63 protein-coding genes, 1 tRNA gene, 1 other RNA gene and 1 riboswitch (2 of these 66 cut by a window edge) are annotated in these 55,456 nt (G+C 38.6%); of the genes, 27 read left to right on the forward strand and 38 right to left on the reverse strand.

Going from position 1 to position 55,456, the window contains the following annotated elements:
* The 4 genes from B4B65_RS19665 to msrA all read left to right on the forward strand — a co-directional run.
* Window positions 1-416 carry the 3' portion of a sigma-70 family RNA polymerase sigma factor gene (locus tag B4B65_RS19665; RefSeq protein ID WP_293918145.1) on the forward strand. The gene continues 154 nt to the left of window position 1, outside the view, so 416 of the gene's 570 nt are visible here — the last part of the coding sequence; its start codon lies beyond the left edge, outside the window; the stop codon is at window positions 414-416.
* Complete coding sequence (locus B4B65_RS19670) at window positions 409-684, forward strand: hypothetical protein (RefSeq protein WP_293918147.1); 276 nt, start codon at window positions 409-411, stop codon at window positions 682-684. Before B4B65_RS19665 ends, B4B65_RS19670 begins: the two co-directional genes overlap by 8 nt.
* Window positions 685-762: 78 nt before the next feature.
* Window positions 763-1,230 carry a DUF417 family protein gene (locus B4B65_RS19675; RefSeq protein WP_293918149.1) on the forward strand — a complete coding sequence of 156 codons (468 nt, stop codon included), beginning with the start codon at window positions 763-765 and terminating at the stop codon, window positions 1,228-1,230.
* 30 nt (window positions 1,231-1,260) lie between these two features.
* The gene (gene msrA, locus B4B65_RS19680; protein ID WP_293918151.1) at window positions 1,261-1,911 is read left to right on the forward strand and encodes a peptide-methionine (S)-S-oxide reductase MsrA; all 651 of its coding nucleotides are present in this window, start codon (window positions 1,261-1,263) and stop codon (window positions 1,909-1,911) included.
* Window positions 1,912-1,995: 84 nt separating this feature from the next.
* Here msrA and B4B65_RS19685 read toward each other — a convergent pair whose 3' ends face one another.
* Genes B4B65_RS19685 through B4B65_RS19695 form a run of 3 tightly spaced genes read right to left on the reverse strand, consistent with a single transcriptional unit; the run spans window position 1,996 to window position 5,553 of the window.
* The gene (locus B4B65_RS19685) at window positions 1,996-3,183 is read right to left on the reverse strand and encodes a sialidase family protein (protein ID WP_293918153.1); all 1,188 of its coding nucleotides are present in this window, start codon (window positions 3,181-3,183) and stop codon (window positions 1,996-1,998) included.
* 14 nt (window positions 3,184-3,197) lie between these two features.
* Window positions 3,198-4,619 (reverse strand): arylsulfatase, encoded by a 1,422-nt coding sequence (locus B4B65_RS19690; protein ID WP_293918155.1) that lies wholly within the window; start codon window positions 4,617-4,619, stop codon window positions 3,198-3,200.
* 34 nt (window positions 4,620-4,653) lie between these two features.
* Entirely contained in the window at window positions 4,654-5,553 is a 900-nt protein-coding gene (locus B4B65_RS19695) for a DUF4886 domain-containing protein (RefSeq protein ID WP_293918157.1), read from the reverse strand.
* A gap of 162 nt (window positions 5,554-5,715) precedes the next feature.
* On the opposite strand from B4B65_RS19695, the gene rpsF reads away from it, so the two are divergent.
* The 4 genes from rpsF to B4B65_RS19715 all read left to right on the forward strand — a co-directional run bounded on the left by rpsF (window position 5,716) and on the right by B4B65_RS19715 (window position 7,188).
* On the forward strand, window positions 5,716-6,084 hold the full coding sequence (rpsF, locus tag B4B65_RS19700) for a 30S ribosomal protein S6 (protein WP_003004624.1): 369 nt from the start codon (window positions 5,716-5,718) through the stop codon (window positions 6,082-6,084).
* Window positions 6,084-6,347 carry a 30S ribosomal protein S18 gene (gene rpsR / locus B4B65_RS19705; protein ID WP_002998940.1) on the forward strand — a complete coding sequence of 88 codons (264 nt, stop codon included), beginning with the start codon at window positions 6,084-6,086 and terminating at the stop codon, window positions 6,345-6,347. The genes rpsF and rpsR overlap by 1 nt, the downstream gene beginning before the upstream one ends.
* A gap of 12 nt (window positions 6,348-6,359) precedes the next feature.
* Window positions 6,360-6,803: a 50S ribosomal protein L9 gene (rplI, locus tag B4B65_RS19710; RefSeq protein ID WP_002998943.1), complete on the forward strand. Its 444-nt coding sequence runs from the start codon at window positions 6,360-6,362 to the stop codon at window positions 6,801-6,803.
* A gap of 88 nt (window positions 6,804-6,891) precedes the next feature.
* A complete protein-coding gene (locus B4B65_RS19715; RefSeq protein WP_201678397.1) occupies window positions 6,892-7,188 on the forward strand; it encodes a hypothetical protein in 297 nt (98 codons plus the stop codon).
* On the opposite strand, the gene B4B65_RS19720 is transcribed toward B4B65_RS19715, so the two are convergent.
* Complete coding sequence (locus B4B65_RS19720; protein WP_293918161.1) at window positions 7,189-8,460, reverse strand: sensor histidine kinase; 1,272 nt, start codon at window positions 8,458-8,460, stop codon at window positions 7,189-7,191. It lies immediately after the preceding gene.
* Window position 8,461: 1 nt separating this feature from the next.
* Window positions 8,462-9,133: a response regulator transcription factor gene (locus B4B65_RS19725; protein WP_293918163.1), complete on the reverse strand. Its 672-nt coding sequence runs from the start codon at window positions 9,131-9,133 to the stop codon at window positions 8,462-8,464.
* A 227-nt stretch (window positions 9,134-9,360) separates the two neighbouring features.
* On the opposite strand from B4B65_RS19725, the gene B4B65_RS19730 reads away from it, so the two are divergent.
* Together B4B65_RS19730 and B4B65_RS19735 are read left to right on the forward strand one after the other, a co-directional pair.
* Window positions 9,361-9,433: transfer RNA gene (locus B4B65_RS19730), tRNA-Lys, on the forward strand.
* Window positions 9,434-9,812: 379 nt separating this feature from the next.
* Window positions 9,813-10,085, forward strand: coding sequence for a hypothetical protein (locus B4B65_RS19735; protein WP_293918165.1), 273 nt, complete (start codon window positions 9,813-9,815; stop codon window positions 10,083-10,085).
* On the opposite strand, the gene B4B65_RS19740 is transcribed toward B4B65_RS19735, so the two are convergent.
* The 6 genes from B4B65_RS19740 to B4B65_RS19765 all read right to left on the reverse strand — a co-directional run bounded on the left by B4B65_RS19740 (window position 10,078) and on the right by B4B65_RS19765 (window position 14,557).
* Window positions 10,078-10,869, reverse strand: a complete 792-nt coding sequence (locus B4B65_RS19740; RefSeq protein WP_293918167.1) for an SDR family NAD(P)-dependent oxidoreductase — start codon at window positions 10,867-10,869, stop codon at window positions 10,078-10,080. The two genes, B4B65_RS19735 and B4B65_RS19740, sit on opposite strands and share 8 nt — an antisense overlap.
* Before the next feature lie 43 nt (window positions 10,870-10,912).
* Window positions 10,913-11,494, reverse strand: coding sequence for a TetR/AcrR family transcriptional regulator (locus tag B4B65_RS19745; protein WP_293918169.1), 582 nt, complete (start codon window positions 11,492-11,494; stop codon window positions 10,913-10,915).
* A 58-nt stretch (window positions 11,495-11,552) separates the two neighbouring features.
* Window positions 11,553-12,467: a helix-turn-helix domain-containing protein gene (locus B4B65_RS19750; protein WP_293918171.1), complete on the reverse strand. Its 915-nt coding sequence runs from the start codon at window positions 12,465-12,467 to the stop codon at window positions 11,553-11,555.
* 21 nt (window positions 12,468-12,488) lie between these two features.
* On the reverse strand, window positions 12,489-13,319 hold the full coding sequence (locus tag B4B65_RS19755; RefSeq protein WP_293918173.1) for an SDR family NAD(P)-dependent oxidoreductase: 831 nt from the start codon (window positions 13,317-13,319) through the stop codon (window positions 12,489-12,491).
* Between the two features lie 653 nt (window positions 13,320-13,972).
* On the reverse strand, window positions 13,973-14,179 hold the full coding sequence (locus tag B4B65_RS19760; protein ID WP_293918175.1) for an Imm25 family immunity protein: 207 nt from the start codon (window positions 14,177-14,179) through the stop codon (window positions 13,973-13,975).
* Between the two features lie 18 nt (window positions 14,180-14,197).
* Window positions 14,198-14,557: a cyclopropane-fatty-acyl-phospholipid synthase gene (locus B4B65_RS19765; RefSeq protein ID WP_293918177.1), complete on the reverse strand. Its 360-nt coding sequence runs from the start codon at window positions 14,555-14,557 to the stop codon at window positions 14,198-14,200.
* A 264-nt stretch (window positions 14,558-14,821) separates the two neighbouring features.
* On the opposite strand from B4B65_RS19765, the gene B4B65_RS19770 reads away from it, so the two are divergent.
* A complete protein-coding gene (locus tag B4B65_RS19770; protein WP_293918179.1) occupies window positions 14,822-15,316 on the forward strand; it encodes a cytidine deaminase in 495 nt (164 codons plus the stop codon).
* Window positions 15,317-15,510: 194 nt separating this feature from the next.
* Here B4B65_RS19770 and B4B65_RS19775 read toward each other — a convergent pair whose 3' ends face one another.
* The 11 genes from B4B65_RS19775 to B4B65_RS19825 form a co-directional block, all read right to left on the reverse strand.
* A complete protein-coding gene (locus B4B65_RS19775) occupies window positions 15,511-16,293 on the reverse strand; it encodes a hypothetical protein (protein WP_293918181.1) in 783 nt (260 codons plus the stop codon).
* 290 nt (window positions 16,294-16,583) lie between these two features.
* Window positions 16,584-17,498, reverse strand: a complete 915-nt coding sequence (locus tag B4B65_RS19780) for an NmrA family NAD(P)-binding protein (RefSeq protein ID WP_293918183.1) — start codon at window positions 17,496-17,498, stop codon at window positions 16,584-16,586.
* Window positions 17,485-17,895: a hypothetical protein gene (locus B4B65_RS19785; protein WP_293918185.1), complete on the reverse strand. Its 411-nt coding sequence runs from the start codon at window positions 17,893-17,895 to the stop codon at window positions 17,485-17,487. The genes B4B65_RS19780 and B4B65_RS19785 overlap by 14 nt, the downstream gene beginning before the upstream one ends.
* Window positions 17,896-17,959: 64 nt before the next feature.
* Window positions 17,960-18,373: a DUF2141 domain-containing protein gene (locus B4B65_RS19790; protein ID WP_293918187.1), complete on the reverse strand. Its 414-nt coding sequence runs from the start codon at window positions 18,371-18,373 to the stop codon at window positions 17,960-17,962.
* 36 nt (window positions 18,374-18,409) lie between these two features.
* Window positions 18,410-19,405: a DUF6268 family outer membrane beta-barrel protein gene (locus B4B65_RS19795; RefSeq protein ID WP_293918189.1), complete on the reverse strand. Its 996-nt coding sequence runs from the start codon at window positions 19,403-19,405 to the stop codon at window positions 18,410-18,412.
* A gap of 66 nt (window positions 19,406-19,471) precedes the next feature.
* Entirely contained in the window at window positions 19,472-20,362 is an 891-nt protein-coding gene (locus tag B4B65_RS19800; RefSeq protein ID WP_293918191.1) for a helix-turn-helix domain-containing protein, read from the reverse strand.
* Window positions 20,363-20,450: 88 nt separating this feature from the next.
* Window positions 20,451-20,951 carry a hypothetical protein gene (locus tag B4B65_RS19805; protein ID WP_293918193.1) on the reverse strand — a complete coding sequence of 167 codons (501 nt, stop codon included), beginning with the start codon at window positions 20,949-20,951 and terminating at the stop codon, window positions 20,451-20,453.
* Window positions 20,935-21,393 (reverse strand): hypothetical protein, encoded by a 459-nt coding sequence (locus tag B4B65_RS19810; RefSeq protein ID WP_293918195.1) that lies wholly within the window; start codon window positions 21,391-21,393, stop codon window positions 20,935-20,937. Before B4B65_RS19810 ends, B4B65_RS19805 begins: the two co-directional genes overlap by 17 nt.
* A gap of 67 nt (window positions 21,394-21,460) precedes the next feature.
* Entirely contained in the window at window positions 21,461-22,030 is a 570-nt protein-coding gene (locus B4B65_RS19815) for a hypothetical protein (protein ID WP_293918197.1), read from the reverse strand.
* 8 nt (window positions 22,031-22,038) lie between these two features.
* Window positions 22,039-22,500, reverse strand: coding sequence for a hypothetical protein (locus B4B65_RS19820; protein ID WP_293918199.1), 462 nt, complete (start codon window positions 22,498-22,500; stop codon window positions 22,039-22,041).
* Window positions 22,501-22,675: 175 nt separating this feature from the next.
* A complete protein-coding gene (locus B4B65_RS19825) occupies window positions 22,676-22,996 on the reverse strand; it encodes a DUF4870 domain-containing protein (protein WP_293918201.1) in 321 nt (106 codons plus the stop codon).
* A gap of 245 nt (window positions 22,997-23,241) precedes the next feature.
* On the opposite strand from B4B65_RS19825, the gene B4B65_RS19830 reads away from it, so the two are divergent.
* Together B4B65_RS19830 and B4B65_RS19835 are read left to right on the forward strand one after the other, a co-directional pair.
* A complete protein-coding gene (locus B4B65_RS19830) occupies window positions 23,242-25,089 on the forward strand; it encodes a hypothetical protein (RefSeq protein WP_293918203.1) in 1,848 nt (615 codons plus the stop codon).
* A gap of 59 nt (window positions 25,090-25,148) precedes the next feature.
* Window positions 25,149-25,445: a hypothetical protein gene (locus B4B65_RS19835; protein ID WP_293918205.1), complete on the forward strand. Its 297-nt coding sequence runs from the start codon at window positions 25,149-25,151 to the stop codon at window positions 25,443-25,445.
* Between the two features lie 21 nt (window positions 25,446-25,466).
* Here the strand turns inward: B4B65_RS19835 and B4B65_RS19840 are convergent, their stop codons facing one another.
* The gene (locus B4B65_RS19840) at window positions 25,467-25,862 is read right to left on the reverse strand and encodes a VOC family protein (RefSeq protein ID WP_293918207.1); all 396 of its coding nucleotides are present in this window, start codon (window positions 25,860-25,862) and stop codon (window positions 25,467-25,469) included.
* A gap of 192 nt (window positions 25,863-26,054) precedes the next feature.
* Here B4B65_RS19840 and B4B65_RS19845 point away from each other — a divergent pair, with 192 nt between their 5' ends.
* From B4B65_RS19845 to B4B65_RS19855, 3 genes are all read left to right on the forward strand, one after another.
* Window positions 26,055-26,891: an AraC family transcriptional regulator gene (locus B4B65_RS19845; protein WP_293918209.1), complete on the forward strand. Its 837-nt coding sequence runs from the start codon at window positions 26,055-26,057 to the stop codon at window positions 26,889-26,891.
* A gap of 91 nt (window positions 26,892-26,982) precedes the next feature.
* A complete protein-coding gene (locus B4B65_RS19850) occupies window positions 26,983-28,095 on the forward strand; it encodes an agmatine deiminase family protein (RefSeq protein ID WP_293918211.1) in 1,113 nt (370 codons plus the stop codon).
* 155 nt (window positions 28,096-28,250) lie between these two features.
* Window positions 28,251-30,569: a TonB-dependent receptor gene (locus B4B65_RS19855; RefSeq protein WP_293918213.1), complete on the forward strand. Its 2,319-nt coding sequence runs from the start codon at window positions 28,251-28,253 to the stop codon at window positions 30,567-30,569.
* A 101-nt stretch (window positions 30,570-30,670) separates the two neighbouring features.
* Here the strand turns inward: B4B65_RS19855 and B4B65_RS19860 are convergent, their stop codons facing one another.
* Complete coding sequence (locus B4B65_RS19860; protein WP_293918215.1) at window positions 30,671-30,952, reverse strand: hypothetical protein; 282 nt, start codon at window positions 30,950-30,952, stop codon at window positions 30,671-30,673.
* A gap of 256 nt (window positions 30,953-31,208) precedes the next feature.
* Between B4B65_RS19860 and B4B65_RS19865 the strand changes: the two genes are divergently transcribed.
* A complete protein-coding gene (locus B4B65_RS19865; RefSeq protein ID WP_293918217.1) occupies window positions 31,209-31,544 on the forward strand; it encodes a hypothetical protein in 336 nt (111 codons plus the stop codon).
* 160 nt (window positions 31,545-31,704) lie between these two features.
* On the forward strand, window positions 31,705-32,064 hold the full coding sequence (locus B4B65_RS19870; protein ID WP_293918219.1) for a hypothetical protein: 360 nt from the start codon (window positions 31,705-31,707) through the stop codon (window positions 32,062-32,064).
* 363 nt (window positions 32,065-32,427) lie between these two features.
* On the opposite strand, the gene B4B65_RS19875 is transcribed toward B4B65_RS19870, so the two are convergent.
* Window positions 32,428-32,661 carry a hypothetical protein gene (locus B4B65_RS19875; RefSeq protein ID WP_293918221.1) on the reverse strand — a complete coding sequence of 78 codons (234 nt, stop codon included), beginning with the start codon at window positions 32,659-32,661 and terminating at the stop codon, window positions 32,428-32,430.
* A 47-nt stretch (window positions 32,662-32,708) separates the two neighbouring features.
* Entirely contained in the window at window positions 32,709-33,035 is a 327-nt protein-coding gene (locus tag B4B65_RS19880) for a DUF4870 domain-containing protein (protein WP_201678380.1), read from the reverse strand.
* A gap of 270 nt (window positions 33,036-33,305) precedes the next feature.
* On the opposite strand from B4B65_RS19880, the gene B4B65_RS19885 reads away from it, so the two are divergent.
* A complete protein-coding gene (locus tag B4B65_RS19885; RefSeq protein ID WP_293918224.1) occupies window positions 33,306-33,677 on the forward strand; it encodes a VOC family protein in 372 nt (123 codons plus the stop codon).
* An 18-nt stretch (window positions 33,678-33,695) separates the two neighbouring features.
* Here the strand turns inward: B4B65_RS19885 and B4B65_RS19890 are convergent, their stop codons facing one another.
* The 4 genes from B4B65_RS19890 to B4B65_RS19905 form a co-directional block, all read right to left on the reverse strand.
* Window positions 33,696-34,226, reverse strand: a complete 531-nt coding sequence (locus tag B4B65_RS19890) for a hypothetical protein (protein ID WP_293918226.1) — start codon at window positions 34,224-34,226, stop codon at window positions 33,696-33,698.
* 100 nt (window positions 34,227-34,326) lie between these two features.
* Window positions 34,327-35,082 (reverse strand): LuxR C-terminal-related transcriptional regulator, encoded by a 756-nt coding sequence (locus tag B4B65_RS19895; protein WP_293918228.1) that lies wholly within the window; start codon window positions 35,080-35,082, stop codon window positions 34,327-34,329.
* A 121-nt stretch (window positions 35,083-35,203) separates the two neighbouring features.
* Window positions 35,204-35,680 (reverse strand): DUF6438 domain-containing protein, encoded by a 477-nt coding sequence (locus tag B4B65_RS19900; protein ID WP_293918230.1) that lies wholly within the window; start codon window positions 35,678-35,680, stop codon window positions 35,204-35,206.
* Between the two features lie 86 nt (window positions 35,681-35,766).
* Window positions 35,767-36,213, reverse strand: coding sequence for a GNAT family N-acetyltransferase (locus B4B65_RS19905; protein WP_293918232.1), 447 nt, complete (start codon window positions 36,211-36,213; stop codon window positions 35,767-35,769).
* 90 nt (window positions 36,214-36,303) lie between these two features.
* Between B4B65_RS19905 and B4B65_RS19910 the strand changes: the two genes are divergently transcribed.
* On the forward strand, window positions 36,304-37,767 hold the full coding sequence (locus B4B65_RS19910) for a PLP-dependent aminotransferase family protein (RefSeq protein WP_293918234.1): 1,464 nt from the start codon (window positions 36,304-36,306) through the stop codon (window positions 37,765-37,767).
* 44 nt (window positions 37,768-37,811) lie between these two features.
* On the opposite strand, the gene B4B65_RS19915 is transcribed toward B4B65_RS19910, so the two are convergent.
* Both B4B65_RS19915 and B4B65_RS19920 read right to left on the reverse strand, forming a co-directional pair.
* Window positions 37,812-38,060 (reverse strand): Ada metal-binding domain-containing protein, encoded by a 249-nt coding sequence (locus B4B65_RS19915; protein WP_201678373.1) that lies wholly within the window; start codon window positions 38,058-38,060, stop codon window positions 37,812-37,814.
* Window positions 38,060-38,761: a 2OG-Fe(II) oxygenase gene (locus B4B65_RS19920; RefSeq protein WP_293918236.1), complete on the reverse strand. Its 702-nt coding sequence runs from the start codon at window positions 38,759-38,761 to the stop codon at window positions 38,060-38,062. Before B4B65_RS19920 ends, B4B65_RS19915 begins: the two co-directional genes overlap by 1 nt.
* 251 nt (window positions 38,762-39,012) lie before the next feature.
* Window positions 39,013-39,127, forward strand: a riboswitch (SAM riboswitch).
* A gap of 247 nt (window positions 39,128-39,374) precedes the next feature.
* Here B4B65_RS19920 and B4B65_RS19925 point away from each other — a divergent pair.
* The 3 genes from B4B65_RS19925 to B4B65_RS19935 all read left to right on the forward strand — a co-directional run bounded on the left by B4B65_RS19925 (window position 39,375) and on the right by B4B65_RS19935 (window position 43,038).
* Window positions 39,375-40,682 (forward strand): O-acetylhomoserine aminocarboxypropyltransferase/cysteine synthase family protein, encoded by a 1,308-nt coding sequence (locus B4B65_RS19925; RefSeq protein ID WP_201678371.1) that lies wholly within the window; start codon window positions 39,375-39,377, stop codon window positions 40,680-40,682.
* Between the two features lie 93 nt (window positions 40,683-40,775).
* Window positions 40,776-41,831: a homoserine O-acetyltransferase family protein gene (locus B4B65_RS19930; RefSeq protein ID WP_293918239.1), complete on the forward strand. Its 1,056-nt coding sequence runs from the start codon at window positions 40,776-40,778 to the stop codon at window positions 41,829-41,831.
* A gap of 25 nt (window positions 41,832-41,856) precedes the next feature.
* Window positions 41,857-43,038 carry a homoserine dehydrogenase gene (locus B4B65_RS19935; protein ID WP_201678369.1) on the forward strand — a complete coding sequence of 394 codons (1,182 nt, stop codon included), beginning with the start codon at window positions 41,857-41,859 and terminating at the stop codon, window positions 43,036-43,038.
* Between the two features lie 420 nt (window positions 43,039-43,458).
* On the opposite strand, the gene B4B65_RS19940 is transcribed toward B4B65_RS19935, so the two are convergent.
* The 5 genes from B4B65_RS19940 to argS form a co-directional block, all read right to left on the reverse strand.
* A complete protein-coding gene (locus B4B65_RS19940) occupies window positions 43,459-44,862 on the reverse strand; it encodes a sigma-54-dependent transcriptional regulator (RefSeq protein WP_293918243.1) in 1,404 nt (467 codons plus the stop codon).
* A gap of 65 nt (window positions 44,863-44,927) precedes the next feature.
* Window positions 44,928-45,313: RNase P RNA component class A (rnpB, locus tag B4B65_RS19945), an RNA gene on the reverse strand.
* Between the two features lie 112 nt (window positions 45,314-45,425).
* Window positions 45,426-46,616: an NAD(P)/FAD-dependent oxidoreductase gene (locus tag B4B65_RS19950; protein WP_293918245.1), complete on the reverse strand. Its 1,191-nt coding sequence runs from the start codon at window positions 46,614-46,616 to the stop codon at window positions 45,426-45,428.
* 1 nt (window position 46,617) lies between these two features.
* Complete coding sequence (locus tag B4B65_RS19955) at window positions 46,618-47,694, reverse strand: Gfo/Idh/MocA family oxidoreductase (protein WP_293918246.1); 1,077 nt, start codon at window positions 47,692-47,694, stop codon at window positions 46,618-46,620.
* A gap of 120 nt (window positions 47,695-47,814) precedes the next feature.
* Window positions 47,815-49,599 carry an arginine--tRNA ligase gene (argS, locus tag B4B65_RS19960; RefSeq protein WP_293918248.1) on the reverse strand — a complete coding sequence of 595 codons (1,785 nt, stop codon included), beginning with the start codon at window positions 49,597-49,599 and terminating at the stop codon, window positions 47,815-47,817.
* A gap of 109 nt (window positions 49,600-49,708) precedes the next feature.
* On the opposite strand from argS, the gene B4B65_RS19965 reads away from it, so the two are divergent.
* The 4 genes from B4B65_RS19965 (at window position 49,709) to B4B65_RS19980 (ending at window position 55,009) form a co-directional block, all read left to right on the forward strand.
* Entirely contained in the window at window positions 49,709-51,100 is a 1,392-nt protein-coding gene (locus B4B65_RS19965) for an arginine decarboxylase (protein ID WP_201678365.1), read from the forward strand.
* A 154-nt stretch (window positions 51,101-51,254) separates the two neighbouring features.
* Entirely contained in the window at window positions 51,255-53,345 is a 2,091-nt protein-coding gene (locus tag B4B65_RS19970; protein ID WP_293918250.1) for a M48 family metallopeptidase, read from the forward strand.
* A 41-nt stretch (window positions 53,346-53,386) separates the two neighbouring features.
* The gene (locus tag B4B65_RS19975) at window positions 53,387-53,761 is read left to right on the forward strand and encodes a DUF423 domain-containing protein (RefSeq protein ID WP_293918252.1); all 375 of its coding nucleotides are present in this window, start codon (window positions 53,387-53,389) and stop codon (window positions 53,759-53,761) included.
* Between the two features lie 66 nt (window positions 53,762-53,827).
* A complete protein-coding gene (locus B4B65_RS19980; protein ID WP_293918254.1) occupies window positions 53,828-55,009 on the forward strand; it encodes a M20 metallopeptidase family protein in 1,182 nt (393 codons plus the stop codon).
* 15 nt (window positions 55,010-55,024) lie between these two features.
* On the opposite strand, the gene B4B65_RS19985 is transcribed toward B4B65_RS19980, so the two are convergent.
* Window positions 55,025-55,456, reverse strand: partial view of a GMC oxidoreductase gene (locus B4B65_RS19985; RefSeq protein ID WP_293918256.1) — the final stretch only. It continues 1,275 nt past the right edge of the window; only the last 432 of its 1,707 coding nucleotides appear in the window; its start codon lies beyond the right edge, outside the window; the stop codon is at window positions 55,025-55,027.

Raw genomic sequence — 55,456 nt, forward strand, 5'->3', positions numbered from 1 at the left:
AGGGAAAGAGCAGCCCGTTGACCTGGCTCAAAGGTATTCTAAACCATAAAGCTGCCGATCTGTACAGACGTAAATACAGAGGTAATGAAACGGTCAGCATGGACTACTTTTTTGATGAGAACGGAGGCTGGCGTGATCAGGATGTACGGAATCACTGGGATATCAGCACAGACACGTCTGCATCTCTTCTGGATAATGAGAATTTCAACAAATCACTTCAGGAATGTCTGCAGGCACTCCCGCAGAAATGGGGATTTCTAATCAGACAATGTTACATTCAACAGAAAAAAGCAGAAGAAATTTGTCAGGAAGTAAATATTTCAACGACTAATTACTGGAAGATTCTGCAACGAAGCCGTATGCAGCTACGAAAATGTCTGGATATCAAATGGTTTAACAACACAAATAATGCTTGACAAAATCATACATACTATCATCCTCCCCTGCAGTCAGGCAACACTGCTGGTGGAAAAGAGATTTCATATAGATATTCCCATATGGAAGAAGATACAGCTCAGCATACATCTGAAAGCCTGCAGATCCTGTAACAGCTATTCAAAGAAAGCCGGTTTCATTGAACATGCAATTACACATTATCTCGAGCAACATGAAGGGGATGCAAAAAAGTATTTCACTGACAACAAGGACTTTATAGAAAAAGTCAAACAAAAGATAAAAAAATAACTTCTTTCTGTGTCAGGATTTCCATCTGGTAGCGACTATGATTATAAAACATACAGTTATCATCAACTCATCAGAAACATGGAATCTTTAATTTCGACACCCCGCACTGGTACAACAGTCATGTACAAGGCCGGATATTTTATTTCACTGACAGGAAGCTTTCTTATACTGCTTTGGATAGGCGTTTATAAATTTACTGCTGTTGAGGCAGAGGCGATCAGACCACTGGTCGAGCAACATCCGTTACTTTCCTGGATGTACAGTATTTTTACAATACAACGGGTGTCTAACATAATAGGTATTACGGAAGTGTTACTGGCACTTGTATTGATACTTGGTATAAAATGGAGCAGATTCAGGAAAATAGCATCTATTGGTATGATTATTACATTTGCGCTTACCCTCAGCTTTCTGTTCACCACTTCAGGAATGTGGAAATTAAAAGAAGGAGTTCCAACAACAGATTTTTTTATCCTTAAAGATTTGCTGTTGCTCGGATTTGGCCTTATGCTTCCTTATCTGCCTTCCCCACTGCGTACAAACTAAAAAAATCTGTTAATATTAAATCACAATACCATGAAATATAACATCATCACTTTGATAATCCTCATGCTGAGTGCAGGACTTGTAAAGAGCAAAGACACGACTTTACCCCCTCTGACAGAAGGGCGTAATACACAGGAAATTTATTTTGCAGGAGGGTGTTTCTGGGGAACGGAGCACTTTTTCAAACAAATCAACGGCGTAGAAAGTACTGAAGTCGGATATGCAAACGGAAAGACTAAAAATCCGACTTATGATATCGTTTCTCACACCAAAAGCGGATATGCGGAAACTGTAAAAGTGCGCTATGACCCGGAAAAAGTTGCACTCAAAACACTGATAGAACTCTATTTTAAAACCATTGATCCTACGAGTCTGAATCGTCAGGGCAATGATATCGGAGAACAATACAGAACGGGCATATATTATAAAGATGAAAAGGATTTGCCTGTCATCAAAACATGTATAGCCGCACTATCTAAAAATTATTTAAAGCCGCTGGCCATTGAAGTAAAACCTCTGACTAATTTTTACAAAGCAGAAGATTATCATCAGGATTACCTGGACAAAAATCCACAAGGCTATTGCCACATTGATCCCGCTCTGTTTGAAATGGCCAGAAAAGCCAATCAGGACAGTACAAAGAATAAAGGTAAGGATTCAAAAAAAATCAGCACACACTAAATACTAAGAAGAAGCCTGACCGGGAACTGAAAACTCCCGTTATGTCTGACAAACATAACGGGAGTCGTTATTTTTATTTATTTTTTATCGCCATTTCACGGGCAGAAACACGATATTCTTATAATTATCTTTTTCATACAGCACACCGATCCGTTTAGCATCCAGCTGTACCAGATCGGAGTATGCAGCATAACTTCCCTTATATCCGGCAGGAGCTGTTGCAATGCGCTTATTATAAAACCAGGTTTTCCCATCATCCTCACTTACACGCACTGTCAGACTATCTCTTTGCGTTTTACTGGCAGCATTACTGAAAGCCAGCAATGAATTCGTCCCTCTCAGTGACAATACACTTCCCTGATTGACAGGGTCCGGAAGATGGGGGTCAAAATAAGTGGTATCCCAACTTGAACCTCCGTCACTACTTATGCTTATTATCCGGTTTCGCACCTGACCTTGCTGATTTCTGGAATTCATCAGTAACCGGTCTCCACTGATCTGTGCAGCAATAGACTCGTTGCCTCCTTCAGCCGGTACAGTAGCTCCCAGATGAAATGTCTTGCCATGATCATCCGTATAATATCCATGCGCCTGATAGTCTTTAAAACCAGCCTGAGGATTACCCGCAGAATGATTAGCAGATACAAAGATGCGTCCTTTGTATTTTCCGGACTCAAACTGCATGGCGTGTCCCGGAGTATTGGCATAACTTCTCCAGTCTTCTCCGGAAGTATATGCAGGATTGAATGCCGGCGCATTTGGGCGATGTACCTGAGTCGTTATATTCACTGCAGCAGACCAGGTTTTTCCCTGATCTGTCGAAGTGATGTACCAGACTTCCCGTACACCGTTACCTTTACGGATCTCCCCCTCATGATTGTTCCCTGTATTGTAAAACAAAAAGATACGTCCGTTCGGATACTCCGGATCCGCCATATCCAGCACCGGAGCAGGATTGCCTGCCTGTAAGTTCCCATAATCCACTACTTTGTCCAGAGCAGACCATGTCTTTCCCTGGTCTGTACTTCTTTTCATTACAATATCGATATCTCCAAAGTCTCCGGCATGCGCAACTCTGCCTTCACTGAAGGCTAAGATATCACCATTGGCGGCCTTGATAACAGCTGGAATACGATAACTTTCGTATCCTTCCTTTCCGGATGCAAACACAATCTTCTCCTCTCCTTCTTTTGTGACTTTCGGATCAATAACGAAGGAAAGATTCATCAGAATCCCACCTGAAAGCAGCGCAATTAATAAATTTCTTTTCATAGGTTATATACGGTCTAAAACGCAAAATAAGGATTAGCTGTGTGTGCCTGATTCATAATGTTTTCCAGTTGCCTTACCTGTTCAGGATTCTCTGCGGCGACATTCTTTTTTTCGGCAGGATCTTTCTTTAGATTATATAGTTCTATGACGGTCTTTTGCTTATTCTTTACCTGTAGTTTGACAGCTTTCCAGTCTCCTGAGCGCACAGCTTGGCGGCCACCGTCTTCGTGAAATTCCCAGTATAAATAAGGATGCTGCTGTTGTGCATTTGTTTTGCCCAGCAGTGTAGGCACTAAAGATACCCCATCGGTATAATGGGCTTTTCCGGCTCCTGTAATATCTAAAAGAGTAGGCATGACATCCCAGAAAGCTCCGGCAAATTTACTTGTACTTTTGGGTTTTACTTTATGAGGCCATCTGACAATAAAAGGTGTACGGATACCTCCTTCATAAAGATCCCGTTTATATCCCCTCAAACCACCTGAACTATTAAAGAAAACCGGATCTGCACCTCCCTCACGATGTGCCCCGTTATCACTGGAAAAGATGACGATGGTATTTTCCGTAAGTCCAAGGTCATCCAGTTTTTTCAATACCTGTCCTACATAGGCATCCATGCGGCTTACCATACTGGCAAATGTTGCTCTCGGTTTTTCTACTGAAGCATATCCAGCAACGGTTGCCCCGGGACCATAGTCATTACCTTTATGCGGAGTCTCCTCAAACCGGGAGGCATATTTCTGATAATGTTCATCGTCAATTCCGGATAATTCGGCATGCGGCAGTACGGTAGGAATAAACAGGAAAAATGGCTCATCCTTGTGTGCATCTATAAACCGGAGTGTCTGCTCCTGAATTAATGCAGGTGCATAGTGTACCTTATTTTTCAAATCATTTCCTTCCAGTTCCACACGCTGATCATTATGCCATAAATGAGTAGGAAAATAGCGGTGGGATTGCCTTTGACAATTGTATCCGTAAAATTCATCAAATCCCTTTTGGCCCGGCGCTCCGGTGGTGCCCACCATACCCAGTCCCCATTTACCAAAGGCACCGGTAGCATATCCCGCTTTCTGAAGCAGCTGCACAAAAGTCTGTACCGAGTCTGCAAGAGGTTGCTGCCCTTCAGGCTCAATTTCCCGGTTTCCCCGGATGTAAGTATGACCGGTGTGCTGGCCTGTCATTAATGAAGACCGTGAAGGGGCGCATACAGAGGTGCCGGCATAGAACTGTTCAAACTTCATCCCGTCCGCAGCTAAACGATCGATATTCGGGGTTTGTATCTGTTTCTGTCCGTATACACCGAGATCCCCGTAGCCTAGGTCATCGGCCAGAATAAACACAATATTTGGCTTTCTTTCCTGAGCCATTAGTCCGATCGTGCTCAAACATAAGAAGGCAGCAGTAAGCAGCCTGATTTTTTGAAGGTTTATCATTATTTATAGGTTGGTTTTTGATTAATACAAAGGGTTACCTTGCCATTTCCATTACCTGAAAGGCTTTAAGAGGTGTTACTGTAAAAGGATGTAAAACCGCTTCATGTGCTGCTTTCTTTGCTATTTCAGCCTGGATATCCGTCACTTTTAACGGTTTGTAAACATTTGTTGTGACATCCTGCTGAAAAAGAGTTTCAAACCAAGTACAGGCTGCCGTAAAACGTCCGTAGTCCAGATTAAGGTGGTAACCGTCTCTGGTATAATGATCTCCTATAAAACTTGTCCGCGCATTCTGTACAGCAGTACCTGCAGGAACTAATAAGTCAAAGGGAATCAGTCTGAATGCTTGCTGAGAAGTCTGCGCAATAGCTTCATACATCTTTAGCTGGCTTCTGTCATAGTTCGCAAAGCCATCATGTTTGGAATCCTGCTGATAGGCCCATGTCTGGTGCAGAATATACTTTGTAGAAGGATATCGCACATGCGTTTTTACATAAGCAAACAAAGCCGGAAGATCGGCCTGATATGTTTCATATTTTCCGGAAAGCGGACTGGCTTGTTGTAAACTGATATAATCCCAGGGCTCATCAACCAGTGCATCCGATATACGGACATCCGGAGTTACAGTCTTATTCCCGTCAGAGGTTATTTTACGATAGCTGTAAGCGGCCTTATCTTCATTTACATTGCGTACATGCAGAGATAAAGGCGCCCCTCCTATATACAGATTGCCGATGACCATGGTTTTACCGCTGGTCTTTGCCAGTTCGTAAAGGTAATTTTCAATGCCATCTTCTGAAAAACTATTACCGATAGCTAATATTCGCAATACCCCGTCATCCAGCGGATCTTTTTGTGCCTGAACTGCAGAGGGAATCACACTGATAAAAAAGACTAGAAAAAGGCTTAGAAAGTAATTTTGGATTGTTTTCATAGGAAGTAAAGTTATTAAATATTTATATGAGGGAATACTTTGTACCCTGATTTTGACAATAGGTCACTTATTCTAAATTTCTCTTTTATAAATAAAAGTAATTTTATACCTTTGCACTTCCGTAAGTGCGGAGATTTTAAATTAACAAAAATATTTAACAAAATGCAACAGTACGAATCTGTAATCATTCTTACCCCGTTGCTTTCTGATGATGTTGCGAAAGAAGTAATCGCAAAATTCAAAAACATCTTAACAGAAGGCGGAGCCGAGATTGTCGCTGAAGACAATTGGGGTTTGAAAAAATTAGCGTATCCTATCCAGAAAAAAACAACTGGATTTTATCACTTAACTGAATTCAAGGCTCCAGGTGAATTAATCAGAAAAATTGAGATTGAATTGAGACGTGATGAGCGCGTAATGCGTTTCTTAACGATTGCATTAGACAAACATGCTATTGCATACAGCGAGAAAAAACGTAGCGGAGCATTCAACAAGAAAGCGGAAACTAAAACTGAGGAGGTAGCAAACTAATGGCAAACGAAAACATCCAATACGTAACTGCTCCTAAAGTAGAGGACAACCGTAAAAAATATTGCCGTTTCAAAAAGAACGGTATCAAATACATTGACTACAAAGACGCAAACTTCCTTTTGAAATTTGTGAATGACCAAGGTAAAATTTTACCTCGTCGTCTTACTGGTACTTCATTGAAATTCCAACGTAAAGTTGCTCAGGCCGTTAAACGTGCTCGTCACATCGGTTTATTACCTTACGTTACTGACTCATTAAAATAAGGAGAATACGACATGGAAATTATCTTAAAACATGATATCAAACACCTTGGCGAAAAAGACGATGTTGTCGTAGTAAAGCCGGGTTACGGTCGTAACTACTTAATTCCTCAAGGTTTCGCTGTATTGGCTACATCTTCTGCAAAGAAAGTATTAGCTGAAAACATCAAACAAGCGCAATTCAAACAAGAGAAAATTAAAAAAGATGCGACAGAATTAGCGACTAAATTAGAAGCTATCAAGTTGACAATCGGTGCTAAAGCTGGTGAATCAGGAAAAATCTTCGGTAAAGTAAACAGCATCCAGATTGCTGATGCTTTGAAAGCGCAAGGTTTTGACGTAGATCGTCGCCGCATCACTTTCGAAACTGAACCAAAATTAGTTGGTGAATATATCGCTAACTTGAACCTTCACAAAGAAGTTAAAGTTCAGGTTCCTTTCGAAGTAGTAGCTGAATAATAACTGTTATTCAACACAAAATATAAAGGAGATAACGCAAGTTATCTCCTTTTTTTATTACTTTCGGTATCAGGTAATCCATTATTACATGCGTATCAAGACCATATTCTTATTAATACTGACCATTCTGCTCACTATTGTGCTGATGAAAAATACGGAATCGGTCAACTTTTGGATTTTCGGTGACCATAGTGTCTCCAAACTGGCTATTCTGGCTATTTTCTTTCTGTTGGGTATTATTGTGGGGTTAATCCTTGCCCGATCGGGAAAGAAAAAAGATCAGCACCCTTCTGTCTACAGTATTACAGGTGAAGCCGGAGAAACACTCCCTCCTGCTGCCAGATCACTGAGCGCAGAAGATGAAGAGTACCTCAGAAATGATTAATTAGCCAAAATGTACCGTAAAGCTATGCATGTGATCCGTATATGCATAGTCAATTTTCCCATTTGTCGTATCCACTATAGACTTGACAATCGCCAGTCCAAGGCCGGTTGATTGCTGATTTTCCACGTCCTTATAAAAACGGTCAAAGATATGCTGCGCATTAAGTGCCTTTTCTTTACCGGTATTGGCTATAGAAAATCCATTCTTACCGATATGCACAACAATACGCCCTCCCTCGTAATTATGGATATGTGCATTGCGCAGCAAATTAGAAATAAGCATCTGCGCGAGATCCGGATTAAAATCGTGTATAAGCTCCTCTTCTTCCGACAGGTCTACATGTATACTTTTATGCTCCAAAAGCTCTCTGAAGGCCTCTATTTGCTTTTTCCAGAGAACATTGAAGTCTGTTGGTTCCTGATTTAAAAACTGGCGGTTGTCAATTTTTGTCAGCAGTAACAACGATTTGTTCAATCTTTTCATCCGGTCCAGCTGATGCAGTACCTCCGCCAGCTGACTTAATACTTCTTCATCTTTCTCAAAATGAGGTAATAACATTTCTACTTTTGATTGCGATATGGCCAACGGTGTCTGCAATTCATGTGCAGCATTTTCGACAAAGTCTTTTTGCCGCTCATAGACTGCGGTATTATCATCCAGCAGCTGGGTGATTGTATTATTCAGCTCTTTGAATTCGAGCACAGAGGTTTTGGGAGCGATAAAGGTATTTCTCTTTCCCAGTTCAAATTTTTTCAACTGATACCCCAGCTGATAGAATGGTTTCCATATTTTACTCAATATCAACTTATTGATAATAAAGATGGATATCATAACGACAACAAATAGCGTGAGAAGCGAGTACAGTAAACTGCTGATCAAATCATCTTCCTCCACCATGGAAGAGATAACCTGCAACTTGTAATATTTGCCATCGTTATCCTGGAAATAGGTTGTCAACATACGAACGATTTCAAAATCCTCTTCATTAACCATATACATCGACGTATCAGAATAGGTTTCCAGGCCGCTGATGGCGATATCTTCAGGGACAGGAATCAATCTGTAATTGCTTTCCCCAAAATCCCTCTTCTGGTATACCATCTCATCCTCGTATGCCTTATGTATAATTAGCATCTTATGATTTTCCAGACCATCGTCAAGGCTGTCGTATACTTCATCCATCATATCCAGATAGAAGATCACCGCCCATACACTCAGGATCAGCAGCAATGCTCCGGAAAGATACAACATGGTTCGGTTCAGCAGTCTCATCTTACACGCTCATTTTATATCCTATACCGTAGATTGCCTGTATCTCAAGCTGTGCATGATGCTCTTTCAACTTTTTACGAATATTTTTAATCTGTGAATAAATAAAATCAAGATTATCGGCCATATCCGAATCGTCTCCCCATACATGCTCGGCTAATGCGGTTTTCGTGACCAGCTTATTCTTATTGAGAACAAAAAATGAAAATACATCAAATTCCTTGCGGCTGAAATGCAGATCCTGATCATCGACACAAATTGTACGTGTATCGTAATTGATTTGCAGATTATTGAGCTGAACAACAGGATTGCCTGCAAGCTGCTTACGTCGCAGTACGGCTTTGATACGGGCATTCAGTTCGGAAAGATGAAAAGGCTTGGTCAGATAATCGTCCGCACCTAGATCCAGTCCTTTTATCTTATCATCTATAGAATCTCTTGCCGAAATAATAATGGTATGTTGCTGCTCTTTCCCTCTCAGCTCATCCAACAACGCAAGTCCGTTACCTCCAGGCAGATTTATATCCAAAAGTATACAATCATATGTATACAGGTTAATCTTTGACGAGGCTGAAGAAAAATCTGAAGCGACTTCCACGACATATTGCTCCGCCTCCAAAAACTCCTGCACACTCTTCTGCAATTCGAGTTCGTCTTCCACAATTAGTATTTTCATGCTTTGTTCTTCTTATATTTTACAAAATAAGGGTTTAATTCTGGAAAGAAAAGGGAAATATAGCATAACACTATCATTAGCGCAATTTTATTTAAAAAAATAAATCGCTATAAATGAATACGTTTTACTTTTTTTTATGTTTTAACAACGGTTTTCTTTGCATATATAATTTATATTCCTACCTTTGCATCACTTTCAGAAACGGAATTAGTTTCACAAAAAGAAAGGATTCCGTAGCTCAGCTGGTAGAGCAATACACTTTTAATGTATGGGTCCTGGGTTCGAATCCCAGCGGGATCACAAAAAAAGCTTCACAGAAATGTGAGGCTTTTTTTTGTGCCATCTGGATTCGAAAAGAAGAGCAGGCCTGGGGTCGATTCTGGGAGGCTCAGGGTGCGTGATTGGGCATTGCGGGGTTGAGCCAATCCCAGCGGGATCACATAAACAAAAAAGCACACTAAGGTGTGCTTTTTTGTTTATACGCTCCAAAACTGCTTTTTTTACAAATTTTCGTTCATTAATTACATACAGCAACAACCGATTTGGTTCCCAGTTCTGATGCCCAATTTTTTCTTAAATTGGGCATCAGATTCTTTGGAAAAGCCCGTGTAGACTGGATTAAAAGAATCAAAAGATTTGCCTTTCAGTTTATCCAGATTATCAGGTTTACAATAAATATTTGGAAGATGCACCAAAAGACCTCGAAGCTCACTTTAGGATATTATCTAAGCAGCATGGAGTAGTCAACCCAAAAATGCTGAAGGCTGCTTTTTTAGGAGTTGAATATGTCGAAACAACTGCCGAAGTAGATAAACCTATTGTTGTCGAAAGTACCTTACAAACTCCGCATCCCCACAATAAACTGGCTTTAATTTTAAAGCCAGTTTTCTTTATGCTAGGGAGTACCGGAAGTCTAGTCCCTGTAAAGTTTGTTTCTGAAGGATTTATATAACTTTAAGTACCCCACTATCCGCTCGCAAACTAGAGCCATTTGTTGCTACCGAAAGTGGACTGGAAAGGTAAACCGCCAAGTATGCAATTTCTTCTGGTTGAACAAAGCGTTGCAATAAGATATGCGGATTGGATTGTTGAATGATGGCATTTTTCATTGTTTCCACTTCCAGTTGTTGTGATGATGCTATCTGTTCAACTGCATTGGCAACACCTGCTGAATACGTCGGTCCGCCTAGAATGGTATTTACAGTTACGGCTGTTCCTTTTGTAAGTTTAGACAAGCCGTTACTCAAGGCACTCATGGCCGCTTTTGTCATTCCATAATGTATCATGTTTTCAGGTACATTGACACCCGACTCACTGCTGATGAAAATAATTCTTCCGAAATTGTTGGCAATCATTTTTGGTAATAATTTTCTGGATAAACGCATGCCGCTCATCACATTCACTTCAAAATAATTGTACCAATCTTCGTCCGCAGTCTTGTAAAAATCATCAATACCAAAGATGCCTACATTGTTGATTAAAATGTCAATATCATTGAGTTCTGTAAGCAATTTTTCTACTTCATCAATTTTAGAAAAATCTGCGACAAGAGCACTGACTTCACTGTTTGGAAATTTATCTTTCAAGATTTGCAATGCTTTTTGTGTTTTTACTTCATTTCTACCATTAATAATAACCGAAGCTCCCTCCTGTAACAATTGTTCAGCAATAGCAAAACCTATTCCTTGTGAAGATCCGCTGATAAACGCACGCTTTCCTTTTAATTGTAAATCCATTTTATTTTTGTAATGATTGTTAAATAAATAATTAAAAAAAATTTTAGCTTACTATTTCTAGCTGTAATTTAATTTGTTCTTTTAGTATCTTTTGATCGGGATATATTCTTCTTAGCGAATTGATACCGCACCAAATAGTAATCAGATATTTCGCTAATTGATCTGCAGAAACAGTGGTTTTAAGGTTTCCATTTTGCTGCTCTTTTACAATAACAGACTTGTATAATGCCTCTGCTTCTTTTAGAATTTCTGTAGCTTCTTTTTCCAGTTCTTCGTCTGTAAAACTCATTTCCACAACTGTATTGGCAATAATGCAACCTTTTTGATGACTTACGCTATCTGCATTAGCTAATTCTAAAAAGAACACTTTTATCAAAGCAATTGGATTTTCACTTTGCTCTAATTTTTCCTGGAAAGCATTAAAATCTGCTCGTCTTTGTTGTAATGCTTTTTTGAATAGTTCCTTTTTTCCCCCTTTGAAATTATTGTACAAACTTCCTGCTCCAGCCCCTGTCGCAACGCTCAAGTCAGATAAAGATGTTGCATAATATCCCTTTTGCCAGAATACTTCCTGTGCCTTTAGGATAATCTCTTCGTTTTGATGGATGTTCGGCCTGCCTTTCATTTATATTTGTAATAATCGTTACAAAATTATAGAAAAAATTTCCTCCAGCAAAAAATAATCAATTAAATGACTGCCGAAATGCCAAAGGAGTCTGATTGGTAAGCTTTTTAAACAGTTTGCTGAACGATTGAGAATACTCGAATCCCAATTGATAAGCAATCTCACTTACAGAGCTATTTGAAATTGTTAAGAGTTCTTTTGCTTTTTCAATGAGATAGTGCTGAATGTACTGTTGTGCGTTTTGTCCCGTTGTATTTCGCAACAAATCACTCAAATAATTGGGTGAAAGATGCAATTGTGTGGCAATGAACTTAACATTGGGCAGTCCGCTTATTAATGGTGCTTCATCATCAAAATAATCATTTAAGATTTGCTCCAGTTGTGATAACAAATCAGTATTAACCGCTTTTCTGGTGAGAAATTGGCGGTTATAAAAACGGTTTGAATAGTTGAGTAACAAGTCAAGATGCGAAACAATCACATCCTGACTATAACTGTCTATGTTGTTCTTTAACTCATCCTGCATTTGCTTTAAGAGTGAAGAAATGATCTTTTCCTCCTTCTCTGAAAGATGTAAGGCTTCTGCTATCTGATAATCGAAAAAGCCATACATGCCGATGTTTTTACCCAATGAATACGGACGAATGAGCTCAGATTTGAACACCAACATATATCCTGCTACCGGATTATCATTAACGGCTGTTACAGAAAATACCTGACCGGGTTTGGTAAAGGTCATCATGCCTTCGTTGAAATCATAATCTCTTTGTCCATACTTGAAATTGGCATTGCTTCCTTTTTTGAGCGTGATGCAATAAAAATCATTGGCAAAATGCTTCCAGACGCCGCTGTGTTTATAACTCAGCTGTTCAAAATCAATCACACTCACCAAAGGATGATCGGGCTTGGGAAGTGCAAAGCGTAGATGCAGTTCCGAAATGGATTGGATGATATGTGGTGCAGCAACTTTCATTATCGTAAATGTACAAATAAATTAAAAGTCAGTAGATAAAGACAGGTGTTTCCAATTTTTTAGTTCTGTTGCTTCGCTTCCCCGTTGCCCCAAAATCGATTGATAACTATCTGCACCCAATGGCAAATGTAGCGGAGGTTCGTTCAATGTAGTAATATCCAACAATACTTTGGCTAATTTTTGAGGATCTCCAGGTTGATTGCCATCAAAGCTTTTTAACATTTTTACATGTTCTGCCACATGATAATCCGGAATCAGATTTGAAGCTACAGCCAAGGTGCTATCACTCATAAAATTAGTCCTGAACATACCTGGTGCTACCACTGTTACATAAATTCCGAAGGGCTTTACTTCCTGTGACAATGCTTCCGAAAGTCCAATCACAGCGAACTTCGAAGCATTGTAACTTCCTGTGTTTGCATATCCAATGTATCCCATACTGGACGAAACATTGATAATATGTCCTGATTTTTGCTGACGTAAATAAGGCATCACATTACGGATCACATTTGTTGTTCCAAAAACATTTACATCCATGGTTCTTCGAAATTCGGCATCACTGATTTCCTCTAAACTTCCTACCAAGTAATATCCTGCATTGTTCAAAACCACATCAATCTGACCAAATTTTTCAACTCCATTCTCGATGGCATTTTTTACTTCATTTTCATTCGTAATATCTGCTTTCAGCGGTAATAGAGTGTCTGTTTCAGCACCTAAACCTTTGATTTGTTCTTCTAAACTGCGAGAGGTAACAATGACTTTATCGCCATTTGCCAAAACTGTTTTGGCAACTTCCAATCCCATTCCTTTAGATGCTCCGGTTATAAACCATACTTTTTGTTTGCTCATAATACTTAGTATTTTATGATACAAAGTTCGCTAAGTGATTTTTCTAGTTTGTGCTCAAATCAAGGATTGTTGTGTTTGTATTCAAAAAGAACATTCAATAATACGCTATTATACAATGCCTAACATATTGCCTATTACATATTGATTTTAGCGCCTCCCTCCCAACTATGACGAATGCTATTTATATCAAAACCAAACATTTGATATCCATCTTTACTTAATTACCACGATTCAATCTATTAATACCTTCTAGGGCATATCGGAGATATGATTTAATTGTTTTGTATTAAAGAGGATTCTTTAACTCTAAAGTTTTTTCATAAAACTATTTGATTAGATATAACTCATTTGGTATCTTCAAAATTGGACGTTCTTTTTCATTTTGTATTATAACGAACTATTTCAATTGGCTACCTAATCGATTAATTATTGAAGTAGATATATTCAAGTAGCTCTAATTAAGCTGTCTGTAATTTATCTTGTAATCCTGACAGGGTCACAAAAAGCGCACTTGGGTGCTCTTTTTTAACGGAATATCTTTCAATTGGTTTAATCTCCTCAAATCTTCCAAAAAAGAGTTCGAGTTCTGTACCAGTGGGTTCACAAAAAGAAAAGCTTAATCGAAAGATTGAGCTTTTCTTTTTTTAACAGTATTAGAATTCGAAAGAAGGTTTTAGACGGACTAAAGAGTTATATGCACGGGCTATAACATAACAGTAATAGATATCCTCTATATTTTTACTCAATGAAACAAGATTAGGATACCAAAGCTTCTTAGGACAAGAGAAACCAAAATCGCTAATCAGGTTTCCGAATTCGGCAACCACAGAACTGAAATTATCATTACTATTTTCTTTCATTCTATTTACCCTCGTCCCCTATTTAACACCATTTATTTTTATAAAATCCGTCAGTTTTTTATTGATAAAGCTCAGATCATCAACGGCTTTATCCTTGTCTTTATTTTTGTCATATCGTGCAGTCCACGGTCTGATGCCAAACAAGTAAAATTTCAGTCCTGAGGGAGTGAGATCGCCAACAGTTATTTGTGATTCATCGGAAGCGCTTTGATCCGCTTCCAAAATAATGCGTGTGGTAAAACCATTGTCCTGAAGAAACCTGATCTGGTTCTCAAAGAAACGGTATTGTCTTTGGATATATTCTTCCGTTAATGGCGGTGTAGATTTCATTTGTGTTACCCAGCCGACTCTGTTAATTACCCGATCTTTATTTTCCATCTGTTTCAGTATTATTTTACGGCCAGCTTAATTTGAATAAATATAACAATAATACAGATACAACACTCATATTTAAGTATTTACAAAACCAAAACACTCATTAGATCGGATTTCATCAGCTTACCTACACATTTATATATTTCAATAGCCAGACAGCCGAAATCGGGTACAACATCATATTTATTTTAATAATCCAATAAATTACCCTAATTTGTTTGCCCGATATTAAAATTATCGGGGGTTTATTTTAGTAAAGACATTAAGATGAGATCGATCGATTTAAATATAACTTACGAGCATTATACCAATATTGAAGAGTTAAGCGAGACAGACAAAAATTTATGTGAGATGGCCGAGAAGGCACTGGAAAGTTCCTACTCTCCTTATTCCAAATTTAGAGTAGGTACAGCCATTCAGCTTGAATCAGGTGAGACTTTTTTAGGCAGTAATCAGGAAAATGTAGCTTATCCTTCAGGGTTATGTGCCGAACGGGTTGCGCTTTTTGCAATTGGAGTCATGCATCCGGATGGAGTAATAGAGAGTATGGCTATTACTGCTCAAACAAATGCTTTTGAAATTACCAAACCAATAACTTCTTGCGGAGCCTGTTTACAGGTAATGGCCGAATTTGAAATGAAACAGAACAGACCTATTCAGGTATTGTTTTATTGTCTTAATGGGGAAGTCTTGAAAGTTAACGGAATTAAAAGCCTGTTGCCATTTGTTTTTGTTGAAGATAGATTGATAGCAAGTCTTTAAAGCACTTAATTCATGAGATCAATCTTATGGATTATAAAACCCATGTAATTAGTGATTTCCCCTCAATTATGCTGCTACATCCTGTGGTTTTATCTGGTCATACCTTATCATTTCGAGATCCGTGATATTGAAACAACCGTTTCAGCTATGGTATTTAATAGATTTCATTTTCTAATATTTTTACAGACTTATCATCAGCATAGTTTTTTAACAACTCTATTAATTTTTCTGTGGTGGAGATCTTGTTTTTGTAGACCTTTTTCAAAAATTGCAGCATTTTTTCCTCTCCTATACTTTTTTCCAGCTGATATAACATAAAAGGCCCTTTGAAATAAGCAATCAGCGGAAAGCTGTACCCCATAAAATTTTATTTTATTATTAGCGGTACTGAATCGCTGGAATTTACCTGAAAGGACAACAGGGATATCAAAGTGGTTATTCGTATTGCTTATAATAGTGTATTCACCCTTTTTTCGAAGTACACCATTAGCAATAATCTCATAATTTTGGGGCACTTTAAACTGTAATTTATACGAATAGTTTTTATCATCAATATTTACAGGAAACCAACCAGTATAAAGGCTTAACTCAATCCATTCGGGATTATAGGCAAATATTTTACTCTCAATCTTGTCCAGAGGATAGGTATATACGATATTCAACACAAACTTTTCTGGAAATGTATTTTTAACGCTTATTTTTTTGAGATCCTCTACAACACCATCAATTTTATAGTCTACAGATTGATTCCCGAACCGGAGCTGTTTAATATCCGCATTCTTATTGATATAGAAATCAAGCTCATTCTTATCTGCATTTTGATAATGCAGATTAAAAGCTGCATTGATAATTTTCAATGAATCTATAGAGATTGTACCTTCATAATGAGTAATTTTTTGAGCCTTGCTAACAGGAGGAATTAAGATGTGTACTACTATAAGGCAGGACAGTATACTGGTTTTTACTAAATTTTTCATGAGATGCTAATTTGATGAATCTGAATCAGGTAGTACATTTTAAGATAAGACGTCAAAAAAAGTGAAACCGTTGCAAAGCTTAGCAGAAATTCACAGGTTGTTGATAAAATGGTCCGGGGTAAGTTTTTTATTTGGAAAGATATAATATGTAAAGCACTCCTATTTTCGTTCTTTAAATTGCTGTTTTAATAATAACTCTTCTGTCAAATCAGCTATTTCCAGACTTTGTTTTTTTACAGCAGGCGATTTTAAATAATAAAAGCTCAATCATATAGTTGAGCTTTTATTATTTAAATCAACAACCTCCAGAGAGGCTTTCTTTTAAAAAGATGTCTGTATTCCTGCAGGTATTCATCCATAATACGTGGTTTTCTTAAAATTAAGTCGGTAATGGTATCGGATTCTGGCTCCGGAACGTTGATAGCCAGATTATCAAGTTCCACAATATGAGTAGCCAGCCATTTGGGCAACTTTGCTCTCTTAATTAATTGACTGAATAATTCCTGCGGAGTAATATCCACATATTCAATCTTACGGCCTGTCACACGGGTTAATTTTTCGGCCATTTCCTCATTGGTAATAGCCTGCGGACCTGCAAGAATAAGTGATGGCTGTCTTACTTTTTCCTGGGCCAGCAGATATTTCACCGCTACTGTTGCCACATCACGACAATCGATATAATTTCGCCCGACATTCCCTAATGCACCGTAAATTTTTCCAAAATATTGTATAGTTAATGTATTTCTTTCCCAGTTCTGCATAAACGAATGAGGTCGCAAACAACAGTATTCATCCATATTTTGAATAAGGTAATTATCTATTGTACTATGCCATTGGCTTACTTCCACAGTAGCAGATGGCTGAACTATCGGAGCCGAGAGTTTAACAATTCTTTTAATACCATTTTGCTTCGCTGCGTCAATGATGTTTAATTCCTGTTCCACCTGATTAGGAGAAGTCGCTGTCAACAGAAACAAAGCATCTCCTCCGACACAAGCTCTTTGAAGCTGCTCTTTAGAATTTAAGTCTGCACTTACATATGTAGTATTCGAAGAGCATGTATCTGCCTTTACCGGATAAGCCCGTTCAGGATTTCGGAGTATCCCTCGTACCATGCAGTCACCATCCTGCAGCTGTTGCATGACCTCTTTCCCAACAGTACCCGTACATCCGAAAACAACTATAGTAGGTTTAATTTTCTTCATTTCTATAATTCTTTAGTTGTTGACGTATGGTTATTATTGCTGCACCCAGAAAGGCTGAAAATGTAATGTTAAAGCATTCTGAAGGAAGGTTAAGCAGGGACACAAAGCATGCCCCCAAAGTGATCATTAACAAAATGATCAACAGAGAACGTAGGATTCTGTTTTGAACTAAGATCTGTCTAGACTCCAATTGCCAAAGTAGAATAAAGCTAAATATTGTTGATAAGAGAGAAGACAATCCTATAGTCGTATAACTTGCCTGCATAAGTTCTGTTTTTTGGAGAAAATATCCGGATAAAAAAGACATCAGGGTAGGAAATATATAAGAAGGCAAAGCTGCAGCGATCAGCGCGCGCAGACTGTAAGCTGAAGAAAGATAATTTTTATTTGTCATCATATTTAATTGAATTATAAGAACCGGAACACTTTCATAAAAGGATCCTTTCGATTCTGACCTGAGATTAATAAAGCTGAATCGTTTGGATTACATGATCACGATCTACCGAAATTGCGCAGTCCTTAAATCCGGGCTTCGCAGAAGGTTTGAAATTATTACCATACCCCACAGGTTCTTGTGGAATACCAAACCAGTCTTGTTTCAATTTCTTATTATCATCCCTATCCTGAAAAATTGTAATAGCATAGAGACCTTTTTTTGGCAGATCAATGACGAATGTCAGATTTGAACCATCTGCTTTCAGTGTTTTACTCAGGAAGACTTTCTTCAAAAAGTCTTCCTTTTTATCATAAACATTCAAAACGACTGTGCCTTTGCCCGGTTCGACATTGGTGACGTTGATACTCAGTTTTGCGTGTTGAGCCCTGGCTACAACTGAAGCACACAGGAGGAGAGCTGTAAAAATGGTTGTTTTCATTATTATCAATGGATTATTTTAATGGACTGTATTTATTTATCTGCGGCCAATACGATATGTCAATGCTGCTTTTCCGTACGCCATGTTGGAAATAGAGAAATCATTTACCGTTTTTTGTTTGCTGTCAAACAGTTCATAACTATTCAAAAGCCCCATCCCACCCTGTGCCTGCAACCACAGCCCTCCAACGATCCGTTGATGTATCTGCAAACCTCCGTGAATAGTAGAGAATTGTGCATAATCTATTTCTCTGCCCTTATTGTTGTGGTAATTTTTGAGGTTAAACCGGGTCCAGTCTATGGAACCTGCCAAACCTACCTGTGTATTTTCACTTACATTATAAAGTACATTTAATCTGGGCCAGTAGAACTGCGCCAACCATTTATTATTGGTACTACGGTAATCAACAGATATTCCGGGCGTAATCAATGTCTCTCCGAAAGAATAGAGTGCATGTACACCAAATCCGACTTCAAGATTAGATTCGGCACCAAATTTTTTGGACACACCTAATATTCCGTCCAGAATCAGGTCATCAAATGAAACGGACTTTTCTCCAGCAAGTGTTGGCATAGCTATCGCCAGAACAGACCATTTACGTGATATAGGGCTACGAATAATAATAACAGATTTGATCTCCTGAATTCGTTCTATTCGGTTTGGATCTGCTATTGACTTATCATCGTAGTTGAAGTCCATCAAGCGATAATTCAGATTAGTGAAGATACTGGTCTTTCCTATTTGAACCGGCGGCACTGCTAACCATGCATCGTAGGTATTCAGTTGAAACTTATTCGCTGAACTTAAATTTTCTGAAGGAAAATCCTTAAAAGTTGCCTTGTTATGACTGGTGACAGCAACTCCTACAATATCCTGAATAAGTTGACCGTAGCTGTTGTTTGAAAAGAAGATTAAAAATAAAGCGACTATACACAGATGTCTCCATGTGTTCAAAGCTTTATGTTTTGAAGGAGGGATAACCGGAAGCGGAGTACTGATATCACCGTTTTGAAGAATTGTTAATGTTTTCATTTTCTTTGAATTTATTAATACAAAGATGGTCTGAAAACAAAGATTGCTTTAAAACGAAACCACGTTTTACTCGGACAAATCTTGCATAAAAGCAATCCGATATTCCGATGGAGTTACTCCGGTTATTTTTTTAAAGAGTCGGCCGAAATAACTGGGGTCACCATAGTTGAGTTCAAAAGCAATTTCAGAAATGCTTTTTGTCAGATCCTGCAACAGCAGCTGACTTTGCAGAATACTTACTTTGCTGATCCATTCTTTAGGACTTTCTCCTATGGTCTCGCTTACGCATCTGTGGAGATAATTTTCGGAAACAGATAATGTAGCTGCATAAAATGAAATGGTTTTATGTTCCTGATAGTGCTTATACACCAGTTCCTTAAAATTAAATGTAACCTCAGCACTTCGGTTCATATTTTTATTCAGCTCCTGACTTGAAGTAAATATTTTCTGTAGTCCTGCCTGGAAAAGGGAATAACATATACCCAGATTTGGATTTGGATGATAGAGCTCAATGCTCAACAATTCAAATAATGAGTTAAGCCAGACACTACTTTCTTCCGGCAACTGGACAACCACATTTGCGGAAAAGAGTTTTATAAGTTCCTGCTTGGATAACAGTTGATTGAGTGTCTGATCTTCAAATAAAATCATAGATCCCGCAGCATCCGGACTCACCTCTCTTAAAGAAGTTACATTCCCTTGTCTCACGAATAAGATCTCGTTTTCTTTTATGGATACCAGATTAGCATCCACCTGCTGCTTTGCACTCCCTCTGGTAATATGAACAATAAAATTGAATTCCGGCCTGTGAAGCGGTGTAGGCACTTTAATAAAACCAGATGTTTTTGCTATATCATGTATCTGAATAGGAGTTCTTAAAACAGCAAATTCAGTTGACATTTCGGACATAAACTGTCCCCTGAAATCTGTAGGCGTTATTCTCTTTATTTTATTCACAGCATAAAGTTAACAGCAAATACGAAACGGAATATAACCTTACGAAAATAAAAAACAGCAATTTAGGCCTAAAAAAGATTCCCATTTTCTAGGATTCCAGTAACAGTAATAAAGGATCTAATATTTCTTCTTCAAATTCCATGACCTGCTTTTCCGAAATCTTTCCGTTACTGTAATTGGGGCTGATCTTATAATTCTTTAAAAACTGCTTCTTCTTTACACCCAGACTATAATGCCAGTTGCCTGAATCCGCATTAATAAAAATCACAGCTTCATCAAACATCATCAGCTTTCGTCGCCCAAAAGGATGATTCTCCCGATAGATAATCCGATTGTACCGGTCAAAAATGTACCGCACATTTAAGCGAAAAAGTATATCATATAATCCATGAAGTATAAAATAGATGATTATAGCTAAACATAAGATCATTCCACCTTCGCCAAGTTGCTGAGCAAACAAATTCAGTACGACAACAGCTGTTACTACTGCTACAGCATAGCATAACAGCGAAGATATAATTTTTCGGTTAGGCTGTAGAGAGATTCCGGCAGATGCATCCTCAAATCTGAGTTTATCTTTGATGTTCATCACTTATTATTTCGTCTATTTCGTTTAGTATATGTTGTATAGGTCTGGTAAAAAAGCTTTGTGCCAACTGTACCTCTTTCGTCTTTCCCTCTTTATCAAAATAATTGGCGACGAGTCCCACATTCGTAGTAATAAAACCAAGCTGTAATGTTTTATGAATGGTGAAACCTGTTAAATCTGCAAAAGGAATCGTTTTAGAAGCTTTTATAAGACCCGTTTTGGTACGGATTTCTCTTTTATCTACATTGATGATCAGGGAACTGTTTAAAATAGAAAGCATTAACAACACTGTTATTCCTGTCATCCACCACTTAAACGAAGATTCAGGCATTGCTGTAAAACCCGCAATAGTGAACAATAAAAAAGTTCCAACCAAAGGAATATACAGCCCCCATTGCGGATTTAGTTTGTATTCGCTTCCGCTTCTTGTAAATTTTTTCATTTGTTTATTTCCTGTTTTTCAAGAGTATGATGTTAACCGACGTTTGATAAAGCGTTTCCTTTGTGGCTTAGTGATCAGAAGATTTACCAAAAGCCGGTGTATTCAGCATCTTATATTGCACTCCGTGCCTGTCTGCATAAGGCATAATCATATCATGTACGCTATTATATTTTTCATCGATCAAAACACTTTTTTCTTCTTCCAGTTCTGCAATAGCTGCATCAATTTCAGATGCTGGTCTGCCCTCATCAATCATTTTGGCAATTCGGGGGAAATCATTTTTATAAATATCATCTGCGTACTGAAACATATCCAAAGCCGCTTTCAGTATGGGCGCTGTTTCCTCATTGGATTTAAGATCTTTCAGGTCACGGATATCATTATCAAACATATTTATATATCGGTTTTGCACATACTCCGTAGCATTTACATTTTTCACTTCATTTTGAGGAGTAACAATAACCAGGTTTCCTACTTTCAGTTGTCCCCGAATTTCCTTAAAATGCTGTTTGAATCCGTTAGGGATTTTATTACTGTTCAGTTTTACTTTTTCAAACACTGTTTCAGGGTAACTTTTCCCTCCCAGCCCACAGGAAACTAGACACAGGACATATATTACATAGTATATTCTTTTCATTTTTTATATTATTGATTTAACACTTCTTCCAGTTCGTTGTAAAGTTGCTGTATGTTTTTCTTACTGAAAGACGAAGCCAGCTCAAAACGTTTTGTTTTATCAGCAGATTTAAATTTCACATACAAAGTAACATGGATCGGTATACCGAAAATCCATTTGATAACCTGTATTTCTAACCTTTCAATTTCCGAAAAACTATACTGCAAAGGAGCTTGTCCCCTTACCCCGGTATCAATTCTGAAATTTTTATCATCAGGAAATATCCTGGTTTTGGAATTTCTTAAAACCACCAAAACCAGCAGCAGCGAGGTAAAAGCAATAATGCTGAGACCCGTTTTGAAATGGTCGCTATAGACTACTATTGCTATACCAATAAGCCACCAGACCACAATGATGACATGAAAAAAAGAAATAAAACTTCTCAGTTTATAACCATTACCGACCGGTGTAAGATATTTGTATGCCTGCATTATTCTGTTTGTAAAAATTTGAAGTATCCGAAAAAGGAACTGATTCCTTGTTTGAAAACAGTTCCTGTCAACGGATAATAGTTTGGCTGTTTAAGTCAATCACAACACTGCTAAAACACCCCTTAATAAAACTTTCCCCAAATGAAAAGCGAAATTTCTCTGATCAGAAGAGAACCTATCCGATAAAAGCGAATTTATTTTCAAAAAATCCACCTATTAACGGAAGTGGCTTCTTAGCTCCATTCGAAGCATTGATAGCTCCGATAATAAGAAGCACAAGAGAAATAATACTGATATAGCTTAGTGCATAGGTATGCGTAATGCTCATTACTATTTGAAGCGCAATACTCAATGCAAAAGAAAACACAATCAAACCGAGCCCCTGTTTCAAATGATATTTTGCAGCATCGTCTGCTTTTTCTTTCCCTGAAAAATAAGCAATAAGCCATCCGATTAACGTAATGTACGACAGGATTGAGATTGTTTTGTTGTCCATAATAATGTATTTGATAAAGTTTAAAATTTTGTGTTTAGAATTCGTTGATTCAAAGTTGCAGGTATTTCTGCAGAAAATTTATTTTTGAATACCTACAAAACAGCTACTACAAGAACATCAGGCTACTACAAAACGACTACAAAACTTTTTAAAAATTTAAAAATCAACACATTATATATTAACAGGCTATTTCAAAACCTTGACAAATCATTGCTGTGTGTCTACAATTTTTGTACTTTAACGTCATGAAAATCAACTCCTGTTTTCTATTTATAATACTGGTTTGTATTGCTACATACTGTGATGCACAAAATTCGCTTATAGACAGCTTACAGAGCAGGCTGAAAGACGGAGCTGTTTCTGCTACCGAAAAATTCAGAATTTACAACGAGCTTACGGAACTGTATCGGATAAACGACAAGTATTCCTTAGCAGAAACAACGCTCCAACAGCAACTTCTGTTAGCTAAAAATGTGGACAATTATACAGAACAAGTGAAGGCGCTGGTTCAGAGAGGGGTAATCATACTCAATAAATCGGAATACGATACGTTTCAGACAAACCTGGAAGCAACAGACAAAGCCGCAAAAAAAGCCGCTAATAAAATCGCGCAATGGTATGCCAGTTATCTGCGTATATATTATTACAACACTTTAGGAGAATATGAGAATGCCATAAAACTGGCTCAGACCATCTTACCGGAACTAGAAAAACAACCCGATGAAGTGTTGCTAAAAGCGAAACTCAACTATATCCTTTATGGCATCTATTCGGAATGGAATGATGCTGAAAATGCAACTCTTTATGCTAAAAAAGCAATAACGTTTTCTGAAATATCCGGAAATAAAAATATGCTGAGCTCTGCATACTCTGCATTAGCGGTATGCTATGCATATAAATATGAGAAAACCGGGAATATCAAAGATCTGGATGCTGTGGTGGAGATGTGTCAAAAGGCCGTAGCACTGTACCACCGCTTCCCGGGACGTATTTCAGAATACACCTATGCGTTATCTTTACTGAATCTGGCAAATTATAATTTGATGTATCCGGTAATCAAACCCGCAGTACGAAAGGAAATTGAAAACGCCTCAAATGAAATACTACGTCTTACACGAAATATATCCAACAGTCAACCCGTTCAGACGGGTGCACTTGGTATTTTGAGCAACCTGGCCATGAAGGATAATAATATCCTGCTGTCCGAACAGTACTTACTTAAGGCTGAAGCTGTAGCCATGACTCAAAACCCCATTTATTATTATACACTGCTGAGTATTGTAAGCGATCTGGCAAAATTGTATGCGAATCAGGGAAATTTTCAGAAAGCATATGAATACCAGGCCAAAACTACGAAATACAACAGCCTGTTGTATAATGAAAACCAGGCAGCCATCGCAAAAAAACTGGAAGCACAGTATCAGACTCAAAAAAGGGAAGCTGAATTTCAAGCCCTGACAGAAAAAGCGGCCAGCCTGAAGCGTGAAAAACTCCTGTATATAGGATTAGGAATTATCGGTCTGGCAGGTGCATTTTTCATGTTCCGGTCTTATCATTTTAAGCTACGTCTTTCCTTAGAAAGTGAGAAAAAACTGACCACTGAAAAACATGAAGCTGAAATTCAGTATAAACTGGAACAAGAAGAGAAAGCCAGGCTAAAAGCTGAACAGGAACTGCTTACACTGAAACAAGAACAACTACAGCGTGAAGTGCTCGCAAACCAACTCCACTTGCAGCATAAAAACGAAGTTCTTCAACAGCTGGAAAGCAAATTATCTGATAAAGACATTAATATCCGGCAGGTAGTCAAAGAAGAGTACCGTATGGACAACGAGTTTGAGAAAGCCCGGTTCCGTATACAGGAGCTACATCCCGATTTCTTTAAGAATCTCAATGACAGGGCCCGGCAGAAACTGACAAACCTTGATTTAAAGTATTGCGCTTATTTTTACCTCGGTATGGAAACCAAGCAAATTGCCCATCTGCTCAATGTAGAACCCAAAAGCGTACGTATGACCAAATATCGTCTCAAACAAAAGTTTAATCTGGATGCAGAGACAGATCTTGCAGGCTACCTTAAGAATATTGTATAAAAAATCTGCAGATCATAATCCCTTTTGGTAATTTTAGAAGGAAGGGTTAATAATCACAGATGAGAAGACTTAACAACATCATAAAATATAGTATCAGCACATTACTGGTCTTTGTTGGCATATGCCTGCTTAGCTACCACGATGATACCCATAATGATGGCAGTCTGTCATTTGGATTTCCTTTAACGATCTATGAAAAATTGGTATACGTAATGTCCTTATCCACAGGAACGATTGGTGAGTCAACTCAATTTTCTGCCTATGCACTAATTGGGGATATTATATTTGCAGGTATTGTTACCCTGATCATTTTTCTTTGCTACAGATTTTTAAGACAAAGAAAAACTTCAACATAAACAGGAAGTCAGCTGTTTCCATCACATTCCCGGCTCCATTAAGAGTATATTAAACCTGTGACCATCAGGATCTGCAAAGGCGAATCCATAATAATTAGAATGATCTCTCGTCATTTCATTAAAAACAGTACCTCCGGCTTGTTTCACTTTATCCGACCACTCTTTCACTTCCGAAGCTGTTTCTGCCGAAAGTGTGAATATAATTTCACTGTTGTGTATTTCGGAAGATAAGTACGTATCTATTTGGGATCCCTGTTCAAAAAAATGGATAACGAAGTCATTATCCCCGAAAAGAAAACTGACAAGTTGAGGATTATTGCTAATCTTATTTGGTGTAAACCCCAAATATGTATAGAATTCGCGGGTGCGGTTCACATCTTTAACGCTGAAGTTTGCCCATATTTTTTTCGCTTTCATATGCCTGGAGTTTGGTCAGGTAATATTCTACAAAGACTGAATAGATTTTATATCTCAATAAAACTACAACAACAATCAAAGTATTTTGTTTACATAAGGTGGGTCGAAAAGACAGAGATTATCAGGATACATAAGGGTAATTCAACACTCCACTTGATTCAGGTATATTTGACTATATAATGCAAAATCCGGATGAAACAGGCTATTTCTTCAAATCTAAATTGTGTATACAACACCTTGAACTTTATAGAAAAACACTATGATCAGCTTATTTCTATTGAACAGCTGGAAGATATCTCCCATTATTCATACAGAAATATTCAACGGATATTCCGCTATACCTGCGGAGAAACTATTGGTGCTTATCAAAAGAGGTTGAGGGTAGAAAATGCATACAAAATGTTACTCTATAGTGATCATTCCATTTCTGTCATTGCATTAAAAGTAGGATTTTCCAATGTAGCTTCATTTTCAAAAGCTTTTAAACAACATTTTTTAATATCTCCGACCGAAGCCAGAGCCGGAAAGACGCCCCTATTTACAAAAGCAGACATTTTACCCGTCGAAGCGACACCGATTCTCAAACCGGAGATTATCTATGTTCGTCCCACACTAGTTTACTACAAAAGTTCCTTTATTAATTATATCGATACAGAGATCGAATCTCAGTGGGATACATTCTTACAATACGAATTTCCGCAGCAGGGTAATGAATTTTATGGTGTTGTTGCTGACGAACCGCTTATCAGGGAAAATCTAAACTGCAGGTACGACACCTGTTCATCACTGCAATCCCTGACAAGCAGACTGCCATCCAAGACCATTGGTGGAGGAAAATATGCGCAATTTACACATCACGGCAGATATGACACTATCGAAGATACATACAGCCAGATATATTCCGGCTGGATACTGACTGCAGGGCTACAGTTTGCTCCTACGCCAGTTATCGAAAAATACGCGAAACACCCGGACAATACGGATTCAGAAGAAGACCAGATGACTTACATATGGTTACCCTTAGATTAAAAAAATAAGTTTGTCAATTTTGGACAACAATCTGTTTTTTCAGGCTCGTAGTTTTGCCTTAACAAAATTTATAACATTAATGATGTGCAAAATGACAATAACACTTATGATCTTATCCACCCTCTATTTATCCTGCTCAAAAGATAGCAGCATAAAAAAACCGGTCTCTCCTATTGATTCTACAGCCCTGTACAGGATGCCGGAAGAATCAGCATTACATGAAGGTACCTGGCTGCAATGGCCACATGAACACCAATATGGCAAGACATTTCGTGAAAGGTTGGATGCCACCTGGATAGCGATGACCAAAGCTCTTGTAGAGAGTGAAAAAGTACATATCATCGTGTATGACGATACCGAACTGAAAAGAGTTACAGCATTACTACAGAAAGCTGAGGCCACGCTTACTCATGTGAATTTTACAATTGCTCCTACAGACGATGTATGGATCCGTGACAATGGACCGATCTATGTAAAAGATAAAAATGGAAAACTCCTTGTCCAGGACTGGGGATTCAATGGCTGGGGAGAAAAAGCTGACTATGAAAATTGCAACCGAATCCCTTCGCAACTGGCTGCAAATAAAAATATGCAATCCATAAACCTCAATGATGTAATGATTAATGAAGGCGGAAGTGTAGAGATTGATGGAAATGGTACTTTAATGGCCTGTAAAAGCTCAGTACTTAATGAAAACCGGAATCCGGGTATGACACAGCAACAGGCAGAAACTATCTTTACCAAATATCTGGGTGCTACCCATTTTATCTGGCTGGAAGGACAAGCAGGGCTCGATATTACCGACATGCATATTGACGGATTTGCCAGATTTGACAACAAATCTACTATTATCACAATGGCAGATGAGGATCTTTTATACTGGCAGGTACCTGAGCATGACATCAGTACATTATATGACGCTGTTAATAAGGATGGGCAGCCTTACCATTTTGTAAATGTACCTCTTACTAAACATGATGTAATAACAACATATGGAAAAAATGTCGGAAAGGCTTCCTACATCAATTATTATATTGGCAATAATGTGGTACTGGTACCCAATTATAACGATCCTAATGACGTGGTTGCCAATGCTACTATTCAAAAGCTGTATCCGGAAAGAAAAGTAATCGGCATAGATTGCCGTAATTTATTTGCCAACGGTGGTATGGTACATTGTGTCACACAACAACAACCAAAGTAGATCTGGCTGAAAGGAAGGTAAATCATCATACTGAAATATCAGGAAAGTACTGTGTATTAAAATCTTAGCATCTTATTTTTATTATTATTATTTGGATTAATTAAAAATAAGGTGTTCTTTTACACAATTTTTATCAACACAACTTAATATTCATTATGAAATTATTTACTTTCCTGACCTTTTGGGTAGTCAGCCTCAGTGCACTTGCCCAAACAGGTGATTTGTCCATAAGAGGTACAGTCAACACATCAGACGGACGTCCGGCACACTATGTTTCCATAACTTTGAAAGGTATCAATAAGGGTACAATTGTCGATTCCAAAGGACATTTTCAATTAAAAAACCTTCCTGCCGGAGAATACACTATCGTCGCTTCGTATATAGGTCTCCTCACACAGGAAAAGACAATCACTCTTCAATCAACTGAAGAAGAGGTGAATTTTACTCTTTTTGAAGACAGCAAAAAACTCCAGGAAATTATCATAGACGGTAGAAACCGTGTAGGAAATAAAAGCTCAGACTACGTTTCTAGAATGCCGTTAAAGGATATTGAAAATCCTCAGGTATTGAATTCCGTAAGCAAAGAGATCATGGAGCAGCAGATCATCACAGATTATAAACAATCCTTACGCAATATTGCAGGTGGAGGTATTGCATATGGTTTTGTAAACAATGGCTTTGCTTATACAGTATTGAGAGGTTTCTGGACAGGTGTGCGTATGCGTAATGGTGTTGCATCCAGCAGCTGGTCCGGAATAGATCCGGCAGTAGTGGAGCGTACAGAAGCTATAAAAGGTCCTTCAGGAACTCTCTACGGCAATGCAACGACTTCATTCGGAGGACTTATTAATCTGATCACAAAACAACCTTTTGAAGGGCGTAAAACTTCAGTTGATTACACTATTGGCAGCTTTGGCTTACATCGCATTGCAACAGATATTAATACCCCATTAAATGAGGACAATTCTGTCTTATTCCGATTGAATGCAGCTTATCACAGCGAAGGAAGTTTTATGGACTGGGGATTCAATAAGCGTTATGTAGTCGCTCCCTCATTACTATACAAAGTAAATGACAGGCTGAAACTTAGTCTTGATGCCGAGATGAGCAACGCAACTATGAGCATGCTTCCCTATGTTGATTACAGCGCTTTAGGATTGAAAAATATAAAAGAGATTCCTCTCAAACATAATCAGTCTCTGGGCAGTAATGACCCTATATTCAATGGCGGGGGTGTAAACATTCTGGCAAGAGCAGAATATCAGATTTCTGAAAACTGGAAATCAACCACAGTAGCGTCATTTACAGGTAATGACCTGAAAGAAGCAGTCTATACAAGAGCCAGATTCCTCTCTCCCACTGAAGTAGAACGGACCGCCAGCAGCTCCTCTACGAATGAAAACACCTACCAGTTTCAACAGTTTTTTAATGGTGATTTTAATATAGCGGGATTAAAAAATAAATTCGTACTGGGTCTCGATGTTTTTCACTATAAAAATGTAGATAAAGGATATCTGGGTGAAGAATATAAAGATGTCATCAAAATCAATGAACTCTACTCACCTCTCTCGCTGGAAAAGATAAAAGCTAAGAGACAAACATTGATAAATGGGTATCAAACCAGCCAGAATACTGTATATGCGGCATATGCATCGAGTGTAACCAATCTTACGGACAGACTTTCAGTTTTACTTGGATTGCGTGTAGACAGATTAGATAACAAAGGGACAGCAGTAATGCGGGGAGAATTTACCGGCGGTTATAAACAAACAGCTTTATCTCCAAAATTCGGTACAGTGTACCAGATCATGAAAGATAAACTGAGCGCCTTTGCCAGCTACACCAACTCTTTCCAGAATAATGCTCCTGTAAGACAACCTGACGCCTCACTGTTCAATGCCAAGCCGACAAGCGGAAATCAATATGAACTTGGGTTCAAGACAGATTTGTTCAATAACAGACTGAGTTCTACAGTAAGTTTCTTCAATATTGATATTAAAGATGCTATCCGTACAACTCAGCAGGGAGTTACTTTTCAGGACTCCAAACAGAAAAGCAAAGGATTTGAAATTGATGTGAACGCAGCTCCGGTTGACGGATTACACATTACTGCAGGATACGGTTACAATAAAAATACATTTACCGTTGTCGGTGAAGACGGAGTAGCCGTTACAAGCCGCAACTATCTGCCGGCTGACTATGCCAATCTTTGGGTGACGTATAAAATCACAAACGGTGCATTACGAAATATAGGAATCGGTGGCGGAACGAATTACGTAGGAGAAATCAACAAATACACAACAGATCCCAAAACTGATGCCTATTTTCTTACAGACGGAACGTTGTTTTACGAAGGGAGCAAAATCAGATTAGCGCTAAAAGTAAATAATATAGCAAACGTCAAAATATGGGGAATCAATGATAATCCGCTACCTCCAACGAACGTAGCTGCATCTATCAAATATCAGTTCTAAGATAAAAGGAATAATAAAGTGTGCATAAAATTTTATGCACACTTTAAACGATTACAAGTGTAATCAGCTTAAAAGATAACCTCCAAATCTACTTTTTTCAATCAGATCCATAACACTATTGCTTTCGTTTTGACAAGATCTCTCAATGCTTGCATTGGCATACTTAAACTTCCACCAGGATCCTGTTTTTCTCCGGTTTTTCCGGCTTCTTTTCTTAATTCATCATGCCCAGTAATATAATCCAAATCAAAGGTTCTGTTTTTTGATTTTGCCCACAATATAAAATTGATCAACGACTTCTCCTGTGCTTCTGTATATTGCTGGTATTTACCTTTTTTGTTCATCGCTTCCTGTGCTTTGTTTACAATTGATTCGATTTTCATAATTTGTCCTTTCTTTAGTTATTGGCTTTATAAGATATTGACGGAGTAAAACCCGCTTTTTCTTATTTTATGCCATAGTTAGTGATTACATCAAGTCGGATTAGCATCCTTTGATAACCAAAAATAATGATTATCTAAAAGCAAAAAAAACAATCAATTAGTAATTCCAACTTTATAAAAACCAAAAATATCCCGAAAAACAGGGATGTACAATTACAAGGAGATGTGTATTTTTGAGTATTCAAAACACTACGTTATGATAAGATATTTTATAATCTTTTTTCTGACATTATTCCTGTCATCTTGTGACATGATGGTAAGAGTAAACGGATACGTAGTCGATGCGCAGACGGGACAACCCCTTTCTGAGGTTGAATATATCGCTGAGAATACTCAAAAGAGCAATATACCCTATCTTACGGATTCCACCGGACAATTTGAGTTTTATGAAATAAGAAGCGGATTTATCGGCACCAGCAAAAAAGTAAAACTAAATTTTCAAAAAGATCATTTTCAGAAACAGGCTGTCACATTGAAAGCCGGTGATAATAATGTAGTTATTAAATTAAAAAGGGAAGACGCTCCGCATTAAATCTCATAATAAAACGATCAATTGACTAATAAAATTTATTACTTTTAGGTAAGCATTAATCTCAAAAGTTGTAGATAGTATGACCGTTTATATCCGATATATAATATTATTATTTGTCTGCATTTCGCAGACTGCATATGCCCAGCGTAAAACGGAGATAATGAATTCAAAAAAAATATATGAGGGTATATGGAGAGACAACGCAAATAATAGAAATATCAGCATTTCCTACGATGCTGCTTTAACCTATGTATTGATTAATGACTGGACTGGAGGTATAGAGACTGTTAAAGACAAATCAAGGGCTGAAAATATAGATGCGTATAAAGCCTATATCAAAGGAGATAAACTTATTATGCCCGCAGAAAATGATGATCATCACGCACCGTATTGTGAAATATCTGTTTCCAAAAAAAATCTCCTTCTCTATGAATGCAACAGTATGCTCAACTTTACAGACAACTTCTTAAAAAAATCAGAAAGCATTAACACCTATACATTTGAACGAATCAAAAAGTAAAACAGATGAAGAATATAGAGTTGAAGAATTCTCCTGAATTTTTGATTTGCAATACGAAGCTGAAAAGAAATAACGGTTAGAAAATCAGGTTTTGAATTAGACAATAACCCTACTAAACTCACGCTAATGCTGAAAGAAAAAACAGGAAATTCTATTGCGATTACAATTTATCTTAGGAAAAATCGTTTTTGAAGGCTTTAATTTCCGGGATTTTGCAAATGAGAGTTATCTCCAATTTGAAGAAGTACAAGATTACACAGCATAACAAAAAAAATACGCCCGAAGGCGTATTTTTCATTTCGGTATTGCACTATAAAGCCATGCTTTATATTTACAAAACCTTAAAAACAACAATAAAACCAATCAGTTTTGTCCGGTATCATTCTGCTGCGCAGCAGAACTTTCTACTTGTTCAGGACTTTTTGCTGCTAAAAGATACAAAAGCCCACCTAAAACAATAAGACCGATTTTAATACCCCAGGCCATTCCTTCTCCCCACTGGTAGATCCACATCAATATTTTGGGTACATAATTAAAGAAACCAAGTATTACCGCCAGTATGCCGATAACAACCATAAATGAACCAATTTTTTGCATAATTATTATTTTTAAGTCAATAGTATTACAAAATCCAAGATGAGATATTAATCAAGAAAAGAAAATTTCTGTTCGAATATACTTCCTACTACAGGTACCGGCTTCATCTCTTCTTTTGACGCATTCACAATTCCTAAAATCCATAAAATCAATATAAAAATATTGGCGTAGGTAAGTACGGCTAATGCTGGCACAGCTATAACGACAATATTCAATACCAATCCAAGAAGGATACTTATAATGGAAATACCCAGCGATTGCTTCAGATGATAATTTACAAAGGCGTCTTTCGTTTTATCCTTGTATTGGAAATAAGCTATCAACCAACCTATAATAGTGATGTAAGAGATAATTGCAGTCGTTTTTCTGTCCATGATATTTTTTTTGATGATTAAACTTCAACAAAAGTATCGCTTCAGACTGCTATTTAAAATCCCCGAAAACAGCTAATTTAAACAGTTTGGATTGAAAATGCAGCAAAACACATTGTGTACAAGGAGTAATTACAATGTAATAACAGCCTCAAAACTAAAACATTGACCAACGGAAACAAATAAAAGTTGTACGGGTAAGACGATCTTGTTAACTTGTAGATATAAAACCAGAGTTATACACGATCCCGATAATTTTAAAAATAAAGTATTATGAAATTAGGTGCATTTTCTGTTAGTCTCAATGTAAAAGACATTAACGTGTCAAAAGAATTCTATGAAAAATTAGGCTTTTCCGTTTTTGCAGGAAGTCTGGAAAGCAACTATCTGATTATGAAAAATGAAGGAACCCTAATCGGGTTGTTTCAGGGAATGTTTGACAAAAATCTGTTGACTTTTAATCCGGGCTGGGATTCGAATGCCAAATTACTCTCAAACTTTGATGATGTACGCATTATACAGATGGCACTCAAAGAAGCCGGCATCCAGCCACTTGAAGATGTTGATGTAAAAAGTTCAGGTCCGGCAGGATTTTTTATTGTGGATCCGGACGGCAATCCCATACTTATTGATCAGCATATCTGATGGACAGGAGAAATATAGCTATTCCTTATTCTCCCGCTTATCCGCAACCAGAGATAACCAGGTAAAATTTGTCCCTTCCACTTTCTGATGGGTAAAACTATGAGGATAATCAAATCGCTCAAACAGTGTATATTGTTCACTGGCATCTATACTATCAACCTTTTTTGTAAATCCAAGCTCCAGTAACTCGGTTTCCAGCAAAGTCCCCCCAGGTTTTATAACACTGCTTAAGATAGTTGTAACTTTTTTAGGCTCATCGTAGTATACCAGTACATACCGCAGGCTATCATCTTTAAATGCATGACAATAACCGGCCGTATTACGGTCCTTCATATCTTGCTCCACGCTGTTTTTTAGATTGTCATCCACCAGGTAGCCTTTCTTCATCATAAAATCAGGAAGTTTATTATAATCGGTAGTCAAAATAATCTCATGTTGAAGTTTCAGGTATTTATTTTTAAAATGGAGCTGACCATATACAAGGGAAACGGGAAGAAACAACATTATAAATAATACTGCTTTGATTCGGGAGGATGTAGGTTTATTCATATAGCAGACGTAGGTATTAATGACTTGATACAACAAATTTACTTCAGACCAGATCATTAAAAAAATACTTCTAAAGAAGTATTTTTTAATGATCATAAGATCAGATCAGCCCCTGAAGAATACTGTTTTTGATTAGTTGTGCCGTATTCTTGCAGCCAGCCTTAAACAATATATTCTGTCTGTGTTTTTTCACAGTAACCGATGCAATAAACAATTTATCGGCTATCTGATTATTACTAAGGCCCTCTGCTATCAACCTGATAATATCAATTTCACGCTTCGAGAATTTAGTATCTTTCTTCTCCTGCATATCCACATTCAAATGAATAAAAGAAGGTTCTCCATAAAGTCCGATCAGTGAAATTTTATTTGTATTCTCTTTAGCGAGATGATCAATACGTGTATGAATATTTAAAGATTTGCCGAACTTTCCGGTATCATCAAGTGTCAACATAAGTGCCTGATGATTGAATAATACATATCCGCTATCCTTTGTAAATGCCCTGAAACAATAACTTATCTTATAATGGAGCAACTTATCTGAACCGATATTATTATTAAAGAAATCCGCTATTCTAGACTCTGCCCTGGACACAAAATCCAAATCATCCGGGTGGACAAGCTGAAGGATGTCATCGAAAGTTACAGTATCCGGATCCGATCCGTGCAGATCGTATATAGCAGGGCTGACATGAGATAGGGACATATCATAGAAGTCTACGATATAATAATAAAAAGGCCCCGAACTGGTGATTGTATTGGCAAGTTCCTGAAACCCATTTTTAGAAAAAGAGGTCGTTTTGACAGCACGGGAATTCTGCCAGATATGATGCAATTTTTGTATTTCAGTATTCATACAGCAGAGTGGTTAATAAAAATTGGATACACTAAAGTATTAATTATTTATCACTTACATCTTTCTTTTAACCGGTAATCAGAAAGAAAGTAAAATATGCTGTAGAAGATCCTTATAAAACCTATTGTGCAGATACCCATTTTTGGGCGTACAGAATTTCGTCTATCGTCTTATACAACTTTTCCAGTTCAACCGTACCTCGATTTCCATAGTCACGGATTTTCTTTACTTTATCATTCTGATAACGGATTTCTAAATGTACAGCAGGCAGATCCGAAACACCTCTGTTACCATAATCATCCTTCAATTCCGGAAATTGTAACTCATTAAGCTGTTTAATTATTTTGTTCAGATCACCTGTACTGATCTGCGTAGCATACTGCCCTTTAAGTCCGTTTTTCAAAAAATTATCAGCATCCAGTTGCGCAGCACCATTCTTACTGATCTTCAGTACAAAGACCGGACAGGTTCCGAAACAAGGTTTTCTACTAAAACCGATTTCCTCAATTTCGTATTTCTTATTTGCTGAACTATCGGTTTTGTAACTTTTGCAAGAGATAAAAAGTAAAATTGTGAGAGAAAATAACAGATATTTCATATAATGTCGATATAGTAAACTATCCAAAAATAAACATAAAACCCCGGATTTACCGGGGTTTTATATACTATACTATTCCGGAAACCTTATTTCCACCAATGGTAGTAATTGTGCAATCCGTCATATTCAAATCCACAACGCGGATACAACGTGTTGCCGATAGCATTAGTTTTTTCTGTTTCCAGCATCAGTCCACAGGCATCTGTCTGTTCACACCATTGCTTACATCTGTCAATCAAGGCTACTGAGAAACCTTTTCCCCGGTGCTCCGGATGAACATACAGATCACTCAAAAGCCATTGTTTTTGAAGTTTGGTATAGTGAAACAATTTATATAACTGCACAAACCCTACAGCCATCTCACCCTCAAAAAGCAAAAATATGTGCGATTCATCATTCAGTATTCTTTCTCTCAAAAATTTCTTCCCTTTTTCTACATCCGATTCCTGACGGTAAAAAACACGGTAAAGATCAAATAGTTCTGCCGCCTGATCCAGATCTTCAAGGACCACTTTTTTAATGTTGTAATTCATATTCCTATTATTTGTTATTAATTTTCAACAAACATATGCGTTATTTGGACTACCTTTGTAGTCCACAATAAAACCAATAAGTAGTCCAGTATGTTTCCGTTTGAGTCAGTCATAACAATAGAAAGAGCACACAAAAATCCGGTTTACCTGCAGATAGCAATCGCAATCAGTAAGGCTATACGAAATGGTATCCTGAAGCCGGGAGCTGCATTACCTGGTAGTAGGGAGATGGCTCAAAAACTAGGTTTGCACCGCAAAACCGTACTCGCTGCTTATGACGAACTTATTGCTCAGGATTATATAAAAGCAATTCCCCGGAAAGGAATTTATGTATCGGAACAACTTCCCCTGTTAAAACCAAAAAAATGGAACAGCGAACGCATGCATAATGCTTATGGATACCGTTTGGAAATTCCCGGCGAACATCGTGTACAACCTACTGTACAGGAAGATCACACAGCGATTCTTAAATTAATCATTGATGACGGATATCCGGATGTACGTCTCTCTCCTATTGATACGCTACTAAAATCATATCGGTTTATTCTGACTAAAAAAAATAACATCGAACAGAGTAAAGAAGACAATGCACGAGGCTCTATCCGGTTACGGGAGCAACTGACATTATTACTTTCAGAAACAAGAGGAATAAACATTGGCAAAGAAAATATACTCATCACCCACGGCGCACAGATGAGCATCTATATTGCTGCCCACCTCCTGACCCGTAAGAATACACAGGTGATAGCAGGTGATCCCGGATATGCCACAGCAAATAAGGTCTTTACAGATATGGGAGCAACTGTGATCAGCGTACCAGTAGATAAGTACGGGCTGGATATCGATGCGATAGCACATATTTGTACACAGCAAACTATTCATTTCGTATATGTTATTCCTCACCACCATTATCCGACAACAGTCACTTTAAGTACTGAAAGAAGAATGCGCTTACTGGAGCTGGCTAAACACTATAATTTTGTAATTATCGAAGATGATTACGACTACGATTATCATTATGATTCCGCACCCTATCTTCCACTTGCAAGTGCCAATCATGAAGGAAGAGTGATCTATATCGGATCATTTTCTAAGATACTCGCACCCTCCATACGCATAGGTTTTATGATTGCTCCGGGCAATTTTATCAATCAGGCCGCAGATTTCCGAAAATCCATAGATGTTGGAGGCGATATGTTTATGCAGGATGCGCTGGCTTCCCTTATTCAAGAAGGAGAACTCAAGCGTTATATTACAAAAGCAAAGAAAGCATATCACCTGAGAAGAGACCATCTGTATGATCTTATTACAAAAAAAACAAGTCCCTATGTCTCACTTAGTCTGCCCGGTGGTGGAATGGCCATGTGGGTTCAAATGGATAAAAAGATTCCTGTCCGCCAACTTCATGAAATGTTACTCCGAAACGGTATAAAAATAAAAGTCATAAACGAAGAATGGAATGCATTCCGTTTCGGTTTTGCCTCCTTAAATCAAACTGAAATAGAAGAAGTCATAGATACAATCGAAATGGCCATCTCCAAAATTATAAGCTGACAGTTGAATACTTACACATTTGCAGTCCAACTATCTTAAAATTATCAGGTTTCTCTATTTTTCCATTTGACAAACTCGTTTCTCATACAATGACCACAGGGTCGGTATCCGGATAACAGTGCCTCTTTCTCAGAAGCAAAGAAAACCCGGTTCTTACGAAGCATCCTTTTCCCGGATCCGCAAGATAGTTTACCGTATATTTTTAATTTAACATGCCCCGCAAAGCATATTTCAGCCGTCCGGATTTTACTTCTTACTTCTCCATCTTCATATATACTGTGGCGGATTGGCATCAGCTAAGTGCATCATGAAAAATAATTCCCAATGTATAGCGTTCGCCACTATGCACCTCACTTACGCCATGTTTCATATTAGCACGGTAATACCCCCTTGTTCCTTTCACAGGTCTGAAATTGGTCGTAAAAATCAGAATATCTCCCTTTTTTGGTTTCAATACAATAGCCTGTGACTGAGCTCTGGGTATCTGCTGCAGCAATACAAATTCTCCTCCCGTAAAATCCACCTCCGGTTCACTCAGAAAAAGAAGAATCTGCATAGGGAAATAAACTTCGCCGTACAGATCCTGATGCAGCGTATTGAATCCGCCAGGTCCGTATTTTAAAATCAGAACAGTAGCTTTAGTTTGCTGGAGATCATGGCATTGCTTCATCAGCACTTCATGTTCAGCCGGAAATTCGACCTCAATATGTAATGCACGATTCCAGGCATTAGCTACTGTTGCAAGATACGGATAAACCGTTTTTCGGATTTTTGCAATAAGGTCCGGAAGCGGATAATCAAAATACTTATACTCTCCTTTTCCAAATCGATAACGCTCCATCACTACTGTTTTCCGGTAAGCATCGGGATGGTAATAATTTGCTTTCAGCTCCTCACATTCCTGATCCGTAAGAACCTCCGAAAGGACAGCATAGCCCTTATCGTGAAGCTCTGATGTAATGTGATTCCAGTTTAATTCTCCTGTTTCTTTCATCTTTTATTGCTTTGATTTTACTGCACAAACATATAGAGCATCCTGTAGTAAAAAAATCCGTTTTCTGCTCTTTTAATGGCTGTTTTTTGCTGTTTTAAAATTTCCCTCCAACTGCGGATTCCGTATATTTATTCCATTTGTTTTTAAAAGTTTTTGAGCAATTATTTGCAAGATTAAAAATCAAAAGATATATTTGCAGAGTCTTCAGCGGAAGACAACCTAATCATTACCTCTCTATATCGTAGGGTTTTGATTTATAAAGAAGTGGCGAGAGACTGGCTCAATGACCCACTGGCAACCTTCAAAAAACGTTTGAAAAGGTGCCAATTCCTGTCCGAAGCAATGTTGCTTTGGAGCATATAAATGAAAAGGCTATGAACATTACATTTTACAATTTCACATCATTCGGAACATCCTCAAAGCAGGATACCAATCCTTTGTCATACCATTCTGTGTTGTTTTCCAACCGAATGCGAATGTACAATGCGATGTGTTGCTAAGATTTTCTCTTATCCCTCAGCACGGCTATCTCACGCCTAAGACACAGGAGTGAGCAGCAACAAGTGTATTCTTTTAATCAATAATTTCATTACAATTTTAAACTCCCAAAGAAATGTCAGAAAATACAAACTTAAAATTTGAAACACTACAAGTACATGCAGGTCAGGTAGCAGATCCGACCACAGGATCCAGAGCAGTACCTATTTACCAGACAACATCTTATGTATTTGAAAATGCGGAACATGGTGCTAACTTATTTGCCCTGAAACAATTTGGCAATATCTACACCCGTATCATGAATCCGACAACAGATGTATTTGAAAAACGTATTGCTGCATTAGAAGGCGGAGTAGCAGCTGTGGCAGTCGCATCAGGACAGGCAGCTCAGTTTATTGCACTGAATAATATCCTCGAAAGCGGTGAAAATTTTGTAGCCGGATCCAACCTTTACGGCGGGACTTACAACCAGTTTAAAGTTGCTTTTAAAAGATTAGGTATAGAAGTTCGTTTTGCACAAGACAGTGAAGCTGAACAAATAGAATCACTTATCGATGACAAAACCAAAGCTATCTATATCGAGACCATCGGTAATCCGAGTTTCAACATTCCTGATTTCGAAAAAATCGCAGCTGTAGCCAAGAAATATGATATTCCTTTGATTGTAGACAATACATTTGGTGCAGGAGGTTACTTATTCAAACCATTGGAACACGGAGCACATGTAGTCGTTGAATCAGCTACTAAATGGATCGGCGGACACGGTACCAGTATTGGTGGCGTTATCGTTGACGGAGGAAATTACAATTGGGGTAATGGTAAATTCAAACAGTTTTCAGAACCTTCTGAAGGATATCACGGATTAGTTTTCGCAGATGTATTCGGTCCTGATGGTCCTTTTGGAAATATACAGTTTGCGATCAGAGCACGTGTTGAAGGTCTTCGTGACTTTGGCCCTGCCCTGTCTCCATTCAATTCGTTCTTATTGTTACAAGGTCTCGAAACATTATCACTGCGTGTACAACGCCATGTAGATAATGCACTCGAAGTAGCACAATGGCTGGAAGCACATCCACAGGTGGAGAAAGTAAGCTACCCTGGATTAAAAAGCTCTCCATATCACAACAACGCACAGAAATACCTCAGAAACGGATTCGGAAGTGTACTTTCTTTTGCTATCAAAGGAGATCCTCAAAAAGCAAACGAATTTATTGACAGTCTGCAACTGATCAGCCACCTGGCGAATGTCGGAGATACCAAATCTCTTATTATCCATCCTGCAGCTACTACACATCAGCAACTGAGCGAAGAAGCACAGATTGGTGCAGGAGTATATCCGGGTCTGTTGAGAATATCCGTTGGTATCGAACATATTGATGATATCAAAGCAGATCTTCAACAAGCATTTGAAAAGATTAAATAATAAGGCTTTAAAGACTGTTCTACAGGCTACAAAGCATATATTTTTCAAAGAATATGTAATCCCCTTCATCGGGGAAAATACAATAAAGCATAAATGAGTAGCAAAACTTTTAAATATACTGAACCATTTGTATTTGAGAACGGCAAGCAGATCGATGATCTGCAGATTGCCTACCATACCTATGGAAAGTTAAATGCGGATAGAGATAATGTCGTCTGGGTATGCCATGCCCTGACGGCAAACTCCGATGTGTTTGACTGGTGGAAAGGACTATTTGGAGAAAACGATCTCTTCAATCCCCGCGATTATTTTATTGTTTGTGCCAATGCACTGGGTTCGCACTATGGATCTTCAGGCCCTTTATCTGTCAATCCACAGACAGATCAGCCTTATTACTTATCCTTTCCACAGTTTACAGTACGTGATATGGTACAGGCAAACCAGTTGCTGGCCGATCATCTGGATATACAAAAGATCAACATCCTGATTGGCGGTTCATTGGGAGGGCAGCAGGCGCTGGAATGGGCAGCTTCCGCACAGATCGACATTTCCCATCTGATAGTTATGGCGACCAACGCTGTACACTCCCCATGGGGAATAGCCTACAATGAAAGCCAGCGGTTAGCCATCACTGCCGACCGGACCTTTTATGCCAACAAACCTGATGGCGGAGCCAAAGGACTGAAAGCAGCCAGAAGTCTGGCCCTGCTATCCTATCGTTCATATGATACCTATGCAGCTACGCAGGAGGAATCTGATAATGAAAAAACTGATCAGTATAAGGCCTCATCTTATCAAAGCTATCAGGGCGAAAAACTGGTAAACCGTTTCAATGCGTACAGCTACTGGTTCTTATCCAAAGCTATGGACAGTCACCATCTGGGGCGTGGCCGTATTTCTGCGGCGCAGACACTACAGGAACTGAAGCAAAAAACACTGGTCATCGGTATCACGACAGATGTATTATTTCCACCGGTAGAGCAGCAATTCATTGCACAGCATATTTCAGGAGCAGAATACTATCAGCTGGATTCCCTGTATGGACATGATGGATTTTTGATCGAGACCAAAATACTATCTCAAATCATCTCCGGATTCCTGACAGCGGAATTTGCGGAAGATAAATCAATAGAATTAACAACAGTATAAGAATAAAGATATTTATTAAAATCAAATGAGTAAGAAGTTAACGTTAGGCATGTTTGGATTTGGGGTAGTAGGACAAGGCCTTTATGATATAATAAAAACAAAGAATTTAAATTTAGAGATCAAAAAGTTTGTGATCAAAAATGCAGACAAGAAACGTTCTCTGCCTGCAGAATTATTTACAACAGATCCGGCTGCTATACTGGATGATCCGGAAATCAATACCGTTGTCGAATTAATTGACGATGCAGAAGCCGCTTATCAATTTACAGTGACAGCTCTTAAATCCGGGAAAAATGTGGTGTCAGCAAATAAAAAGATGATTGCAACACATCTGGAAGAACTCACGGAGATCCAGCAACAGACCGGCACAAGCCTGCTATATGAAGGAGCTGTCTGTGGAAGTATTCCCATTATCCGTAATCTGGAAGAATACTATGACAATGAACTTCTACATTCAGTAAGTGGTATCTTCAACGGATCTTCTAACTATATTCTGTCCAAGATATTCAATGAAAATCAAAGCTATGATACCGCATTGAAGAAAGCACAGGAACTCGGTTTTGCGGAAACAGATCCTACACTCGATGTAGGAGGCTACGATCCGAAGTACAAACTTGCTATTGTAGCTTCACATGCTTACGGACTATACATCAAACCGGATGACATTCTGAATATTGGTATAGATAAACTGGATCAGCAGGATATCCGTTTTGCAAAAGAAAAAGGCTACAAACTTAAACTCGTGCCATTGGCCAAAGAGATCAATAATGCGCAGGTAGTGTTATATGTTCTGCCCAAATTTATTACCAAAGACAATATGCTTTACAATGTCGAGAATGAAAATAACGGCGTACTGGTAAAAGCAGCATTTGCAGACGAACAATTCTTCTATGGTAAAGGTGCGGGTGGTCATCCTACAGGCTCAGCAGTACTATCAGACATTACTGCATTGCGCTATGATTACAGATACGAGTATAAGAAACACCTGGAAGCACAGGAGCTTTCTTATAGCACAGATTATGAATTGAACGTATATTTGAGATATGAAGACGACGAACTGATTAATAAATTAAACTTTAGCTCAATCAGTGAGCGTTACTATGCCGATAACTTCAAATATGTTATTGGAAAGATCAATCTTAAGCAGATAATAACACACCTGACTGACATCAAAAAAGATGGTGTATTTATCGCTGAAATCGCATAAGAGGCAACTCACCTATAAACCAACCCGTTACTTCTGAAATGAAGTAACCATTTTTACAAAATGCGTCTCTTACAGAAGTAAAAGGCGCATTTTTATTGTATTAAAAAAGTTACAATTTAAATATTGCAGGTGTGGCATTAAAATTGTAAATTCCTACGTTCACAAACTAAATTTTTATTATGAGAGCGTGGTTATTAATTTTAATGATGGGAATAGCAAATTTCGTATTTGCTCAGCATGAGACGGATGGACAAGATCACTCCACCTTAGGATATTTAGTTATTGGTCTTATACTTATAGCAGTTGTTGTTTTTACACTTTATAACAAGCAAAAACGGAGATTTAACGATTAAAATTTCCATTCATTATTGCAAGCAATAAGGGGATCAAATTTTATTTTGATCCCCTTTTGTATAAGCATTAGTCTCTTTTAAGACCAAATTTTTCTATTTTACTGTACAAATGGCTTCGCTGGATACCGATATCATCAGCCGTTTTGGAAACATTCCAACTGTTTTTATCCAGTTTGAAGTTGATAAATTCCTTTTCAGCATGATCTTTAAAGTCCTGAAAGGATTCAAAGCGTTCGAATATACCTTTATAATCTACAGTTTTACCTGTTTCATTCCCTTCAGAAGAACCATTGGAATGATGCGCTATAGAAGGATTTGCATAAGTCAGTACATCTGCATCTGTAATCGATTTATCACTTAAGATAATCAGACGTTCTACCATATTGCGAAGCTCACGGATATTACCTGTCCACGGTAAAGATTGCAGAGCTTTCATAGCTTCCATTGTAATCTTCTTGACAGGCATATTATAGTCACCGCAGATTTCCTCACAAAAGCTGTTTGCTATAGTCGGAATATCATCCGTACGTTGTGACAAAGATGGCACATGGATAAGGATCACACTCAGACGGTGGTACAAGTCCATTCTGAAGTTGCCGGCATCAATCTCCTTCAACAGATCCTTATTAGTCGCCGCAATCACACGTACATTTACATCGATCTCTTTCTCCCCTCCTACACGCGTAATCTTATGCTCCTGTAATGCTCTTAATACTTTTGCCTGAGCAGATAAGCTCATATCACCAATCTCATCCAGGAATAAAGTTCCGCCACTAGCCTGCTCGAATTTACCGATACGTTGTTTTACAGCTGAAGTAAAGGATCCTTTTTCATGTCCGAACAATTCGGACTCAATCAGTTCAGAAGGAATAGCAGCACAGTTTACTTCGATCAGCGGTAAAGATGAACGATTAGATTTTTCATGCAGCCATCTGGCAACAAGCTCTTTACCTGAACCATTCTCTCCGGTTATTAATACTCTTGCTTCTGTGGGAGCAACACGTTCTATCGTTTCTTTAATCTTGGAGATCGTATCCGAACTGCCCAGTATTTCTTTTGTTTTAGAGCTAAATACTTTCTTTTTCAGAACTTTGGTTTCTTCTACCAGTGAGCCTCTTTCCAGCGCATTACGCACTGTAATAAGGATTCTGTTCAGATCCAACGGTTTAGAAAGAAAATCATAAGCACCTTTTTTAGTTGCCTCCACAGCAGTTTCCACTGTCCCGTGACCGGATATCATAATAAAAGGAACTTCAGGTTTGAGAGTCTGCGCAAATGTAAGCGCCTCCAGACCATCCATTTTTTCCATCTTAATATCACAAAGTACAAGATCAATTTTTTCCTTTTTAAGAATTTCAAGACCGTCAAGAGCATTATCTGCATCAAAAACCTTATAATCTTCGTATTCCAAAATCTCTCTAAGCGTACTTCTTATTGCACGTTCGTCGTCTATTATTAATATTGTAGTCATATGAGGTAACTCTCTTCTATCTAATTGTCGTGTACAAATTAAGAATTTAGGGGCAATATTCAAAAAAGGAAGCAAACCTTATAAGCCGGGTTCTGTACACCGAAAAATCGGTTTTCTATCATTTATCTAGATCTGCCATTGCTGACAGACTCCATCAACCTACCCATTACGAATCTTACCGAAGTAAAAGAAGACGAGCAGCCTTCGAGTTTCGTAACCTATTTGGTCTTTCAACACTCAAGGTTTACCGTAATCCATGTCGCCATGCAATACCGTGAGCTCTTACCTCACGTTTTCACCCTTACCTTATCAAAGACAAGGCGGTATATTTTCTGTGGCACTTGCTGTCTCCGCCTGAACGGAGCCTTCCCGTTAGGAAGTGAGTTGCTCTGTGTTGCCCGGACTTTCCTCTTTCCCGAATAATCGGAACAGCGATAGAACCAGTTTGCTTCAGCAGCAAAAGTAAGACTTTTAAATGAGGAATCGTTAAGAAGAAATAAGTATTAGAAAAAATCAGAGATGTGGGTTTTTACCGTTATTGAGCAAAAATCTGCTGCCTGTTGTCAGATTGCCTGAGCAATGGTATACGCTGATGCCCATGCCCATTGAAAATTATATCCACCCAGCCAGCCCGTCACATCTACAGCTTCTCCGCCAAAGTACAATCCTGGGATCTTTCGGGATTCCAGAGTAGCAGGGTTAAGTTCATTTGTATCTACCCCACCCCGCATCACTTCAGCCTTATCATAGCCCTTATCTCCGGCAGGCTTGACATGAAACCTGTGAATTGTTTCTACAATGAGCTTTGCATCTGCCTTACTCAGAGAAGCAATCTTGGTCGTCAATGGTAAAAATTTACCAAAAGCGTCCACCATCTTACGGGTAAAATAATCATTCAGCACCTGAGACAGTAATCGTTTCCCGCCACTGTTGCGCTCCTCTTTTATGATTTGCTCCAAACTGAATTGCGGTAATAGATCTATTGTGAATTCCTGTCCTGCACGCCAGTAGGAAGAGATCTGCAGAATAGCAGGACCACTCAATCCCCAATGTGTAAACAAGATATTCTCTTCAAAACTGATCTCATTATTATATACTCTCGAAAAAACACTATTTCCGGAAAGAGAAGCATACCATTCTGCATCTTTGCCGGTAATGGTCAAAGGAACCAGAGCAGGAGCTGTAGGCACAATCGCTAATTCAAATTTCCGGGCCAGCCTCAATGCAAAATCAGATGCACCCAACTTCTGTACCGGCAACCCTCCGCTCGCGAGAACAACCTTCGCTGCTTTCAAGTTTTTTTTTCCTGAAGGTGTATCAACAGCAATACGAAACCCTCCTTCTACCTGATCCACAGACTTTACCAGACTATCCAACCAGATATCCTGCCCGGTTTCAAACATGAGATTGGTAAATACAGCAACAATATCTTTAGCTTTATTAGTGGTCGGAAAAAGTTGACCTAATGTTTTTTCCTGCCCAGAAATGCCGTGCGACTCAAAAAAACGGATCGTATCCTCTACAGTCCAGCGCTTGAAAATACCATGCAAAAAATTCGGATTCCGGGTTACAAAGTTAGCAATCGTAGTTCCCAGATTAGTATAATTACAACGTCCTCCACCTGAGATCAGAATTTTGGCTCCGGGTTTATTATTGCGTTCCAGAATCAGTGTCTTCTTACCCAATAAGCCTGCCTGCACAGCACACATCAGTCCGCAGGCGCCACCTCCTATGATAACAGCATCATACTGCATATTAGTAAGCGATCAGCTGATCTTCTACAGGAATCACACGTCTTTCCTGCTGGCTTTGATAACCCAGTTCAATGATACGGATAACGTCACGTGCCTGTTCAGGCTGTACAATCAACGGAGCAGTACCCCGGATAGCCTCAACAACATTTTTGTAGAAATCCAGATAACTTCCCTTTTCGGAAGGAATAATCTTAGAAATATCCTCCCCGTCTTTCAGTATATTCAGTTTACCATAGATAGAAGGATCTTCTTCACCCCAATGTGGATCTTCATCCGGAAAATGTCCGGCACGCAGTAAGGTCTCCTGCGGATCCACACCATTCTTTGTAAATGTGCCGTTGAGACCAAAAATCAGATAACGGGTCGTTTCTTCCTTCGCCAGCATGGAAGCCTTTAATGACACTCTCATATCAGGATAATACAGCAACAAATCAAAACTGTCTACTGCCTGTGCACCGGAACGCTGAATAGCTAAGTCTGCAAAAACAGCCGTCGGTTTTCCAAATAATTGGAGTGTCTGATCAATCTGATGAGCTCCGAGATCATAGAATATTCCCGATCCGGGCAGATTATTTTCACGCCAGGCATTTGGTCGCAAATAGTTTCTGAACCGGTCAAACCGGCTCTCTAAGTTGACAATAGGTCCAAGTTCACCACTCTTAACAACCTTTTCAACGGTACGATAATCGGAATTAAAACGAAGATTATGATATACAGCCAATTGTAATCCCTTTGCTTTCGCCAGGGCAATTAACTCGTCTGCCTGAGTGCTTGTATTCGTAAATGGTTTTTCAACAACAACGTGTTTTCCGGCCTCCAACGCCTGCTTTACAAACGGATAATGCATATCATTAGAAGTCGCAATGACCACCAGCCCGATACGATCATCCGTTAAAATATCGTCTATCGTCTGCACGATCTCTACCTGCGGATATTTAGCTTGCAAAATCGCCTGCTGTTCAGGTTTACGGGCCGTCACTTTGAGCAACTCCAATTCCGATACGCCTCGCATTACAGGTGCATGAAACACCTGACCGGAGATTCCAAATCCAACTAATCCTACACCAATCTTTTTCATTGATTACAATTATTGATACACATTATTGTTTTTCCCACCTACATGACAGCAAGTGCCTTGTTTTGACAGAATGCATATGAAGTTCCTCTTTTTAGTAAAGGAACTTCATATACAAATTGATTACATTCTTTCCGGAACTTGTATTCCCAACAGATTCATTCCTTTTGAAATGACTCTGGCTGCCGTTGCTGATAAGTGAAGACGGAAATTTTTCACCTCTTCCTCCTCTGCTTTCAGAATACTCTCCTCATGATAAAATTTATTATACAATTTGGCTACATCATAGATATAATTGGCCAATTGTGCAGGGCTGAATTCCGTGGCAGAAGCCTCGATAACAACAGGGAAATTTCCCAGCACCTGGATCAGATCCCGCTCGTAGGATGAGATAGATGCAGGTACAGTGACTGGGGTTTCTGCCGAAAAACCGGCTTTGTTTAAGACCGATTTAATACGCGCATGAGTATATTGAATAAATGGCCCCGTATGCCCCTGAAAGTCAACCGACTCATTCGGATCAAACAGCAATCGCTTCTTAGGATCGACCTTGAGCAGAAAATACTTCAATGCTCCCATGCCGATCGTATTGTATAATTCAGCTTTTTCGGTCTCCGAGAAACCTTCTGTTTTACCCAGTTCCTCTGTCCGCTCTTTTGCAGTTTCAACCATTTCGGACATCAGATCATCCGCATCTACAACAGTTCCTTCTCTGGATTTCATCTTGCCGGAAGGCAAATCCACCATCCCGTACGAAAGGTGAAACAGACCTGAAGCCCATGGTTTACCTAATTTTTTCAGAATCAGGAACAACACTTTAAAGTGATAATCCTGCTCATTACCCACAACATAAATAGATTCATTCATCTGGAACTCGTCATATTTCAGCTGTGCTGTACCCAGATCCTGCGTAATATATACCGAAGTGCCGTCACCTCTTAGTACCAGCTTTTGATCCAGTCCTTCGTCAGTCAGATCTATCCACACCGAATTGTCATCCTTTTTAAAGAAAACTCCACTGTCCAGACCTTCCTGAATAATATCTTTACCCAACAGATAGGTATTGGATTCGTAATAATATTTATCAAAATCAACCCCAAGCTGATTATACGTTTTTTCAAATCCGGAATACACCCAACCGTTCATAGTAGACCACAGCTCAATAACCTGTTGATCACCGGCTTCCCATTGCTGGAGCATTTCCTGAGCCTCACGGATGAGAGGAGCGTTCTTTTTCGCTTCTTCTTCTGCCTGTCCCTGAGCTTTCAACTCATCGATCTGCTTTTTATACTCCTTATCAAAGATCACGTAATATTTACCGACCAGATGATCTCCTTTTAATCCGGAAGAAGCAGGCGTTTCTCCATTTCCGAATTTCTGCCACGCAAGCATAGATTTACAGATATGAATACCCCTGTCATTAACGAGATTAGCTTTGATAATCTCATATCCGTAAGCTTTCAGTATTTCAGCGACGGAATAACCTAACAGATTATTACGTATATGCCCCAGATGCAGAGGTTTATTTGTATTCGGAGAGGAATATTCGACCATCAGTTTCTTACCGTTTGACGGAAAATATCCGAAATCAGGAGCTAATAATGTTGAATTCAGCAGATTGATCCAGTAGTTATCCGAAAGGCTTACATTGAGAAATCCTTTGATCACATTGAATCCTGATAATTCCGGAATTCGGGATTGTAAAAACTCCCCGACTTCAGTTCCTGTTTGTTCAGGAGACTTTTTAGAAAATTTAGTGATCGGAAAAACCACAATAGTGATCTGGCCTTCAAATTCCTTACGTGTTTCCTGCAATGCGATCTGGGAAGGCTGAATTTCGGCCTGATAAAGCTCGTTTACCGCTTGCACCGTATGGTCTATAAGCGCTTTTTCTATGAATTGACTCATGTAATGATTAAGTAATATTTACAACTTTCTGATACTGAACGACAAATAAATAGCATTCACTATTCAGGTATTCGCATTGAAAGCATATCTTTGCCAAAAATAATAAAAAATGCAGAGCTATCAGGAATTTCTTGACCTAAGTGTTGGTTTTCCGCAAGACGGATTCGAAATCATCGACGACGAATTGTATTTTCACGATCTGAATCTCATGGAAATGATAGAAACGTACGGGACACCGTTACGTTTTACTTATTTACCTATTGTCAGCAAAAAAATCCAACAAGCGAAAATCTTGTTTCAGACAGCAATTCTGAAACACAATTACCGCGGTTCATATAAATATTGCTATTGTACCAAATCATCGCATTTTAAGCATATAGTCGAAGAGGCATTGAAAAATGACATTCACCTGGAGACTTCATCTGCTTTTGATATGCCGATGATCGATACACTTGAAAGACAAGGAACGGTGACAAAAGATATCACAGTTATTTGTAATGGATTCAAAACGTATCAGTACAAGCAGTATATCATTGATATGATTCATGACGGATACAAGAATATTATTCCGGTACTGGATAATAAGGAAGAATTTAACTTATATGACGATGAAATCGAACTGGACGAGCCTTGTAACCTCGGTATCCGTATCGCATCGGAAGAACAGCCGGATTCTCAGTTTTATACTTCCCGATTAGGTATCCGCAGCGAAGACATTATTGATTTTTACAATAATAAGATTGCTGAGAATCCGAATTTCAGAGTTAAACTTCTGCATTTCTTCATTAATTCCGGTATTTCAGATACCCCTTATTACTGGAATGAGCTGGAGAAATATGTTACACTTTACTGTAAATTCAAAAAAATAAATCCTGAACTGGACACTTTGGATATCGGTGGAGGTATGCCTTTCAAAGATTCTCTGGTACATGATTTTGATTATGAGTACATGGTCAATGAAATCGTAAACCGAATCAAACAGATCTGTGCACACCACGAAGTGATGGAACCGGATATTATTACAGAATTCGGAAAATACACAGTAGCTGAAGCATCCGGTATCTTATATAAAGTATTAGGACGTAAACAACAGAACGACCGTGAAAGATGGTTTATGATCGATGGGTCATTTATTACAAATCTACCAGATGTATGGGCGCTGAATCAGAAATATATCTTATTGCCGATCAATAACTGGGATTCAGAATACGAACGTGTAAATCTGGGAGGGATCACTTGTGACGGACAGGATTATTACAATCAGGAAGCACATATGAACTCTGTTTTCATGCCAAAAACCCGTAAAGTACAATATCTTGGTTTCTTCCATACAGGAGCATATCAGGATGTATTGAGTGGCTACGGCGGTATTCATCACTGTTTACTCCCTTCACCTAAACACGTACTGGTAAGACGTAACAGGGATGAAACATTCAACTATGAGGTATTTGGTGAAGAACAGAATTCCAAACAGGTAATGAAGTTACTTGGATACCAGTAAAATAAATAGTTATTCATAGAAAAGCGGAAGTACAGAACAATACTTCCGCTTTTTTTATGCAATGAATCCGGCAACAGCAATAAATTTAAAATATCATTTTCATATAACTAAAAAAGTTGTATATTTTGAGTTTTAAATCAATTGTATCAGCATTATGAATGTACAGGTTTCTCCAAATTTCAGAAAATACGGAAAAAAATCTATTACCTCCATTATATTCTTCTCTTTTGTTTACCTCGCTCTCTTACTGTCTGCTGTGGCATTGACAGTAGCCTGTGTGGCAGGTGGCATCTATATTATTATACTTCGCCCGATGATATTCACCTTTATGGTAGGAATAGGCCTTGGGAGTATTGGTTTTATGGTACTCTTTTTCCTTATCAAATTTATATTTATCCGTAATACAACAGACAGAAGTCATCTTAGAGAAATCAAGCGAACAGCATATCCGCAACTGTTCCATATGATCGATGAAATAGTAGCCGAGGTAGAGAGTCCTTCTCCCAAAAAAGTATACCTGTCGACAGAGGTAAATGCTTCCGTATTTTATGATTCCAGTTTTTGGAGTATGTTTTTTCCTATCAGAAAGAATTTGCAGATTGGTGTGGGATTGATCAATGCCGTGACTCAGCAGGAGCTTAAAGCAATATTGGCTCATGAATTCGGGCATTTTTCACAGAAGAGCATGAAGGTTGGCAGTTACGTATATAATGTCAATCAGATCATTTACAACATGTTGTATAACAATACCGGCTTTGAAAGCATGATTCAGAATTGGTCCAATGCCAGTGGATATTTTGCTTTTTTCACAAGTCTGGCTGTACGTATTATTGTCGGAATCCAGTGGGTCCTAAAAAAAATGTATACCTATATCAACATCAACTACATGGCTCTGTCCCGTGAAATGGAGTTTCATGCAGATGAGATCGCAGCAAATGTAGCAGGCTCTGAAGCACTTAAACATTCCCTCTTACGTCTGGAATTTGCCAATTTTGCATTAGACAGTGTATTTACTTTTTATGATGCCAAAATACCGGACAATATCAGAAGCCAGAATATCTTTAGTGAACAAGCCAGAGTAATGGAATATCTGGGAAAAGAGAACAACTACAGATTTGAACATGATCTTCCGCATATTACGATGGAAGACACAACCAAATACAACAAATCCAAATTAAATATCAAAGACCAGTGGGCTTCTCACCCCAGTATGCAGGAGCGTGCAGCAGCTCTGGATAAGCTCAACATCCATAAGGAGAATACGGTCAACAGTCCTGCATTTCTTTTATTGGAAGAACGAGAACAGTTGAGTCAGACGATTACTCAGCAATTGTTTGATAAAGTCAGTTATTCGGATGTCACCTCTACCCTCAGTCATGATGAATTCATGGAACAGTTTTGCAAAAAACATCAACGCAATACTTTCCAAAAGATCTACAATGGATTTTACGATTACAATAACCCCGTCATTGAAGAGGCAGAAGTAAGCGAAGAACCTGAATCCGAGTATACGCCTGAAGAATTGTTTTCAACCGCCCGGGCTAATACAACCTATGAACTGGTTGCTCTTGAAAATGACAAAGCTACCCTTGAAAGTTTATTACAGGAAGTACATACAATAAAAACTTTTGATTACGATCATGTAAAATATACGCTTGAAGATATACCAGAACTTATCGAACGTATTAATAGGGAGATTGAAGAGAAAAAAGCAGAGATAATCCGATATAATAAGAATGTCTACCAATACTTTATCAAGAAGGCTGAAGAAACAGGACAGGCAGAACTCCTCAAAAAAAAATACAATGATTTCTATCAGTTGGATCAGATATTCAACGATAAATATGACTTTTACAAACAGCTTATAGAGGATACTAAATTCACCTTTCAACAGACTCCTTTCGAAGAAATAACGGCCAGACTGAGCGACCTGAGCAGAAAAGAGATCAGACTAAAAGAAGAAATGAAAATATTTCTGGAAAACCCTATGATCAGGGAAGAATTTTCAGGAAAAACACTGGAAACATTGGAAAAATATAGTTCGGCAGACAACTTATCTTATTTTGACGGAGTCGCTTACAGTGACGAAAACTTAGATCTGCTAATGAATAGTATAATTTTATATTCCAGTCTGATCTCATTCGAATATTTTGCTGCTAAAAAAGAGCTACTGGATCTGCAGTATAATTTTATGGATCAAAACAATAAAACACCTCAGCTGAACAATTCTATTGATTCTTTATAGCGGGGTTTTACTACCTTTGATAGCATAAAAATCGAAAACAGATGAAAGAACTGGTTATTATTACTGCAGCAATATTTGGGGCTTCCGGCATTATCCTGGGTGCATTTGGGGCGCATGCTTTTAAAAAATTATTAAGTGAAGAAAAATTAGCTTCCTTTGAGACGGGTGTACGTTATCAGATGTATGCGGCGCTGACATTATTGATCCTCGGTTTTAATCTTTCTTTTGATATGCCATCCGAAAGAACAGCATACTACACCATCACAGCGGGTTCCCTATTGTTCTCCGTAAGCATTTACTTTCTTTCTTTTGCCGATTACTGGAAGAAGAATTTAAGGTTTTTAGGTCCGGTAACTCCACTGGGAGGATTGCTGATGATTATAGGCTGGGTTGCACTCATGATTAGGTTTATCTAGCATATCTCCATAAATAATGCTATTTTTAGTCCGCAGACGGATATTGTCCGCCTGAACCAACTCCACATGAAAGACCAGATAAACAACCATATATCTGCAATAGCAGGTGATATAATAACCTGGAGAAGACATCTTCACCAACACCCCGAGCTTTCTTTTGAGGAATACGAAACTACCCGTTATATCACGGATAAGCTCAAGCAATTAGCGATTCCTTTCCGCTCAGTCTCGGAGACAGGTATTATTGGTTTTATCAATGGAAACGGAAAGAGCGACAAAACACTGGCACTGCGTGCAGATATAGATGCTTTGCCGATAACAGAAGAAAATGATGTTGTTTATAAATCTCTTCATACAGGCGTGATGCATGCTTGCGGACATGATTTCCATACAGCAACCTTACTGGGTGTAGCGACTATACTTAAGAAAATGGAGCAGCAGTTAGACGGTAACATTATCCTGATCTTTCAGGCTGCTGAAGAAAAGATTCCGGGAGGTGCACAGGCAGTAGTTGCATCGGGCGTACTGGATGTGCCTAATCTGATTGGTGTGATTGGACAACATGTCTCTCCGAAAATCGAAGTTGGAAAGTTCGGATACCGTGCCGGGAAATTTATGGCATCGAGTGATGAATTGTATATCGACATCAAAGGAAAGGGAGGTCATGGTGCGCAACCGCATCTGAATATAGATCCGGTGAGTATTTCTGCACAACTTATTGTAACCTTACAGCAGATCGTATCCCGGTATGCAAATCCGGCTATCCCAACCGTACTTTCTTTTGGAAAAGTCATTGCTAACGGAGCTGCGAATGTCATACCTGATACCGTACATCTGGAGGGAACTTTCAGGACCATGGATGAATCCTGGCGGGAAAAAGCTCTCAGCCTGATGGAAAATATTATTAAAGAACTTCCGCAAACATTAGGTGCAGATGTAGAAGTAGAAGTCCGGAGAGGATACCCGGCCTTGTTGAATAATGAGTTATTGATTCAGAAAATAAAGAAAGCGGCGCTTGCTGTCTTCGCTGAAGAGCAGATCACAGATACTGATCTCTGGATGGCTGCAGAAGATTTTGCTTATTATGCAAAGCAGTATCCTGCTGCATTCTATCTGATTGGCACAAAATGCCCTGAAAAAAATCTGACAGCAGAACTGCACAATCCTCATTTTAATATCGATGAGGATATTCTTCCGGAAAGTGTACGTATGATGACTAACCTGGCAGTGGCTTTGATCAACGAGTAAAACAACGTTAACTTATTATAATATACCTTCACGAAGCTGATCTGCGGCAAAGTTGGCGGCTCTCGCCGTGAGCGCCATAAAGGTCAATGATGGATTTTGCACCCCCATAGAAGTCATACAGGCACCATCCGTCACAAACACATTCGGACAATGGTGTAATTGATTATTTGCATTCAACATCGACGTCTCCGGATCCCGCCCCATCCGTACTCCTCCTACCTCATGCACTTCCAGACCCGGAGTCCGGTTGCCTGTGATCTTATGATCTGTAGGCTGAATATTTTTACAACCGGCCTTTTCTAACATGGATACCCCTTCCTTAAAAAAATCGTGCATCATTTTGTCATCATTCTCCGTATAGGCTACTGAAGTGATAAGCTGAGGAATACCATAAGAATCTCTGGCCGTGTCACTGATACGAACATGATTTTCGTAAACAGGAATGGT

Source organism: Sphingobacterium sp. UBA5789 (genome assembly GCF_002418355.1).
Taxonomy (GTDB): Bacteria; Bacteroidota; Bacteroidia; order Sphingobacteriales; family Sphingobacteriaceae; genus Sphingobacterium.

What these genes read in the sequence shown, in the direction of transcription:
- B4B65_RS19880 (WP_201678380.1), bottom strand. Translation starts at nt 33,035, where the DNA reads ATGGACAGAAAAACGACTGCAATTATCTCTTACATCACTATTATAGGT.
- B4B65_RS19935 (WP_201678369.1), top strand. Translation starts at nt 41,857, where the DNA reads ATGAGTAAGAAGTTAACGTTAGGCATGTTTGGATTTGGGGTAGTAGGA.
- B4B65_RS19830 (WP_293918203.1), top strand. Translation starts at nt 23,242, where the DNA reads ATGAAAATCAACTCCTGTTTTCTATTTATAATACTGGTTTGTATTGCT.
- B4B65_RS19865 (WP_293918217.1), top strand. Translation starts at nt 31,209, where the DNA reads ATGATAAGATATTTTATAATCTTTTTTCTGACATTATTCCTGTCATCT.
- B4B65_RS19745 (WP_293918169.1), bottom strand. Translation starts at nt 11,494, where the DNA reads ATGAAAGGCAGGCCGAACATCCATCAAAACGAAGAGATTATCCTAAAG.
- B4B65_RS19695 (WP_293918157.1), bottom strand. Translation starts at nt 5,553, where the DNA reads ATGAAAACAATCCAAAATTACTTTCTAAGCCTTTTTCTAGTCTTTTTT.
- B4B65_RS19690 (WP_293918155.1), bottom strand. Translation starts at nt 4,619, where the DNA reads ATGATAAACCTTCAAAAAATCAGGCTGCTTACTGCTGCCTTCTTATGT.
- B4B65_RS19975 (WP_293918252.1), top strand. Translation starts at nt 53,387, where the DNA reads ATGAAAGAACTGGTTATTATTACTGCAGCAATATTTGGGGCTTCCGGC.
- B4B65_RS19770 (WP_293918179.1), top strand. Translation starts at nt 14,822, where the DNA reads ATGAGATCGATCGATTTAAATATAACTTACGAGCATTATACCAATATT.
- B4B65_RS19795 (WP_293918189.1), bottom strand. Translation starts at nt 19,405, where the DNA reads ATGAAAACATTAACAATTCTTCAAAACGGTGATATCAGTACTCCGCTT.
- B4B65_RS19955 (WP_293918246.1), bottom strand. Translation starts at nt 47,694, where the DNA reads ATGAAAAAGATTGGTGTAGGATTAGTTGGATTTGGAATCTCCGGTCAG.
- B4B65_RS19860 (WP_293918215.1), bottom strand. Translation starts at nt 30,952, where the DNA reads ATGAAAATCGAATCAATTGTAAACAAAGCACAGGAAGCGATGAACAAA.
- B4B65_RS19910 (WP_293918234.1), top strand. Translation starts at nt 36,304, where the DNA reads ATGTTTCCGTTTGAGTCAGTCATAACAATAGAAAGAGCACACAAAAAT.
- B4B65_RS19925 (WP_201678371.1), top strand. Translation starts at nt 39,375, where the DNA reads ATGTCAGAAAATACAAACTTAAAATTTGAAACACTACAAGTACATGCA.
- B4B65_RS19780 (WP_293918183.1), bottom strand. Translation starts at nt 17,498, where the DNA reads ATGAAGAAAATTAAACCTACTATAGTTGTTTTCGGATGTACGGGTACT.
- B4B65_RS19895 (WP_293918228.1), bottom strand. Translation starts at nt 35,082, where the DNA reads ATGAATACTGAAATACAAAAATTGCATCATATCTGGCAGAATTCCCGT.
- B4B65_RS19845 (WP_293918209.1), top strand. Translation starts at nt 26,055, where the DNA reads ATGAAACAGGCTATTTCTTCAAATCTAAATTGTGTATACAACACCTTG.
- B4B65_RS19850 (WP_293918211.1), top strand. Translation starts at nt 26,983, where the DNA reads ATGACAATAACACTTATGATCTTATCCACCCTCTATTTATCCTGCTCA.
- B4B65_RS19940 (WP_293918243.1), bottom strand. Translation starts at nt 44,862, where the DNA reads ATGACTACAATATTAATAATAGACGACGAACGTGCAATAAGAAGTACG.
- B4B65_RS19840 (WP_293918207.1), bottom strand. Translation starts at nt 25,862, where the DNA reads ATGAAAGCGAAAAAAATATGGGCAAACTTCAGCGTTAAAGATGTGAAC.
- B4B65_RS19855 (WP_293918213.1), top strand. Translation starts at nt 28,251, where the DNA reads ATGAAATTATTTACTTTCCTGACCTTTTGGGTAGTCAGCCTCAGTGCA.
- B4B65_RS19970 (WP_293918250.1), top strand. Translation starts at nt 51,255, where the DNA reads ATGAATGTACAGGTTTCTCCAAATTTCAGAAAATACGGAAAAAAATCT.
- B4B65_RS19685 (WP_293918153.1), bottom strand. Translation starts at nt 3,183, where the DNA reads ATGAAAAGAAATTTATTAATTGCGCTGCTTTCAGGTGGGATTCTGATG.
- B4B65_RS19825 (WP_293918201.1), bottom strand. Translation starts at nt 22,996, where the DNA reads ATGGACAACAAAACAATCTCAATCCTGTCGTACATTACGTTAATCGGA.
- B4B65_RS19980 (WP_293918254.1), top strand. Translation starts at nt 53,828, where the DNA reads ATGAAAGACCAGATAAACAACCATATATCTGCAATAGCAGGTGATATA.
- B4B65_RS19715 (WP_201678397.1), top strand. Translation starts at nt 6,892, where the DNA reads ATGCGTATCAAGACCATATTCTTATTAATACTGACCATTCTGCTCACT.
- B4B65_RS19775 (WP_293918181.1), bottom strand. Translation starts at nt 16,293, where the DNA reads ATGAAAAATTTAGTAAAAACCAGTATACTGTCCTGCCTTATAGTAGTA.
- B4B65_RS19900 (WP_293918230.1), bottom strand. Translation starts at nt 35,680, where the DNA reads ATGAAATATCTGTTATTTTCTCTCACAATTTTACTTTTTATCTCTTGC.
- B4B65_RS19810 (WP_293918195.1), bottom strand. Translation starts at nt 21,393, where the DNA reads ATGAAAAAATTTACAAGAAGCGGAAGCGAATACAAACTAAATCCGCAA.
- rpsF (WP_003004624.1), top strand. Translation starts at nt 5,716, where the DNA reads ATGCAACAGTACGAATCTGTAATCATTCTTACCCCGTTGCTTTCTGAT.
- B4B65_RS19915 (WP_201678373.1), bottom strand. Translation starts at nt 38,060, where the DNA reads ATGCCAATCCGCCACAGTATATATGAAGATGGAGAAGTAAGAAGTAAA.
- argS (WP_293918248.1), bottom strand. Translation starts at nt 49,599, where the DNA reads ATGAGTCAATTCATAGAAAAAGCGCTTATAGACCATACGGTGCAAGCG.
- B4B65_RS19755 (WP_293918173.1), bottom strand. Translation starts at nt 13,319, where the DNA reads ATGAGCAAACAAAAAGTATGGTTTATAACCGGAGCATCTAAAGGAATG.
- B4B65_RS19815 (WP_293918197.1), bottom strand. Translation starts at nt 22,030, where the DNA reads ATGAAAAGAATATACTATGTAATATATGTCCTGTGTCTAGTTTCCTGT.
- B4B65_RS19875 (WP_293918221.1), bottom strand. Translation starts at nt 32,661, where the DNA reads ATGCAAAAAATTGGTTCATTTATGGTTGTTATCGGCATACTGGCGGTA.
- B4B65_RS19740 (WP_293918167.1), bottom strand. Translation starts at nt 10,869, where the DNA reads ATGGATTTACAATTAAAAGGAAAGCGTGCGTTTATCAGCGGATCTTCA.
- B4B65_RS19930 (WP_293918239.1), top strand. Translation starts at nt 40,776, where the DNA reads ATGAGTAGCAAAACTTTTAAATATACTGAACCATTTGTATTTGAGAAC.
- rpsR (WP_002998940.1), top strand. Translation starts at nt 6,084, where the DNA reads ATGGCAAACGAAAACATCCAATACGTAACTGCTCCTAAAGTAGAGGAC.
- B4B65_RS19720 (WP_293918161.1), bottom strand. Translation starts at nt 8,460, where the DNA reads ATGAGACTGCTGAACCGAACCATGTTGTATCTTTCCGGAGCATTGCTG.
- B4B65_RS19965 (WP_201678365.1), top strand. Translation starts at nt 49,709, where the DNA reads ATGCAGAGCTATCAGGAATTTCTTGACCTAAGTGTTGGTTTTCCGCAA.
- B4B65_RS19885 (WP_293918224.1), top strand. Translation starts at nt 33,306, where the DNA reads ATGAAATTAGGTGCATTTTCTGTTAGTCTCAATGTAAAAGACATTAAC.
- B4B65_RS19835 (WP_293918205.1), top strand. Translation starts at nt 25,149, where the DNA reads ATGAGAAGACTTAACAACATCATAAAATATAGTATCAGCACATTACTG.
- B4B65_RS19905 (WP_293918232.1), bottom strand. Translation starts at nt 36,213, where the DNA reads ATGAATTACAACATTAAAAAAGTGGTCCTTGAAGATCTGGATCAGGCG.
- rplI (WP_002998943.1), top strand. Translation starts at nt 6,360, where the DNA reads ATGGAAATTATCTTAAAACATGATATCAAACACCTTGGCGAAAAAGAC.
- B4B65_RS19950 (WP_293918245.1), bottom strand. Translation starts at nt 46,616, where the DNA reads ATGCAGTATGATGCTGTTATCATAGGAGGTGGCGCCTGCGGACTGATG.
- msrA (WP_293918151.1), top strand. Translation starts at nt 1,261, where the DNA reads ATGAAATATAACATCATCACTTTGATAATCCTCATGCTGAGTGCAGGA.
- B4B65_RS19805 (WP_293918193.1), bottom strand. Translation starts at nt 20,951, where the DNA reads ATGAACATCAAAGATAAACTCAGATTTGAGGATGCATCTGCCGGAATC.
- B4B65_RS19785 (WP_293918185.1), bottom strand. Translation starts at nt 17,895, where the DNA reads ATGATGACAAATAAAAATTATCTTTCTTCAGCTTACAGTCTGCGCGCG.
- B4B65_RS19820 (WP_293918199.1), bottom strand. Translation starts at nt 22,500, where the DNA reads ATGCAGGCATACAAATATCTTACACCGGTCGGTAATGGTTATAAACTG.
- B4B65_RS19670 (WP_293918147.1), top strand. Translation starts at nt 409, where the DNA reads ATGCTTGACAAAATCATACATACTATCATCCTCCCCTGCAGTCAGGCA.
- B4B65_RS19760 (WP_293918175.1), bottom strand. Translation starts at nt 14,179, where the DNA reads ATGAAAGAAAATAGTAATGATAATTTCAGTTCTGTGGTTGCCGAATTC.
- B4B65_RS19750 (WP_293918171.1), bottom strand. Translation starts at nt 12,467, where the DNA reads ATGAAAGTTGCTGCACCACATATCATCCAATCCATTTCGGAACTGCAT.
- B4B65_RS19790 (WP_293918187.1), bottom strand. Translation starts at nt 18,373, where the DNA reads ATGAAAACAACCATTTTTACAGCTCTCCTCCTGTGTGCTTCAGTTGTA.
- B4B65_RS19675 (WP_293918149.1), top strand. Translation starts at nt 763, where the DNA reads ATGGAATCTTTAATTTCGACACCCCGCACTGGTACAACAGTCATGTAC.
- B4B65_RS19920 (WP_293918236.1), bottom strand. Translation starts at nt 38,761, where the DNA reads ATGAAAGAAACAGGAGAATTAAACTGGAATCACATTACATCAGAGCTT.
- B4B65_RS19725 (WP_293918163.1), bottom strand. Translation starts at nt 9,133, where the DNA reads ATGAAAATACTAATTGTGGAAGACGAACTCGAATTGCAGAAGAGTGTG.
- B4B65_RS19765 (WP_293918177.1), bottom strand. Translation starts at nt 14,557, where the DNA reads ATGGAAAATAAAGATCGGGTAATTAACAGAGTCGGCTGGGTAACACAA.
- B4B65_RS19870 (WP_293918219.1), top strand. Translation starts at nt 31,705, where the DNA reads ATGAATTCAAAAAAAATATATGAGGGTATATGGAGAGACAACGCAAAT.
- B4B65_RS19890 (WP_293918226.1), bottom strand. Translation starts at nt 34,226, where the DNA reads ATGAATAAACCTACATCCTCCCGAATCAAAGCAGTATTATTTATAATG.